Here is a 56,396-nt window from a genome sequence, read left to right as displayed (position 1 = left end):
CGACCCGAGTAGTACGTCCCGTCGGCGGCCTTGTATGTCTTGATCATCAGGGTGCCGCCGTCGTACCAGACGCAGTTCGGCGTGTACGTCTCCAGCTCGTTGTTGGCGGTCCACCTCCCGTTGATGACATTCCAGGAGTTGACGGTCTGGGGACTCCCCCAGGAACTGGCATGCGCCGGGTGAGCGGCGAAGGGCAGCAGCAGGCACGCCGTCACCAACGTGACCGCGCTGCGGACCGACGTGAAGAGACCAACTGGCATGGTGAGCTCCGTTGCTCGGCCGTGGAGGCATATTGGAAGCGCTTCCAGCAAAGGTGGCACTTCGCTCCGACGACGGTGAACATGACAGGGCCGTAACTTCCTGTCAAGAGCTTCGACTTCAACTGTTGAACAAGGACGGGCCGATCGCTTCGATGTGTGAGCTCGATTGAACTGAAGGCAGTGCCGAGCCGGACGTTGCGGGTCACCGCGTTCAGCGCGTGAATGCAAAGGTGAGACGACGCGACCGCACGTCTTCGTTCCTCATTCAGCCGTGTACATCATCCACTTCAGTCTTGACACGGGCTCTCGTGCGCTCAATCATCACCCATCTGGAAGCGCTCCCAACCGTGCGCCGCATGGCGGAGAACCGTGAGATTCGAGGCTCCGTCGGTGCAGTCGCCCGGCACACCCACACCTGCGTACTGAAAGGGAGACTCCACCCCATGATCAATGGCAGAGCGCTCCGCCGACTGGCCCTTGCGGCCTGTACGGCGGCCCTCGTGATGACGGGCCTCACCCCCGGCGCCCAAGCCACCCCCGGACCAGCACCGAGCCGAACACTGGGCAGCGGCACACGCTTCTACGTCGATCCACGCAGCGAAGCCGCTCACCAGGCCCTCTCCGACCTGCGGGCCGGCCATCTGGCCGACGCGCGCAACATGGCCGAACTCGCCAGCTGGCCCGAGGCGGTCTGGCTGACCGACGGAACCCCCCAGCAAGTCGGCGATCGCGTCCGAGGCATAGTCCGGGCCGCGAAGGCGACCCGCTCCGTCCCGCTGCTGGTCCTGTACGACGTTCCTGGTCGCGACTGCGGCTCCTATTCGGCCGGCGGCGCGGCCGACTCGGCCGCCTACGACGCCTGGGTGAAGGCTGTCGCCAGAGCCATCGGCACCCACAAGGCCGTCGTCATCGTCGAACCGGACTCACTCGCGCTGCTCCCCAGGGACTGCGGCCCGGATACCGACCCGACAGGTTCGCTCACCACCGCCCGTATTGCCGAGGTCAGATCGGCCGTCGGCACCCTGGAAGCCGACCCGGCGACCTCCGTCTACCTTGACGCCGGCAACAGCAAATGGCAGCCCGTCGGTGAGATCACCGGCCGACTGATCGAGGCGGGCCTGCGACAGGCGCAGGGATTCGCCCTCAACATCTCGAACTACCAGCCGACCGACCAGCTCAACCGCTATGGCACATGGGTGTCCAAATGCGTCTGGTACACCACGGAATCCCTTGCCCCCGCCGGGCGAGCCGACCAGTGTGCCAGCCAGTACTACTCCTCGGCTGCCCCCAACGACGGGCTCCCGGGCGACGCGGTCGAGTTCAACGACCCTTCGACCTGGCACTGGACCGACGCCTGGTACGACAGCAACGTCGGCACACCTCGTACCGACCGGCTCACCCACTACGTCCTGGACACCAGCCGAAACGGACGGGGTGCATGGACCGCCCCGCCCGGCAAGTACACCGACGACGAACCCTGGTGCAACGCCCCGGGCCGCGGAGTCGGCAACCGCCCCACGACGCAAACCGGCGTCCCCTTGGCCGACGCGTACCTGTACGTGAAGACCATCGGCCAGTCCGACGGCACCTGCCACCGCGGCACGGCCGGACCGGGAGACCCCGAGTACGGCGGCGTCGAGGATCCGCCCGCCGGTGCCTGGTGGCCGGACTTCGCCCACACCCTCGCCAGCAACGCCAACCCTCCGCTGACCTCCAACCACGCGCACTGATCACACCGCTTGGCACACCAACCCGGCGCCCCCGGCGTCGGCCCCCGATAACCCACCTGCGGGGAGCTGCACCCCGTTTCGTGGTGCGGAGTCGAACCCGGCCGAGGGGTCTGGTCACTCCTCAGGCGGCACCTGGCCGACTTCGCCGCCGCCGACCTCGCGCACCTCACCCGCGTGATCAAGCGGAAACTGGAGAAGATCCAGTACCGGCCTCACCTGGTCGACGGCTGCCTCCCGCCCACCGGTCTGGCCACGGACGACGGCGCGATCAGACCGCCGGACTCCACGAGTTCAACCTGAGTAACGCAGCATGAGGTGGTTTGACGCCCCCCGGCAGGGCGACGCCGAAGGGCTGGGTCGCCCGTCACACCCGCGTCCTGCTGGGCGGCGGCGTGCAGCAGACCGCCGCCGCACTCGAGGCAGCCGCCCACGCCGCCGGACTGCGTGGCGCCCAGCGCAGGGGCATCGACGAGGCCGTGAACCACCTGGCCGCCAAGGCCGAGCATCTGCGCTGTGACACCGCCCTTGAACGCGGCTGGCCGATCGCCACCGGGATCATCGAGGGAGCATGCCGGCACCTGGTCAAAGACCGCCTGGACATAACCGGCGCCCGCTGGGGCCTGTCCGGAGCTGAAGCCGTGCTCAAGCTGCGTGCCGTCCGCGCCAACGGCGACTTCGACGCCTACTGGGCATGGCACCAGCAGCAGGAGTTCATCCGTAACCACCAGACGCGCTACCGCGACCAGCTCATACCCACCGCCTGATCGACTGCACCCTCATTGGATCTGCACCCAAGAGGAAACGTACCCTCTACCGAGGGCCCCGCGCCCAGACGACCCTGGAACGCCGGCACCAGGTCCACAACCTGCTCAAGAAGGGCATGGGCCTGCTCGAATGCGCCCGCCGACTTCAGCTGGCCCTGAACACCGTCAAACGGTACGCGCGGGCCGACCGGCCCAGGCGGATGCTCCGCGTCCCCGAATACCGCGCCAGCCTCGTCGACCCCTACCGCGAGCACCTGCGCAAACGCCGGGCCGAAGATCCCGCCGTGCCCGTCCAGCACCTCTTCGAAGAGATCAAGGCCCTCGGGTTCACCGGCTGCCTGAACCTCCTGCACAAGTACATCAACCAGGTCCGCGCGGACGCAGACCGCAGCCACATCTCCCCGCGCCGGCTCGCCCGGATGATCCTCACCAAGCCCGACAACCTCATGCCGACGGGCTCTCGCGCTGGATCGTCGAGGTTCGCTCAGCCCGAGCTGCCCCATCTGCACGCCTTCGCCCGGGGCCTGGACCGAGACCGCGACGCCGTGCACGCCGCACTCACACTTCCGTACAGCAACGGCCCCACCGAAGGTGTCAACACCAAGACCAAGCGCATCGCGCGCCAGATGCACGGCCGAGCAGGCTTCTCCCTCCTCCGCCACCGCATCCTCCTTCCGACAGCGCCACCCTCCGTCACCACCGAAAATGAGACAGGGCCGTTGGCTGGACAGACCCGCGGGTGGCGTACAGCGATATCACCATCGGGGACACCGTCATCCCCAAAGGCTCGCGGATCATGCTCATGCTGGCCTCGGGCAGCCGCGATCCGCAGCGCTTCCACGATCCCGACCGCTTCGACCCGGACCGGCGTGACAACCAGCACCTAGGGTTCGGCAGCGGCATCCACTCGTGCTTCGGCGCCCCGCTGGCCCGGCGGGAAACCCAGATCGCGCTGACCGAGCTGGTACGCCGGCTCCACCGCCCCAGGCTGGTCGCCGACCCGCCGCCGTACCGGCCCAGCCCCATTCTCCGGGGTCCGATCCATCTGGACGTCGAGCAGGGTGACGAATGACGCGGCAGCCGGTGGACTCGGCCGTGCTGACCTCGGGCAGCGTCCGGGTGGGGGCCGGGGACCCCGACGTGGCAGCGGCGGCGACGGTCACCAAGCCGGCGGAACGGGCGGTGCGGGACTCGCGAACGACGTAGCGGGTGATCCCCCAGCGGCGCCGGTGCTCGTCGAGCGCGGCCGTGATCTCCCGTTCCGTGCCGACCCACGCGTAGGGGGACACGAGCACGTCGGCTGGGGAGCAGTTCAGCTGCCCGGCGATGCGGTGGGCCGCGGCCTCGGCGTCGTCGGTGACCTCCACCAGCTGGACCAGCGCTTCGCGCGCCGGGGCGAGGCCCGGCTGAGCTGGGAGGACACCCTCACCACCGTCGCCGCCGAGACCGCGGGCCTCGGCTGGATCCACACCGTCCCCAACGCGGCCGTGCTCACCGCCGGGCTGCTCCACGGCGACGGCGACTTCACCCGGACCATCGCCCTCACCGTGCGCGGCGGCCTGGACACCGACTCCAACGGCGCGACGGCGGGCTCGGTGGCCGGGGTGCTGACCGGCGCGGCGGCCATTGCGGACCGGTGGCAGGCCCCTCGAGGACACGGTCCGCAGCGCCGTCTTCGGCTTCGACGGGGCCCGCGTCAGGGACCTGGCGGAGCGCACGGTGCGGCTGGCCCGGACGAACGCGGCCGCCGGGCTGGCTACCCTGCCAGAGTGACCACCACCGACACCTACGCCGCGTACATCGCGAGCCTCCCCCGCGTCCTCGCCGGGGCCGCCGCGCTCTTCCGGGACACCGAGGGACGGGTGCTGCTCGTCGAACCCAACTACCGGGAGGGCTGGGCCCTGCCGGGCGGGACCGTCGAGTCCGACGACGGGGAGACCCCGCGCCAGGGCGCCCGCCGGGAGACTCTGGAGGAGATCGGCCTGGACCGTGAGATGGGCCGGCTGCTGACCGTGGACTGGGTGCACGGCACCGGCCGGCCGCCCATCGTGGCGTACGTGTACGACGGCGGTGTCCTCGCCGACACGGATCTCCAGGCGATCAGGATCCAGGAGGAGGAGCTGCTGTCCTGGCGGCTGGTGTCCCGCGAGGAGATCACCGCCCACCTCCCGGGTGCGCTGGGACGGCGCGTCCTGATCGCGCTGGACGTGGTGACCGAGGGCTCGGGCACCGCCGAGCTGGAGAACGGCGACCGCGTGGGGTGAGCGGGCGGGGTGCGCCGGCGGCCGGGCGGGCCCGGCGATATCCGCTCGCCGCCCGCGCCCGGCCCGTCCTACCCTCGAACACATGACCAAGCCCCTCGTCGCCATTCTCAGCGGCGCCGGTATCTCGACGGACTCCGGGATCCCGGACTACCGCGGCCCGAACGGGCTGTGGCGGAAGGATCCCGACGCCGAGAAGCTCGTGACCTACGAGTACTACATGGGCGATCCGGAGATCCGGCGCCGGTCCTGGCAGCTGCGGCGGAAGAACCGGACGCTGAGGGCCGAGCCGAACGCGGCACACCGGGCCGTCGCCGAGCTGGAGCAGTCGGGGACACCCGTTCGGGTGATCACGCAGAACGTGGACGGTCTGCACCAGCTCGCCGGGATGCCCGCCCGCAAGGTGCTCGAACTGCACGGCACCGCGCGGCAGGTGGTGTGCACGAAGTGCCGGGCGCGCGGACCGATGGCGGACGCGATCGCCCGCGTCGAGGCCGGTGAGGAGGATCCGCCGTGCCTGGAGTGCGGGGGCATCCTCAAGTCGGCCACCGTCATGTTCGGCGAGCGGCTCGACCCGGACGTCCTCGGCGAGGCCCTCGCCATCAGCAAGGCGTGCACGGTGTTCATCGCCGTCGGCAGCAGCCTCCAGGTACAGCCCGCCGCCGGACTCGCGGGCGTGGCCGCCGACCACGGCGCCCGGCTGGTCATCGTCAACGCCGAGCCCACGCCGTACGACGACCGCGCCGACGAAGTCATCCGCGAACCGATCGGCACCGCCCTGCCTCAGCTCCTCCGCGTTCTGGCGCGCCAGAGCGCGTAAGGGGGCTTCGGCCCTTCTGAGCGAACTCGAAGGTTGCCGTGAACCGCGGCGCGTACCGCATCCTGCCGCCCGAAGAAGTCAGGCGAGCTTTTTGAGCTGAGCGTCTACGACGTCTTGGGGGATGGTCGGGGGCTGGATGGGGTTGACGGACATGAAAGTGGCGATGACGGAGTTCTGGCGGACGACCAGGACGGTGAAGGGGATGCTGGGGCCCCTGCCGCCGTCAACGACGACCTAGACGGCGCCGAAAGCGAGGGTCTCGTCGCCGTAGCCGGAAACGGACCGAAGCCGGGTACGGGAGTACCCCAGCCCAGCATCGGGGTGAGCAGCGGACGGGCGCATCTCGGCGGTGGCGCACTTCGCAAGCGCTGCGCGCAGTTCGGTCATCACCCTGCGGGCATCGGCAAGGGTGTAGGACGTCAGGCCGACACTCGCGTGCTGCCCGAGGTCGTCGGAGGTGGACACGACGTCCTGACTGACTTGAGCCGTGAAGTCGTGCAGGCTGCCCAGCTCTGCGGCCGCGTAGACGGGGCGACAGAGGGTGGGGGTGACGGCACGGTAGGCCGTGAGCACGTCGTGGTCCACCGGGCGGCCCTTGCCAGTGACGGTATCGACCGTATAGCCGGGGGGGCGTGCGAGGTCAGTGCCAGGCCGTCGAGGCCCTTCTGGTCAAGCTTCTTCCCGGTCGCGGAGACGGACGATCCGGATGCCTGCTGCGGCGTCGAACTCGCAGGCGAGGCGGACCCGGCAGGCGCAGACTTCTTACGTCCTCCAGCGTCGTCCCCTCTGTCCGCACCGCACGCGCCGATCAGCGCCAGCACCGACACCCCACCCGCCGCCGCGACGCCCCGTCTGCCGAACGCAGAAGCACTCATCATCCACCCCCGGTCCTCCTACTGAGAGCACCCACGTAAGAAGCCCCAGCGCGGGCCGGGACCGAAGTTCACGGGGAGCCTAGCGGGTCAGGCCGAGTGTCCTTCGCCCCCATTGAGATGCGGTACCCGCCCGTCCGTGCCGCCGCCCCGCAGACCCGGGCGTTTCGTTCGGATCACCGGGTCGTTGGTCCGGGAGTGCCGTTGGCTGACGCGCAGTGGACGCTGAGTGAGCCATTGCACCGCGGTAGCACGTACAGCGAGGTGCATCCGCGGCTTACCAAGCCTCCTGTCACATCTGCCGATGCCTTGCGACAGTGGGAATCCGTTAACGCATCCCGAGCAGGGCGCGAGCACGGACTACGGCGGTCCGGCGGTCAGCAACGCCCGAACACGGCATCACAACTCAGCCACATCACTTACACATAATCCGACCAACGATCATGATCGTCGGTATGAGAAAATTCCTCGCCCTCGCCGCAGCGGCCACCGTCCTCACGGCCGGTCTCGTGGGCTGCAGCAGCAACGCCGCACCTGCCAACGCCACCTCTCCCAAAGCCGCAGCAGCTCAGGCCAAGCCCCTCACCGCGCGGATCGCGTTCGACAAGGTCTCCGCCATCGTGAGCACGGCGAAGCTCTCCGGAACCGTCACCGCGGACAACGACCCGAACCACCTGCTAGGCCGCCCGAACCAGTACACGTCGAAGATCACATTCGATGACACGCGGATCTCGGCCGACGACGTCAGCGGCACCGACAAGGGTGACGTCGACCGCGGCGGCGCTATCGAGGTGTTCGGCAGCCCGGCCGACGCACAGGCCCGCGCGAAGTACATCCTGTCCGTCACCAAGTCGCTGCCGATGCTCTCCGAGTACGACTACGTTCATGGCGCGGCAGTTGTGCGGGTGTCCCACTACCTGACCCCGAAGCAGGCCGCTGACTACAAGTCCGCCGCCAACAACCTCGGCTGATGAAGCACCACCTTGGTAGTCCGCCCGCTCGATGAGAGGGTACGGCGTTATTTCTACCAATACCTTGCGACTCCGGGCTCCCCGACTATCGCGGCACGATCGGGCTGTGGCGGGTGGTCGAGCCTGAACGGTCCGGCGTGCCGGTCAGGTTCATCACACAGAACGTCGATGGACTCCACCAGCTCAGTGGTCTTGCCCGGCCGCAAGGTGCTCGAACTGCACGGCAGGGGCGTGGAGCGTCGTGTGCACGAAGTGTCATGCGGGGGGGCCGATGGAGGACACCCTCGCCCGGGTCGCCGCCGACGAAGAGGATCCAACGTGCCTGGAGTGCGGCGGGATCCTGAAATCCGCCACCGTCATGTTCGGCGAACGGCTCGACCCGGACGTCCTCGGCGAGGCCCTCGCCGTCAGCAAGGCGTGCACGGTGTTCATCGCCGTCGGCAGCAGCCTCCAGGTACAGCCCGCCGCCGGACTCGCGGGCGTGGCCGCCGACCACGGCGCCCGGCTGGTCATCGTCAACGCCGAGCCCACGCCGTACGACGACCGCGCCGACGAAGTCATCCGCGAACCGGTCGGCACCAGCCTGCCGAAGTTGCTCGCCCCGCTTCAGTCCGGTCAGAAGAGCCCCGCACCCCGCTCGAAGTCCAGCAGGCGCTGCTTGCGGGGCAGGCCGCCGCCGTAGCCGGTGAGGCTGCCGTTGGCGCCGATCACGCGGTGACAGGGGACGATGATGCCGATGGGGTTGCGGCCGTTGGCCAGGCCGACCGCGCGGGAGGCCTTGGGATTGCCCAGGGCTTCGGCCAGTTCGCCGTAGGAGCGGGTCTCTCCGTAGGGGATCAGGGAGAGCTGTCGCCAGACGCTGCGCTGGAACGGGGTGCCGTTCAGGCGCAGTTCGAGGGTGAACTCCTTCAACTGGCCCTCGAAGTAGGCGGTCAGCTGCTCCTCGGCCTCGGCGAAGAGATCGTCGTCGCGGTCGCCGAAGGTCTCCTCGGGCGGGCGGTGGCGCTGGTCCGCCATGTAGAGACCGCAGAGGGCGCCGTTCTCGGCGACCAGGGTGAGGGGGCCGTAGGGGCTGTCGGTCACGGTGTGGTTCTTCATCATGGCGTGGTCCTCGAAATGACTATACGGGCAGGAAGTTGATCGGGTGGCTGTCGGTCGCCCACAGGTACTGCACGGCGTAGGCCCGCCAGGGGCGCCAGGCGGCCGCGCGTGCGGTGAGGGCGGCCGGGGTGCCGGGCAGGCCCAATTCCTGGGCGGCGCGCCGGATTCCGAGGTCGGTGGGGAGGAAGGCGTCCGGGTCGCCGAGGGCCCGCATGGCGATGACGTCGACGGTCCAGGGGCCGAAACCGGGGAGGGCGAGGAGCTGGGCGCGCGTCTCGGCCCAGTCGCTCTCGACACCCAGGTGGAGGGTGCCGTCGGCCAGTTGACCGACCAGCGTGGTGAAGGTGGTGCGGCGGGTGCGGGGCATCGCCAGCGACTCCGGGGGCACGTCCGCGAGCGCCTCGGGGGACGGGAAGAGGTGGGTGAGACCGCCCTCGGGGTCGTCCACCGGGGTGCCGTGGGCCCTCACCAGGCGGGCCGCGTGGGTGCGGGCGGCGGCCGTGGAGACCTGCTGGCCGAGCACGGCCCGGACGGCGAACTCCGCCTCGTCGGCCGTGCGCGGCACCCGGCGCCCCGGCGCCTTGTCGACCAGCGGCGCCAGGAAGGGGTCCGTGCGCAGCTGCTCGTCGACGGCGACCGGATCGGCGTCCAGGTCGAGCAGCCGCCGGCAGCGGCTGATGGCGACGGGCAGGTCCCGCAGGTCGCTGAGGGTGAGCCGGCAGGCGATGTGGTCGGGCTTCGGGGCGAGGGCGGCGACACCGTGGCCGTACGGCAGCCGCAGGGTCCGCCGGTAGGCACCGTCCCGCCACTCCTCGACGCCGGGTACGGCGGTGGCCGCGAGGTGGCCGAAGAGGTTGTCGGGGTTGAGGGGGGCGCGGAAGGGCAGCCGGAGGGACAGCGTTCCGGGGGTGTTCGAGGTGCTCTTCTTCGGGGCCCTGGCGCGCAGGTCGCTCGGGGACAGGGCGAAGACCTCGCGGACGGTGTCGTTGAAGGCACGGATCGAGGAGAAGCCGGCCGCGAAGGCGATCTCCGCCATCGGCAGCGGGGTCGTCTCGATCAACAGGCGGGCGGTCTGGGCGCGTTGGGCGCGGGCGAGGGCCAGCGGGCCGGCGCCGAGTTCGGCGAGCAGCTGGCGCTCGACCTGCCGGGGGCTGTAGCCGAGGCGGGCGGCGAGGCCGGGCACGCCCTCGCGGTCCACGACCCCGTCGGCGATCAGCCGCATGGCGCGGGCGACCAGGTCGGCGCGCTGGTTCCACTCCGGGGAACCGGGGCTGGTGTCGGGACGGCAGCGCTTGCAGGCCCGGAACCCGGCCTGCTGACAGGCGGCCGCGCTCGGGTAGAACGTCATGTTCCCGGGTTTGGGCGGTACCACCGGGCAGCTGGGCCGGCAGTAGATGCGGGTGGTCAGGACGGCGGTGAAGAACCAGCCGTCGAACCGCGCGTCCTTCGACTGCACGGCCCGTACGCAGTGCTCCCGGTCGAGGTGCATCCCTTTCTGCATGGGTCCAGCATCGGCCACCGGACGTGGCCGGTGCTGGCGGAAATCCGACACGAAGGTGCCCTGACCTTCGGGACCCCGAGGACCGCCGAGGCCCCGGAGGACCGGGGGCCCGGAGACCCGGGGGCCCGGACGCCCGGGGGCCCGGAGACCCGGGGGCCCGGACGCCCGGGGGCCCGGAGACCCGGGGGCCCGGACGCCCGGGGGCCCGGAGACCCGGAGAACCCCAGACCCCGGAGGGCCGGAGGCCCGGAGGCCCGGAGGCCCGGAGAACCCCAGACTCCGGAGGCCTGGAGGCCTGGAGGCCTGGAGGCCTGGAGGCCTGGAGAACCCCAGACCCCGGAGGACCCGAGGACCCCGAGGACCCCGAGGACCCCGAGGACCGGAGAATCCAAGGACTCCGAGGACCGGAGGACCCCGAGGTGCTACGGCCGTCAGGCGAAGTAGTGGTCCTGGTCGAGGTCGGCCAGCAGTCCCGGCTGTGCGGGCTGCCAGTCGTACCGCTCGCGGGTCGCGGCGCCGGACGTCGGGTTGTCGTTGCCGACGAAGGCCGCGAGCCAGCCGAAGTGGCCGGCGGCCTCCTCCGGTGCGAGGGACATGACCGGCACGTCGAGCCGGCGGCCGATGATCTCGGTGATGCCGCGCAGCGGGACGCCTTCCTCGGCGGCCGCGTGGAGCACGGCACCGGCCGGGGCCGTCTCCAGGGCCTTGCGGTAGAGGGTGGCCGCGTCGAAGCGGTGCACGGCCGACCAGCGGTTGGTGCCGTCGCCCAGGTAGGCGGCGACGCCCTTGTCCCGGGCGATCCCGATGAGGGCCGGGACGAAGGCGTGGTCGCCGGCCCCGTGCACGGCGGGGAGCCGGATCGCCGAGACCCGTACCCCGCGGTCGGCCAGGGCCAGGGCGGCCCGCTCCGACTCGGCCCGGTGGGCGCCGGGCGCCGCCGGGTCGGGGCCGTCGGTCTCGGTGCCGAGGCGGCCGGGGGTGAGCAGGCCGGTCACGGAGCTGATGACGAGGGGGCGGCCGGAGCCGGCGAGGGCGTCGCCGAAGGCGGCCAGGGCCGCGAGTTCGGTGCGCAGCGCGCCGTGCAGGTCGGAGAAGTCGTGGACGAAGCCCGTGTGGACCACCCCGTCCGTCGCGTCCGCCGCGACCCGCAGGCCGTCGACGTCGTTCAGGTCGCCGCGGTGCGCCTCCGCTCCCACCTCCTTCAGGGCCGCCTCGGCCGCGTCCGAGCGCGCGAGGCCGAGCACCTGGTGGCCGGCGCCGAGCAGTTCGCGGACGACCGCGCTGCCGATGAACCCGGTGGCGCCGGTGACGAACACACGCATGACAAATCACCTCACGGAGAGTGCTGCTGCTGGGATGACTTCAGCGTGCGCCCGGCCCGTCGCCCGGGTCCAAGACCTGTTCCGCACCCGGTGATGCCGCTGCGGTCATGACCGCAGCTCACGACGGTGGGAGCAGGCGGCTGGAGCAGGCGCCGGGAGTAGAGTCGACGGGTGCCCGATTCCTTCGTACCGCCGGTGGACCTGGAGCTGCGCCTGGTTCGCTACTTCACCGTGGTCGCCGAGGAGCTGCACTTCGGCCGTGCGGCCGACGCACTGCATCTCGCACAGCCGTCGTTGAGCCGTCAGATCCGGCGCCTGGAGCGGGAGTTGGGGGTGCGGCTGCTCGACCGCACGCCGCGCGGCACCCGGCTCACCGAGGCCGGGGAGGCCTTTCTGCCGCAGGCCAGGGAGCTGCTGCGGAGTGCGGCCAGGGCCGCCGCCAGCGCCCGTTCGGCCGCCGCGCACGGCCCGTTCACCGTCGGGTACACCACCCACCAGATCGTCACCCCGGCCGTACGCGAGCTGCGCCACCGCCACCCGGAGGCCGACGTCCGCACCCTGCACGTGGACTGGAACGAACCGCGGTCCGCGCTACGGGACCACCGGGTCGACGTGGTGGTGACCCGCTTCCTGTTCTGCGCCGACGGCCTGGACATCACGGCCCTCTACGACGAGCCGCGCGTCCTCCTGGTGCCGCTCGGCCACCGGCTGGCCGGCAGGGAGTCGGTCACCCTCGCCGACTTCGCCGACGAGCCGCTCCCCCGTTTCACCGGCTCCGACCGGATCGGCGCGAATCCTCCCGGCCACACCAACCTCGGCGCCGTGGTGGAGACACTGGAGGACAAGCTGGAACTGGTCGCGAGCGGTGAGGTGGTGTCCCTGGCGCCGGCGGGGTTCGGCGGCAACCTGCGGCCGGACATCGTCGTCGTCCCGATCGAGGACGCGGACCCCCTCCAGGTGGTCCTCGCCACCCGGACCGGTGACCGGCATCCGCTGTTCCCGGCGTTCCGCCGCGCGGCGGAGGCCCATCTGGTCCCCTCCGGCGCCACCGGGACCGGACGACCGCGTGCGGGCACCGGGGCCGGACGATGAACGGGCCCGGGAGGGTCACGCTGAACGACGTGGCCGCCGCCGTCAGCCCACGCGCGTGTCCGCGGTGTCCGCCGAGTCGTCGCCGCGCACCACGCACAGCGCCCAGATGATGAATCCGGACAGCGCGATCATCACGACGGACCACACGGGGTAGTACGGCAGGGACAGGAAGTTGGCGATGATCACCAACGCCGCGATGGCCACACCGGCGCCGCGTGCCCACGCGGCCGGCTGGAAGAGGCCGACGCTCACGGCCACGGCGATCACGCCCAGGACCAGGTGGATCCAGCCCCAGCTGGTGAGGTCGAACTTGAACACGTAGTTGGGGGTCGTGACGAAGACGTCGTCCTGGGCGATCGCCATGATGCCCCGGAACACCGCGAGCAGTCCGGCGATCATGAGCATGACGGCAGCGAAGGCGGTCAGTCCTCCGGCCCACGCCATCTTGGCGGTGTGCTGGTGCGGGGGGCGCGCGGGATGTGTCGCGGTCATACGGCTGCCTCGATTCGTTCTCGGAGGGGGTGCTCAGCGCCCGTGGGCGGTGGGCACCGAGCCGGAGCGCTCGGCCGGCGGGTGGTTGCCCAGGACCATTGCCTTGGCCCTGCGGAACTCCTCGTCAGAGATGTCACCGCGGGACTTCATCTCGGAGAGCCTGGCCAGTTCGTCCACGCTGCTGGGCTGCCCGGTGCCGCTCTGGGCGGTCTGCCGGATGTACGCCTCGAACGCCTTCTGCTGGTCGCGGGCCTGGGTGATCTCCCGCTGCCCCATGCCCTTCCCGCGGGCGATCACGTAGAGGAGGACGCCCAGGAAGGGGACCACGATGCAGAGGGCCAGCCAGCCGGCCTTGGCCCAGCCGCCCATCGAGTCGTCGCGGAAGATGTCCACGATGACCCGGAAGAGCAGGACGAGCCACATGATCCACAGGAAGAGCCACAACATCGTCCAGAAGGCGCTCAGCAGCGGATAGTCGTATGCGAGGTAGGTCTGCGCACTCATGTACGTCCTCCGTCCACGGCGCCGGCCGGTCGGCCGGGCCCTGCCGTACCAGCGTGCGCACGTCGGACGCCGGGGTTCCTCACCCGGTGCGGGTGATCGTGCGCGGCGCGGTAGCCGCGGCGGCCGGGGTTCAGTTCGTGACCAGCGACGCGTCACCAGGCGGTACCCCCTCCGGGACCGGATGACCTGCCGCCGAGCGGGGGCCGCGGGCGGGCGGGGACTCGGTCGAGGTGGTCACCGCCACCGCTCCCCCTTGTGCGAGGGCCGCGCCGGCGCGGCCGGCCCGGGTCGCGGGTCACCCACGGCGGGTGATCCCCCGGCGTTCCCGGGCGCCGGGGCGGGAGAGGCACCGTACAGGCCCACACCCGAACCGCATCTGGTCGTCGACATCGACGACGACGTCGACGAGCCCCTCACGGGGCCGTTCGAGCGGGACGTCAAAAGGCCGGCGGCCGGCTTCGCCGAGGCGCCGACCGCGGGACTGGCAGGGCATCGCCCGGCCGGACACCGTGGACCCGGCCGCGGTCACCCCGGTTCGGGCAGCCGCCGCATCTCCACCACCCGCAGTCCCAGGGACAGACAGCGGTCCAGCAGGCCGTAGAGCTGTGCCTCGTCGATGAGGGGACCGAACAGGACCGTCTGGCCGGACATCGTCACATGCTCCAGCTCAGGGAAGGCCCGCGTGAGCATGTCCGACATGGTCCCTTCGACGCGGATCTCGCAGTGCATGAGCCGTCTCCCGCCGCCGGCGTGCTGCGGTCTACCTCGCGATCCTGCGCCGTACGGCGGCCGCCGGCCTCACCCGGCGCAGGTGAGTCTCGCCCCATGTCCGAGAGCAAGCTCAGTGTCACCGGTTGCGGGCGCGGGCGCCGCGCCGGCCGTGGGCGTCGGGGGGCCCGCGCGTGCTCACCGCGTCGCGTCCGGGACAACAGCCGGCGCGGCGCCCCCCGGAGGACCGCTCGCGGCGGGCCGGGCCGCATCGGGCTCACAGCAGTCCGCGCTCCCGGGCCCGGCGCACCGCGTCACCACGCCGGTTCACGCCGAGTTTCCGGTACACGCTCTTGAGGTGCGTCTTCACCGTGTTCACGGAGATGAACAGATCGGCGGCCATCTCTTGTGTGGACATCAGCTGCGCCAGCCGGGCCAGCACCTCACGCTCGCGTCCGCTGAGCTCCTCGACGACCAGTGCCGGGGGTCCGGTGCCGGTTCCCGGGCCGTCGTGCGGCGCACGGGCGCCGCCGTGCAGCCACCCGGCGGCCAGGCCGTGCAGGTAGGGGGCCTCCAGGAGACTCCGGACGCCGGGCCCCGCGTCCAGGAACGGGCGCCGCAGCCGGTCCGGGCGGGCGTCCAGCAGGGCCCGGGCGAGCAGCTTGGCCGCTGCGGTGGTGTCCCCCGCCTCGGCCGCGGCGCGGGCCCGTACCAGCGTGGCCCGGACGGTGACCCCGGGGCCGGTCAGGTCGCTCCCGCACAGCCGCTCGGCGGTCTCGACGGCCTCCGCGCGACGGCCGGCGGCGAGGCGGACCCAGGCCACCTCCGCGGCGTACCGGGGCTCCCCGGAGCAGGGCATCGCGTCCAGCATCCCGGCGGCCGTGTCGGGGCGGCCCTCGGCGAGCTGGACGGCCGAGGCGGTGAGTGCCGCGTGCGCCTCGGCCCAGGGCGCGGTCGTCAGGGCCGCGACGGCCGGGGCCGCGGCGCTCGCGGCCGCCCGCGCGTCACCGTGGGCCAGCAGCAGCCGGGCGGTCGCCAGCGCCCGGCACGCCTCGGTCACCGGGTCGGCGCCGACGGCACCGCAGGCGGCCGCCTCCTCCAGCAGGGACCGGGCCCGCTCCAGTTCGTCGCGGTCGACGGCCACCGCGGCCAGCACCAGCTGCCCGAGACCGGCCCCGGGGAACGGGCGCCCGCCGGCGCCGCGGGCCTCCGCCGCGGCCAAGGCCTCGCGCTCCGCCCTGCCGACCCAGCCGTCGAGGTAGTCGATCAGTGCCAGATGGGCCAGGCAGTCCTCCCGTGCCGGTGCCGTGGCGGCGCCGCCGGGGCCGTCCAGCACCTCGGTCAGGACGGCGCGCGCCGCGTCGAAGCGCCCGGCCCACACCCGTGCCGAGCCCAGATGGGTGAGCAGCAGGGCGGCGAGTTCGGGGTGCTTGGCCAAGAGGTGGCCGGGCACCTCACGGCGCAGTCGCGCGGCCGTGGCCGTCGCCTGTTCGGCCCTGCCGGGGGCACCGGTCAGCCGGGCGGCCAGGCATTCGAGGAGCGTGCAGCTCAGCCGGCTCGGGTCGGCGGCGGGGCCCGCGGGAAGCTGCTCCTCGGCGTGGCGAAGGTGGGCCAGGCCGTGGTCGAGATCACGCTCGGACAGCTCTCGGGCCGCCCTCACCAGGTCCGCCGCCGCGCCCGTGGCCCGGGGATCCATCCCGGAGAAGAACACGCGGAGGTGGTCCGCGCGCAGGCCGGTGAGGAGCTGGCCGATCGCCAGATCGCCGACGAACACGCCGGCGGTGAACTCCCAGTCGCCCGCGGCGGCGCCGTGCGTCAGCGCCTGCGGCACCGCGCCGAAGTCCCGCAGCCACCGTGCGGCGCGGCGGTGCAGTTCCGGTTCGAGGCCCGGCAGACGGGCCCGCAGATGCACCCGCAGGATCTCCCCGAACAGCGGGTGCAGCCGGTACCAGGAGTGGCCCAGGTCCTCGACGAACGAGTTCTGGCGGCACAGACCGGCCAGGATCGGCTCGGCACCGGGGCGGCCCGTCAGCGCCTCCGCCAGCTCGGGGCGGAACCGGTCCAGGACGCTGACGCGCAGCAGCAGGTCCTGCGTCGGGGCCGGCTGCGTGCCGAGGACCTCGGCGAGGAGGAAGTCGGCGATGGTGCTGCGTCCGGCCTCGAACTCCTTCAGGTACGTCTCCGGGTCGCCGCTCTGCCGGGCGGCGAGGGCGCTCAGCCGCAGCCCGGCGGCCCATCCCCCGGTGCGCTCCACCAGGGCGCGGGTGGCCGGTGCCGGCAGCCGCAGGCCGTGCCGGGCCAGGAGGTCGGCGGCCTCCTCGGGGGTGAAGGCGAGTTCGTCGTTCCTGATCTCGGTGACGGCCGCGGACGCCCGGTAGCGGTGCAGGGGCAGCAGTGGTTCGGTCCGGCTGACGAGGACCAGCCGCAGTCCGTCTCCGGCGTGGTGCAGGACGAACTCCAGTTGCTCGGCGTTCTCCCGGGTGGTCAGCCGGTGGAACTCGTCGAGCACCAGGACCACCGGCCGGTCGCGGCCGCTCAGCTCGGCGGCGAGGCAGACCAGCAGCCGGTGGTCCACCCGGCCCGCCGGTCCGGGGCCGGGTCCCGCTCCAGCGGGCAGCGGGACGCCCGCGGAGTGCAGCGCCCGCAGTGCATAGGCCCAGAACACGCCCGGCTGCCGGTCCCCCGCCTCGCCGGTGAGCCAGGCGACCGGCGGTCCGAGTCCTGCCGCCCAGTCGGCGACGAGCAGCGTCTTGCCCGCGCCGGCCGCGCCGTTGACCAGGGTCAGCGGGGTGTCGAGGGCCTGGTCGAGGTGGTCGGTCAGGCGGGGCCTGCGCACGAAGGTGGCGGGCCTGGCCGGCAGGGCGAACCGGGTGCGCAGGAACGGCTCGCCCAGCGGATCGGCGTACGGGACGGGTTCCCGTACGCTGTCGTCCCTCGCGGCCACAGGGATCACCTCCCGTGTCCGGCAGGCCGTGGTCGGCGCTCCACTCGATCAGGATCGCAGTCTTGCCACCGCCGTGCAGGGCGCGGGGACCCCGGGCCGTCCATGGGCGCCCTCGCGCCCCGGCCGCCCGCCGTCAGGAGGTCCCCGTGTCCCGCTCCAGGTCCCGGCGCGGCGGCGGGCTGCCGAGCGGGCCGGCGAGGAACGGTTCCTGCGCGAGGACCGCGCCGCAGCTGATGCTGACGGTGGCGGCCAGGCACACCACGATCAGCCAGGACAGCAGCACGAACACCGACCCCAGCGGGCCGTATCCGGCCAGGGCCCGGTTGAGTGCCCCAGGCATGTAGAGCTTCGCGGTTACCGTCAGCGCGGTGAAGGCGATCGCCGTGATCACAGCGCCGGGCAGCAGGGGTTTCCAGCCGATGTCGCCGTCGAGCAGCAGGTGCTGCGTCCACCACCACAGGCCCACCTGGACGCCGAAGGTGACCGGGACGCCCAGCCAGGCGCCCGGACCGAAGCCGGCATGCAGCGCGCCCTGCAGGACCAGCGCGACGATCCACAGCGCGAGCCAGGCCACCCAGCGCCACGGTACGGGCCGGATGCCGCCCCGGGGGATCTCCCAGGCACGCCGGCACATCCGCTGCACGGCCCGGCTGACCGCGGTGGCCGAGATCAGCACCATCAGCCCGCCGATCACGCCGGTGGTCTGCCGCAGGCTCTCGCCCTGGGGCTCCATCAGCTGCTGGAGCTGGGCTTCGGCCGGACCGGTCAGTCCGAACGCCGAGCGCAGGGAGCGGACGAGCTGGTGCCGGATCGCCGGCGGGGCGTAGGCGGCGAACACGAAGAGCAGCGGAACGGCGGCGAGGAAGCTCTGGGCGGCCAGCCGGGTGGCGGTGTCGAAGATGCTCACGGACACCATGCGTTCCGCGAGATGGGTGACGACGGGGAACCGGCCCTCGGCCCGCCGGTGCACCGCCTTCGCCCGGGCGGCCAGCCGCGCGGTCCGCCGGCGCCACCCGGACGGCACGGGCCGGGAGCCGGTGCGCGGCACCCGCCCGCTGGTCGGCATGGCATCACTCCTCTCCTGCCTCCAGAGTGCGGTGCGGGCGCGCCGGTGGCACTCCGGAAGGCCCGCGCGGGGTGCGGCACTGCGGAAGGCCCGCGCGGGGTGCGGGCCCGGATGTCGTCCGGGTCGTCCGGGTCGTCCGGACGCCATGCGCCTGCGCTCGTGGGCTCCCGGACGCCGGGTGCTCCAGGTCCTCGGCGCGCTGTTCGTCGCTCTGACGGTCACGCTCGACCGCCGAGCGGAAACGGCGGATCCCGAACCGCCGCGGATGTCGGCTCAGGGGAGCTGGCGTGCGAAGGCCTCGTGGGCCCGCTCGTCGAAGAGCACGAACCGCACCTCCTCGACGGCCGTGTCCGCCTCCCGGACCGTGGTCACGGCGATCCGGGCGCCGTCGTCCATCGGCCAGCCGTAGATGCCGGTGGAGACGGCGGGGAACGCGACCGTGCGGGCGCCGAGTTCGTCGGCGCGCTTGAGGGACTCGCGGTAGCAGGAGGCCAGCAGGCCGGAGCGGTCCTCGCTCGTGGAGTACACGGGGCCGACGGTGTGGATGACCCACCGCGCGTCGAGGTCGCCGGCCGTGGTGGCGACGGCCTGGCCGGTGGGCAGGCCCTTGCCGAACCGGGAGGCGCGCAGCTTGCGGCAGTCCGCGAGGACGGCCGGGCCGCCGCGGCGGTGGATGGCGCCGTCGACGCCTCCGCCGCCGAGCAGGGAGGAGTTGGCCGCGTTGACGATGGCGTCGACGCTCTGCCGGGTGATGTCGCCCTGGACGAGGGTGATGCGGGTCATGACTGCCGCAGCCTCCTCCACACGGCCTTCGCCGCGTTGTGCCCCGACATGCCGTGCACGCCCGGGCCGGGCGGGGTGGCCGAGGAACAGATGAAGACGGCCGGGTGCGGGGTGCCGTACGGGAACAGGGACAGTCTGGGGCGCAGCAGGACCTGCAGGCCGGAGACCGCGCCGGTGCCGATGTCGCCGCCGACGTAGTTGGCGTTGCGGGCGGCGAGTTCGGCGGGGCCCGCGGTGGCGCGGGCCAGCACGCGGTCACGGAACCCCGGTGCGTAGCGCTCCAGTTGACGTTCCATCACCTCGGTGAGGTCGCCTCTCCAGCCGCTCGGCACATGCGCGTACGCCCAGAACACCTGCTTGCCCGCGGGGGCGCGGCCCGGGTCCACCACACTGGGCTGCACGGTGATCATGAACGGTCGGTCGGGGGCGCGGCCCTCGCGGGCGGCGGCGCGCAGGGCGGTGCCGATCTCCGCGCTGTCCGCGCCGATCTGCACGGTTCCGGCGCGGCGGGCCTCCGGCGCCGTCCAGGGGACCGGCCCGTCCAGCGCGTAGTCGATCTTGAAGACGCCCGGGCCGTACCGGTAGTCCCGGTAGTAGTTGCCGAGGCCGGCGATCCGGGCGAGGGCGGTGGGCGAGGTGTCGAAGATGTACGACCGCGCGGGCGGCAGGTCGTCGAGGCGCTTGACCTCGTAGTCGGTGTGGATCGCGCCGCCGAGGTCCGTGAGGTAGGCGGCGAGGGCGTCGGAGATGGCCTGGGAGCCGCCTCTGGCCACCGGCCAGCCGCGGGCGTGTGCGGCGAGCGCGAAGACCAGGCCGACGGCGCCGGTGGCGAAGCCGCCGAGCGGGGCCATGACGTGCGCGACAAGACCGGCGAAGAGGGTGCGGGCCCGCTCGTCGCGGAACCGGCGCAGCAGCAGGGTGGCGGGCGGCAGCCCGGCCAGGCCGAACCGGGCGAGGGTGACCGGGTCGCGTGGCAGCGCGGTCAGCGGCAGGGACATGAAGTCCCGGGCCAGGGTGTCCCACGTGGGCAGGAACGGCTCGACCAGCCTGCGGTAGGTGCCGGCGTCACGCGGCCCGAAGGAGGCCGCCGTCTCGGCGACGGAGCGGGCCAGGACGGCCGCGCGGCCGTCGCGGAAGGGGTGCGCCATCGGCAGGTCCGCGTGCAGCCACTCCAGGCCGTACCGCTCCAGGGGCAGGGCGCGGAACGCCGGCGAGTTGATGCCGAGCGGGTGGGCCGCCGAGCACGGGTCGTGCCGGAAGCCGGGGAGGGTGAGCTCCTCGGTGCGGGCACCGCCGCCCACGGTGTCCCGCGCCTCGAAGAGGGCCACGGAGAACCCGCGCCGGGCCAGCTCCACAGCGGCCGTCAGGCCGTTCGGCCCCGCCCCCACCACGACCGCATCGAGCATCGACGGCACCTTGGGACCCCTTCGTCAGCCGATGGCCACTCGGCTTCAGGATATGCCGGGGGACTGACACCCCCCTCGTTCGGGTTACCAGTGCGGGTTCAGCAGCAGGTCCACGATCCGCTGGGCGGTGGCGGCGTCCCGGGCCGCGGTGAACGGCAGCGTGTTGCCGCCCGTGACGCGGAACGGCTCGCCGGCGAGGGTGAGGTGGGCGCCGCCCGCCTCCTCGACCAGCAGCAGCCCGGCCGCGTGGTCCCAGGCGGCCTCCCAACTGAACACGGTGGCGTCCGACTCGCCCCGGGCGACGGCGAGATACTCCAGGCCGGCCGAGCCGCAGGGGCGCGGGGCGAGGCCGTCGCTCCACAGCGGGAGCAGCGCGCGCTTCTGCGCGTCGGTGGTGTAGTCCGGGTGGGAGGTGGCTATGCGCAGGTCCCGGCCCGCCTCGGGCGCACCGGCCAGCAGCCGCTCGCCGTCGAGGAAGGCGCCCTTGCCCCGTACCGCCGTGGCGAGTTGCTCGCGGGCCGGGGCGTAGGTCCAGGAGGCGAGCAGGACGCCCCGGTGGGCGAGCGCGACCAGGGTGCAGAAGCCGTCCTCGCCGCGCACGAACTGGCGGGTGCCGTCGACGGGGTCGACGATCCACACCGGCGCGTCACCCTGGAGCGCGTCGTAGGTCTCGGGGTCGGCGTGCACCGCCTCCTCGCCGACCACGACGGAGCCGGGCAGGAGGGAGCCGAGGGTCGCGGTGAGGTATCGCTCGGCGAGCCGGTCGGCGTCCGTCACCAGGTCGTGCGGGCCGTTCTTCTGGTCGACCTCGTGGTCGGCGAGCCGGCGCCAGCGGGGCTGGATCTCGGTCCGGGCGGCCTTGCGGATGGCGTCCTCGACGTCACCGGCGTGCTGGAGGAGAAACTCGTCGATGGTCTCCGTTGCTTCGATCATGCCTCCATGAGAGCACGGCGCGCTGACAATCCCCGCCGCTCGGACGTACGGGGCATGGAATGCGGACGAACAGGCGGTGCCGGCGATCGGCGGGCCGAAGACGGACGGTCGGCGGGCCGACGGCAGACGGTCGGCGGGCCGAAGACGGCCGCACCAGGTCGGCGGGCGTCAGCGCCCCACCGCGTAACCCTGCATCCCGCGCGGGTTCGCCGCCGCCGACAGCACCCCGGTCCGCGGGTCCCGGGCCACCGCGCACAGCCGCCCCTCCGACCAGCCCGGCCCGACCGTCACGTCGTGGCCGCGCCGCCGCAGTCCGGCCACCACTTCCGGGTCCGTGCGGGACTCGACGGTCACGCTCCCGGGGCGGCGGCCGCGGGGGTAGAAGGAGCTGGGGAAACTGTCGTTGTGCCAGTTCGGGGCGTCGATCGCGCCCTGGAGGTCGAGCCCGCCGCGGACCTCGCCGCGCAGCGCGACGGCGAGGAAGAAGTGCAGTTGCCACTGGTCCTGCTGGTCGCCGCCCGGCGTGCCGAAGGCCAGCACCGGGACGCCGTCGCGCAGGGCGATCGACGGGGTGAGGGTGGTGCGGGGGCGCCGGCCGGGGGTGAGGGAGCTGGGCAGGCCCTCCTCCAGCCAGGCCATCTGCAGCCGGGTGCCCAGCGGGAAGCCCAGCTCGGGCACGACGGGGTTGGACTGGAGCCACCCGCCGCTCGGCGTGGCCGCGACCATGTTGCCCCAGCGGTCGACGACGTCCAGGTGGCAGGTGTCGCCCCGGGTGCCGCCGTCGTCCGCGACCTGGGGGTCTCCGGGCACCTGCGCGACGGTCGGCTCACCGGCGCCGAGCGGGTCGAAGGCGGTGTCCGGCCGGGTCCCCACGCGCGCGTACCCGGGCAGCCGGGGCTCGCGCCCGCCGGGGCTGCCCGGCCGCAGCTCGTCGGAGGCCTTGGCGCCGATCAGCTCCCGCCGCCCGGCGTTGTACGCGGCCGAGAGCAGTTCGGCCAGCGGTACCTCGGCTGCGTCCCCGTACCAGGCCTCGCGGTCGGCCATGGCGAGCTTGCAGCCCTCGATGAGGAGGTGGAGGTAGTCGGCGGAGCCGTGGGCGGGCAGCTCGGGCGGCAGCAGGGCGAGCTGCTGGAGGAGGGCCGGGCCCTGGCTCCAGGGGCCCGCCTTGCACACGGTCCAGCCGTTCCAGTCGTACGACACCGGGCTCTCGTAGCTCGCGGACCAGCCGGCCAGGTCGGCGGCGGTGAGGGTGCCGGTGTGCCGTGTACCGCTGGTGTCCATGGTGGGGCGGGCGGCCTGCCGGACCAGGGCCTCGGCGATGAAGCCGGTGCGCCACGCCTCGCGGGCCGCGTCGATCCGCGCCTCCCGGTCCCCGGCGCCCGCGGTCTCGGCGAGCAGCCGCTTCCAGGTGGCGGCGAGGGCGGGGTTGCGGAAGAGCTCACCGGGGCGGGGTGCCCGGCCGCCGGGCAGGTAGAGCTCGGCCGATGACGTCCACTCGGTCTCGAACAGCTTTCGGACGCTCGCCACCGTGGCGCCGACGTTCTCCACGGGCGGGTGCCCGTGCCCGGCGTACCCGATGGCGTACTTCAGGACCTCGTCCAGCGGCTGGGTGCCGTGGTCGCGCAGCAGGAGCAGCCAGGCGTCGAAGGCGCCGGGGACGGCCGCGGCCAGCGGGCCGGTGCCGGGGACGAGGTCCAGGCCGAGCCCCCGGTAGTGGGCGACGGTGGCACCGGCCGGGGCCACGCCCTGCCCGCACAGCACCTGCACCTCGCCGTCGGCCGGGGCGAGCAGGATCGGCACCTCACCGGCGGGCCCGTTGAGGTGCGGCTCGACCACGTGCAGGACGAAGGCCCCGGCGACGGCCGCGTCGTAGGCGTTGCCGCCGTTCTCCAGGACGGCCATCGCCGACTGGGAGGCGAGCCAGTGCGTGGACGAGACCATGCCGAAGCTGCCCTGGAGGGTGGGACGGGTGGTGAACTGCATCTGTCACCTCGCTGTGCGCACGGCCGGGCCACCTGTCTGGCGGTCACATGCTTTCACGGCCGTGGCGAGGCGAACCCCGTCGTGGGGCTCGCCTCTCCCCGTCACTCGTCCGAGTCGGGCTTCTTCGACGCCGCCGCGTACGCCTGGGCCGGTGTCATCGCGATCCCGTTGAGGCTGACCGTCTTGTAGGGGCTGACCTTGGCGCAGGTCTTGGAGTCGCTGGCGGTCGAGGCGTTGGCGTTGGCGACGGCCGCCTTGGTGTCACCGGAGCTCGCCGGGTAGGAGGTGCCGCTGGTCCAGTCGCTGCCGACCACCAGGACGACGCCGCTGCCGCCCGACTTGAGGTGCGAGCCGGGCAGGTCGAGGGCCTTGGCCACGGTCTGCGCCTCGGCTTTGTCGCCGCTGCCGTAGGTCAGGGTGGTGGTGGTCGCGGAGGCCGGGGCGTTGGCCGTGCTCGTGCCGGTGCTGAAGCCCTGCGAGATCAGGGCGTTCGCGATGGCGGAGGCGCGGCCGGTGATCTCGGTGCCGTTCTCGACGGTCACGGCTATCTGGGACGCGGGGACGGTCGCGGTGGCGGTCGGCTTCGCGCTCGCGGCCGCCGAGCCCGCCGCCGACTTCTTGCCCGAAGCGGTGGTCAGCGCCTGGTCGTTGGCCATGGTGGCGAACAGGTCCTTGGCACCCGAGCCGACCACCACACGGTTGGAGTTGTTGGGGTCGGGGGCGGTCTGCATGGTGGTGAACGTCATCCGCTTGGTGGGGACCTTGTTCACGTCGTCCGCCAGCGAGATCAGCTTCTTGATGCTGCCGAGCCCGTCGTCCACGGTGAGCGCCTTGGTGGCGGCGTTCGCGAGGCTGTATACGGCGGTGGGGTCGGTCAGCGTTCCCGCGCTCTTGAACTTGCGGATCATCGCGCTGAGGAAGATGTGCTGGGAGACGGTACGGCCGAGGTCGCTGCCGTCGCCGAAGCCGTGCCGGGAACGGACGAACTCCAGCGCGGCCTGGCCCTTGAGGGTGTGGCTGCCCTTGGACAGCTTCAGGTGCGAGTAGGTGTCGTACACGTTGGAGCTGACGCACACGGAGACACCGCCGACCGCGTCGGACATCTTGACCACGCCGGAGAAGTCCAGCTTGACGAAGTGGTCGATGGGGATGCCGGTGAGCTGGTGGACGGTGGCGACCTGGCAGGCGGCCCCGTACTGGAGGGCGCTGTTGACCTGGCCGTAGTAGCCGGAGGTCGACTGGCCGCTCTTGGTGTCCTTGCAGGCGGGGACGTCGACCATGGTGTCACGGGGGATGCTCATGACCGTGGCGTTGGAGCGGTCGGCGGATATGTGGACGACCATCTCCACGTCCGCGTTGCCGTTGCCGGTCTGCACGCCGGTCTGGGAGCAGCCGCCGCCGAGCTTGCAGTCGGTCTTGCTGGTCCGGGCGTCCGAGCCGATCACCAGGATGTTGATCGGGGTCCGGCCGAACGCGTCGGCCTTCTCGGTGCCGCCCTTGCCGTCGAGGGAGACGCTGTTGATGTTGCCGTTGAGGTGCTGGTAGAACCACCAGCCGGCGCCGGCCGTGACCAGTACCAGGACGGCCGTGCACAGGCCGAGGATCTTCAGGACCCGCTTGCCGCGGCCCGCCGGTCTGGCCCGCCGGGACCGCCTGCCGCCGCGGGTCTTGGCCGCCTGCCGGGCGGCGGCCCGGCCGCCGGTCGGCCGCGTCCCGTCGGGCAGGGAACCGCGCTGTCCGGGCACCCGGTCGGTGCGGTGGCGCGTGGCCTGGCCCCCCGGGCCGTCCCACGGGTCGGTCATCTTCCACTCCCATGAACGGTCGGGTCCGTCTGCGGGTACGGTCGGGCGGGTCGGGCATCCGCGGCGGGGTAGGGGCAGCCGCGAGCTGGGCCCATTTGGGTTGCGTGATTGCGCAATCTAACAAACCCACGGCCCCCTCAGCACAGACCCCACCCGAATTCACAGGTGAGGGATCTCATGAAACCTCCAGGACACACCTGCCGTCCGCCCCCGCGCCGGACCCCGCCCGCACGGTCAGACGCCGGCCTCGGACAACCGCCGCACCGGTGCCGGGTCCTGCCGCGAGCGCGCGGTGAGCTGTCCGACGGTGACCCGCACCACAGTCACGATGTCCGGATCGTCCACGTAGTAGACCTGCCGCCGCCCCTCCCGGCGGGAGCGCACCAGGCCGGCCAGCCTGAGCTTGGCCAGGTGCTGGCTGACCGCGGGCAGGGCGCCCCCGACCCGGTCGGCGAGGCACGTCACGTCGCTCTCCCCCTGGGACAGTGCCCACATGATGTGCAGCCGGGCCGGCGAGGCGAGCAGCCCGAACACCGCGGCCGCCTCCGTCAGCACCCCGTCGGAGGGGTCCGTGAAGCCGCCGACGCTCTCCCCCACAGCACGCCCCCTCCTCGCCCGGTCTCCGCACAGACGCCACTCAGTGTAGCCGCGCGGTCACCCCTCCCCGGCGGCCTCGCCGCAACGTCCGCCACACGTTCCCCGCATTGTCATGAGCGGGTGACAGATCATCGACGGCTCGACGTCAGGCGCCACCGGCGGCCACCACCGTTCATAGGCTTGCGCAACAACGCAACCCAGCAAGGCACACCCGTACTGAAAGGCAGAGCTCGTGGGCATCATCGGCTGGATCGTCCTGGGTCTCCTCGCCGGAGCCATCGCCAAGGTCCTGCTGCCCGGCCGCGACCCGGGCGGCCTGATCGGCACCACCGTCATCGGCATCGCGGGCGCCTTCGTGGGCGGCTGGCTCTCCTCCCGCTTCCTCGACCGCCCGGTGGAGAAGCACTTCTTCGACCTCTACACCTGGGGCGCCGCGATCGCCGGCTCCCTCGTCCTGCTCGTCGGCTACCGGCTGCTGTTCGGCAACTCACGCGACTGAGCGTCCCGCGGTCAGCAGATGCCCGCTGGCCCCGAGCAGGGACGGCTCGGACTCGATGCGCCGGGTGGCCGCGAGCACGGCCGCCCGGCGTTCGGGGTCGGCCAGCCACTCCTGCACGCCGCCCATCAGCCAGGCGATGCCCTCGACGCCGTACTGCCCCTCGACGGCGAGTCCGACCTCGGTGAACTCCTCGGGCGTCTCGGCCGGCTGGGCCAGATAGGCGGTGGTGAAGAGGCTGCCGTCCCATTGCGAGGCGAGCCTGCCGTCCTCGGAGACGGCGTCGGCGACCGCCCGCTGAACCGGTTCGAAGTAGCGCTCCTCGTGCAGGAGGTCGTGCAGCGCCGCGTACCGGTTGATGGTCGCCGCGACGACCAGTCCCCCGGGCCGCACCGCCCGCCGCGCCTCGGTCAGCGCCCTGATCCGGTCGGCCCGTTCGGGCAGGTGATAGAGGGGTCCCAGCAGCAGTACGACGTCGTAGACCGCGTCGTCGACGGGCAGCTCACGGGCGTCCCCGGAGCGGGCCGTGACGCCGGGCAGCCGGGCGGCCTGGGCCACGTGCAGCGGCACCGGGTCGACGAGGTCGACGGCGTGTCCGTCCGCCGCCAGCCACTCGGCGTGCACCCCGCTGCCGCCGCCCACGTCCAGCACCCGCGCGGGCGCGGCCGGCAGCAGCCGCCGCAGTACGTCCTGGGTGCGCCAGAACTCCAGGAGCCCGACGCCGTCGCGCAGCCGCGCGTCCTCCTTGCCCTCGTTGTAGTAGGCGAGGACGTCCGCGCGCAGACCGGTGGACCCGGGCTCTTCGGATGAGGATGTCGTGGTCATACCCGAAAGGCTGGCGGCCGGACAACAGGGGGCGCAAACGACTTTGCCGGGCCCCCACGGGCGTGACGGTGACTCCGGTCACCCTCGGGGCCGGATGCAGTCACGACATTCCGGATGTACGGGGACCGCGGGCGCACGACATTCCGGATGTAGGGGGACGGCCCACGGCGGCTGTCAACGGGGCTCCGTGCCCGGCGCACAGGCAACGCACGGATTCCACTTCCGCCCCACAGGGACTCGTGTGAAACTGGCGTCCCGTCCGCAGTGTGGACTCCTCCGCACACCGTCCCCCAGCGAGAAGTGCGACTTGCGTTCTCTTCCACTGCCGCTCGCCCTCACCGCGCGCCTGACGCCGGTCGCCGTGCTCGCCTGCGCGGGCTGGGCGATGGCGTCGGGCCCGGACAAGACGACGTCCACCGGCTCAGGTGACACCTCGGCCCAGCAGGCGGCCGGCCAGTCGGGGGGCGACACAGCGTCGTCGTCCTCCGGGTCGACGGCGGCCACCAAGACGTACTCCGCCTCCCCCGCCCCCTGCGGCAGCATCCCCGTCGCCACCGTCAAGTCGCTGGTGCCCGGAGCGAAGACGGCCGGCAAGGAGATCCCCTCCACCGACACCAAGCTGCGCCGCACCTGCTCCTGGAACGCGCTCAAGGGGTACGACTACCGCTGGCTCGACGTCTCCTTCGAGATCATGGACACCGACGCGGCGGCCGCGAAGGAGTACAAGGACCGGGTCGCCGAGAAGAGCGGCGGCGGGGCCGTACCCGGACTCGGCGACAGCGGCTACTCGGTCGTGAACCTCACCACCGAGGACAAACAGCAGACCCGCGAGGGCGTGGTGCTGGCCCAGGTCTCCAACGCGCTGGTGGTCGTCACCTACAACGGCAGCGACTTCGAGTCCAAGAAGGCGCCCAGCACGGACGTGATCAACAAGGGTGCCATCCAGGCGGCGAAGAGCGCGGTGACCGCGCTGAAGGGCAGCCAGTGACCGGCCTGGCCGCCCTTCGTGCGCGCGCCTGCTGACTCACGCCTGCCGGCTCACGCCTCCTTGGGTCGCACCAGCAGGGTCAGTCCCAGGTACAGCACCAGGGAGGTGGCGAGGCCGACCGCCCAGCCGTAGTCGGCGAGCGAGGACAGGGCCGGTACGAGGCGTCCGTCGATCAGCGGTTTGAAGCTGGCGCCGCCGATCGCGAGGATGCCGCCGGCGAGGAAGGCCACGACCGCCCGCCAGTTCCAGCCGCCGTCGTACCAGTAACGGCCGCCCGTGCGGTACAGGTCGGTCAGGTCGAGGCGGGTGCGGCGCAGGATCCAGTAGTCGGCGACGAGGATGCCGGCGACCGTGCCGAGCAGACCGCCGACCAGGCCGAGCCAGGTGAAGATGTAGCCCTGTGGGTCGGAGTACAGCTTCCACGGGAAGATCAGCACGCCGAGGACGCAGGTGACCAGGGCGCCGGTGCGGAAACTGATCCGCCGGGGCGCGATGTTGGAGAAGTCGAAGGCGGGCGAGACCAGGTTGGCCGCGATGTTCACGGAGAGTGTCGCGACCAGCACGGTGACCAGGGCGTAGAGCAGGCCGACCACGCTGTCCGTCTTGGCGGCCAGCTGCACCGGGTCCCAGATCGGCTGCCCGTACACGGCCTGCGAGCCGGAGGTCACCAGGACGGAGAGGAAGGCGAAGAGGGTCATGGTGGTGGGCAGGCCCAGTGCCTGGCCCCAGGTCTGCGCCTTCTGGCTCTTGCCGTACCGGGTGAAGTCGGGGATGTTCAGCGACAGTGTGGACCAGAAGCCGATCATGCCCATCAGGGACGGCCAGAAGATCTTCCAGAAGCCGCCGCCCCAGCCGAGCTTGGAGGGCTGGTCGAAGAGCGGGCCGAGGCCGCCGGCTTTGTTGCTCATCCAGATCAGCATCACGAAGGCGCCGACGAGCACGAAGGGCGCGGCCCAGTTCTCGAAGCGGCGGATCGTCTCCATGCCCCGGTAGATGATCGCGACCTGGAGCACCCAGAAAAGCACGAACGACAGCCACATGGTCCAGGGGTAGCCGCCGATCTTTCCCGTGTCGGACCAGCCGCTGCCGATCAGCTTGCCGGCCAGGAAGAAGATCGCCTCGCCGCCGATCCAGGTCTGGATGCCGAACCAGCCGCAGGCCACCAACGCCCGTACGACGGCGGGGAGGTTGGCGCCGCGCACGCCGAAGGAGGCGCGGGCGAAGACCGGGAAGGGGATGCCGTACTTGGGTCCGGCGTGCCCGGTGAGCAGCATCGGGACGAGGACGATCAGGTTGGCCAGGGCGATGGTGAACACGGCCTGTTTCCAGTCCATGCCGACCGCGATGAGCCCGGAGGCCAGGGTCCAGGACGCCGTGTTGTGGGCCATGCCGACCCAGAGCGCGGAGAAGTTGTACGTGGTCCAGGTGCGCTTGGCGACGGGGACCGGCAGCAGGTCCTCGTTGGCGTACGGACCGCTTGGCGGCGGCGAGCCCGGGGTGAGCTCGACGCGCCCGTCGGGGAGGGCGACTTGACCGGAGATGGGTATGGCCGAGGGAGCGGTGTCGGTCATGGGCAGGCCAATCAGGGTGAGGTGGGACGGGAAAGGCCGTGCGGGCGGGACGGGGGGTACGCCTGTGGGGTGCGCCCTGACCCCCTTCCCGGAGCGCCGGGAAGGGGGAGACCAACTGCCAGGAGTGGGCTAGCCGTTGACGGCCGGGATGACCTTCGTCCCGTACGCGTCGATGGTGGCCTCCTGCGCGTCGTGCATGTCGTAGACGGCGAACTGGTCGACGCCCAGCTCGCGCAGGGCGTTCAGCTTCTCGATGTGCTTCTGGGCCGGGCCGATGACGCAGAAGCGGTCGACGATCTCGTCGGGCACGAACTCGGTGTCGGGGTTGCCGCTGCGTCCGTGGTGCGCGTAGTCGTAGCCCTGACGGGCCTTGATGTAGTCCGTGAGTTCGTCGGGCACGGCGGCGGAGTGCTCGCCGTACTTGGCGACCAGGTCGGCGACGTGGTTGCCGACCATGCCGCCGAACCAGCGGCACTGGTCGCGGGCGTGGGCCAGGGCCTCGGGCGAGTCGTCCTCGGTGACGTAGGCGGGGGCGGCGACGCAGACGGTCACCTCGGACGGGTCGCGGCCGGCGGCCACCGCCGCGTCCTTCACCGCCTTGACCATGTACTCGGTGAGGTAGAGGTCGGAGAGCTGGAGGATGAACCCGTCGGCCTCCTCCCCGGTCATCTTCAGGGCCTTCGGGCCGTACGCGGCCATCCAGACCGGGAGTTCGGCGCCCGGCTTGACCCACGGGAAGCTGATGACGGTACCTCCCAGGTCGGCCTCCTCACCCCGGCCGAGGGCGCGGATCACCTTCATGGCCTCGCTGATGCGGGCGAGGGTGTTGGGCTTGCGGCCGGCCACCCGCATCGCCGAGTCGCCGCGGCCGATGCCGCACACCGTGCGGTTGCCGAACATGTCGTTGAGGGTGGCGAAGGTGGAGGCGGTGACCTCCCAGGTGCGGGTGCCCGGGTTGGTGACCATCGGTCCGACCGTCAGCTTGCTGGTGTTCGCGAGGATCTGACTGTAGATCACGAACGGTTCCTGCCAGAGCACGGCGGAGTCGAAGGTCCAGCCGTAGCGGAAGCCGTTGCGTTCGGCCCGTTTCATCAGGCTGATGACCCGGGAGGCCGGCGGATCGGTCTGCAGGACGAGTCCGAAGTCCATGGGCGCGCCTCTCCTAGTTGAGGTACTGACAGGTGGAGCGCGGGGTGTAGACACCGTGCCCGGCGTGCCCGGTGTACTCCCGCTCGGTGATGACGGGTTCGCCGCGCGAGAGGACCGTCTCCACCCGGCCGGTGAGGCGCTTGCCCTCGTACGCCGAGTAGTCGACGTTCATGTGGTGGGTCGCGGCGGAGACGACCTGCTCGGCGTGCGGGTCGTAGATGACGACGTCGGCGTCGGCGCCCGGGGTGATGGTGCCCTTCTTCGGATACATGCCGAACATCCGGGCCGGGGTGGCGCAGGCGATCTCGATCCAGCGGCGGCGCGTGATGTGTCCGTCGACGACGGCCTGGTGGAGCAGGTCCATCCGGTTCTCGACGCCGGGCAGGCCGTTGGGGATCTTCGAGAAGTCGCCGCGGCCGAGTTCCTTCTGGCCGGTGAAGCAGAAGGGGCAGTGGTCGGTGGAGACGACCTGGAGGTCGTTGGTCCGCAGGCCCTGCCAGAGCTTGGCCTGGTGCTCCTTGGGGCGCAGTGGCGTGCTGCACACGTACTTGGCGCCCTCGAAGTCGGGCTCGGCAAGGTTGTCGGTGGACAGGAAGAGGTACTGCGGGCAGGTCTCGCCGAAGACCGGCAGCCCCTCGTCGCGGGCGCGGGCCAGCTCGGCGACCGCCTCCGTCGCCGAGACGTGCACGACGTAGAGAGGGGCGCCGGCGACCTGGGCGAGCCTGATGGCGCGGTGGGTGGCCTCGGCCTCGAGGAGGGCCTTGCGGACCTCGCCGTGATACCGGGGGTCGGTCTCGCCGCGCGCCAGCGCCTGCTCCACCAGCACGTCGATGGCGATGCCGTTCTCGGCGTGCATCATGATCAGGCCGCCGTTCTCGGCGGAGCGCTGCATGGCGCGCAGGATCTGGCCGTCGTCGGAGTAGAAGACGCCCGGGTAGGCCATGAACTGCTTGAAGGAGGTCACGCCCTCCTCCACCAGGAGGTCCATCTCCTTGAGGGTCTCCTGGTTCACATCGGAGACGATCATGTGGAAGCCGTAGTCGATGGCGCAGTTGCCCTCGGCCTTGGCGTGCCAGGCGTCCAGGCCCTCGCGGAGGCTGTGTCCGACGCTCTGCACGGCGAAGTCGACGACGGTGGTCGTACCGCCCCAGGCTGCGGCCCGGGTGCCGGTCTCGAAGGTGTCGGAGGCGAAGGTGCCGCCGAACGGCAGTTCCATGTGGGTGTGGGCGTCGACGCCGCCCGGGATGACGTACCTGCCGGTGGCGTCGATGGTGCGCTCGGCGGTGAAGGCCTGGGCGGCGGGGGTCGCGGAGGCGGCGAGGGCGGCGATACGGCCGTCCTCGATCAGGACGTCGGCGTGGATCTCGTCGGACGCGGTGATGACGAGTCCGCCGCGGATTACTGTACGGCCGGTCATGGGGTCCTCTCGTTCGTGGTCACGTGCGGGTCCGACGTGGCTGGTCGCGCCCTCGCGGCGGCAGCCGCATGTCCAGCCCAGCCCCCGCGCCCCTTTGGGGCGCGAATGGCGCCGTCTGCTCTTACGGAGCCGTCAGCGGGCCGTACGCGTCCGGGCGGCGGTCCCGGAAGAACTGCCAGCGGTCGCGGACCTCGCGGAGCTTGGCCAGGTCCAGGTCGCGGACGACGAGTTCGGTCTCCTTGTCGGAGGCCACCTCGCCGGCGAACTGGCCCTCCGGGTCCACGAAGTAGGAGGTGCCGTAGAAGTCGTTGTCGCCCAGGTCCTCCACGCCGACCCGGTTGATCGCGCCGACGAAGTACTCGTTGGCGACGGCCGCCGCCGGCTGCTCCAACTGCCAGAGGTAGCGGGAGAGTCCGCGCGAGGTGGCCGACGGGTTGAAGACGATCTCGGCACCGCCGAGGCCCAGTGCCCGCCAGCCTTCCGGGAAGTGGCGGTCGTAGCAGATGTAGACGCCGATCCTCCCGACGGCCGTCTCGAAGACCGGCCAGCCGGCGTTCCCCGGGCGGAAGTAGAACTTCTCCCAGAATCCGGGGACTTGAGGGATGTGGTGCTTGCGGTACTTGCCGAGGTACGAGCCGTCTGCGTCGATCACGGCGGCGGTGTTGTAGAGGACTCCGGGCTGCTCCTCCTCGTACACCGGCAGGATCAGGACGAGGCCCAGTTCGCGGGCGAGGGCCTGGAAACGCTGGACGACCGGGCCGTCCGGGACGTGTTCGGCGTACTCGTAGAACGCCTTGTCCTGGACCTGGCAGAAGTAGGGACCGTAGAACAGCTCCTGGAAGCACAGGACCTGGGCACCCTGCGCGGCCGCGTCGCGGGCCGCCTGCTCGTGGACCTGGATCATCGATTCCTTGTCGCCGGTCCACGCGGTCTGGAAGAGGGCGGCACGGATCACTCGGCTCATCGGGACCTCCGGTCGCTCGGGCGTGTGTCGCTCGATGTGCGAGGAGCCTAGAAAGTCCGAAAGCGGGCTTTGAGTGCCAGCGTGTCACGTCTGCGGGCGCCCGGCGTGCCACCGTGTCACGCTGTCGCTGGCCCATGTTTCACCGCCGTTTTCCCAGGTCGTCGCATATTTCACTGCTGTTGCGCGTCGTGCGCGAGGAGTGCGATGTGCACGGAGGCCGCCTGCTCGAAGTCGTCGAGGTCGACGCCGAGCCGGGTCTGTATCGCCTCCAGGCGGCGGTACAGCGCGGGCCGGGAGACGTGGTGCAGCTGGGCGGTGCGGGACTTGTTGCGGCCGGTGGCGAGATAGGTCCGCAGGACGCCGAGCAGGTCCGGGTCGGTGCCGTTCGGGCACAGCAGTCCGTCCAGCTCGCGTTCGGCGAAGGACTGGACGTGCGGATCGTCCCGCAGCAGCCGGATCAGGCCGCGCAGGTGGACGTCCCTGAGGCGGACGACGGCCGGCAGATCGAGGGCGGCGGTGCTGTCGGCGACCGCGTCGGCGACGTGCTGGGCCTCGCGCAGCCCGACGGGTACGTCGTCCCAGACGGTACGGGCGCCCGCGGCGGCGACCACCGCGCGGGGCCCCGCCGACTCGTCGTGCAGCCGGGCGGCGAAGTGCGCGGCGAGGGCGTCGGCGTCCTGGTCGCGGGCGAGGCTGAGGAGGACGGCGGTGGTGCGCTCGGTGAGCTCGGCGACGAGTCCGGGCAGGCCCAGCAGGCGCAGGATCCGCTCCAGCTGGGCCGGTTCGGCGTCCCGTACGACGAGCGGGACGAAGCTGCGCCGGTTGACCGGGAGACCGGCCGCCCGGGCCCTGGGCAGCAGCTGACGTGCCGGTACGACCCCGGAGACCAGGTCGGTCAGCAGGCTCTGCGCGGACTGTTCCTCCCAGGTGTGGGCGGAGCCGCCGCCGAGCATGCGGTGCAGCACCAGGGCCTCGGCGGCGCGGTCCGCGAGCAGCCGGCCGGTGGCGGTGTCGCCGCGGTGGCCGCAGAGCATGATCTGGCCCCAGCGTTCGCCCCGGCCGCCGAGTTCGGCGCGGATCCAGCCGTCGCCGGCGCTGCCGCCGGCCTGCCGGGCGATGCGCTCCCAGTCGCGCAGCACGTCGTCCACGGCCGACCGCTCCCCGGCGGTGGCGAGGACCCGGTGCGCGAGGTTGGTGACGACGACGGGGCAGGCGCTGTGCACGGCGACTTCGTCGAGGAGCCGCTGGAGGGGGGCGCCGGCCGTGATGAGGCCGGTGAGGGCGGTACGGACCGACTCGGAGAGGCTGACGGCGGCGAACTTCCGCCGTACCAGGCGGGACTGGACCTCCTCCGTCAGTTCGGCGAAGGGGAAGGGACGGTGCAGGACCACCAGCGGGAGGCCGCACCGGTCCGCCGCGCGGCGCATGGCGTCGGGCGGGGCGGGGAAGGCGCGGCCGAGGCCGAGGACCACGGCGGCGGCCTCGGCCCGGTGCAGGGACTGGATGTACTCGGCCTGTTTGTGCTCGTCGCCGGCGAGCAGGACGCCGGTGGTGAGGACCATCTCGCCGCCGGTGAGCATGACGCCGACGTCGGGGGCCTCGGCGACGTGCACCCAGCGGACGGGACGGTCGAGGTGGGCCGCGGCGGCGACCACCTCGGGGTCGCCGGCGAGGACCCTTTCCAGGGCGAGGATCTGGCGGACCGACAGTATGGGCTCTGTGGTGTTCGGGGGATCCCAAGTGGCGGTCATCTCGCGTGGTCCCTTGGTCGGGTTCGGTGCGTGTGGAGACCTGCGGGCCGGTGGGGGCTGGTCGCGCGGTTCCTCCCCCGGCCGTCGGCCGGGGGAGGAACCGCGCGACCAGCCATGACGGCGCCGCAGTCGACACACGGCGTGTCGCGGCGCCTCCGGCAGAGCGCCTAGTAGGCACTCCTCAGGGCCTGTTCGAGGATCGCTGCGCCCTCCTCCGCCTCCGCCACCGTCAGCGACAGCGGCGGGGCGATGCGCAGGGCGCTCGTGTCGTGGCCGCCGCCCTTGCCGATCAGGAGGCCGTACTCGCGGGCCGCTTCCAGGACCGCAGCGGCGGATTTCGGGTCGGCCTCGTCGGTGCCGGGCCTGACCAGCTCGACGCCGATCATCAGGCCGCGGCCCCGCACCTCGCGTACGCCGGGCAGTTGGGCGGCGGCCGCGCGGAGGCGTTCGATGAGGAGGCCGCCGACGCGGCGGGCGTTGCCCTGGAGGTCGTGCTCCAGGAGGTACGACAGGTTGGCCAGTCCCGCCGCCATGGTGATCTGGGTGCCGCCGAACGTGGAGATGCTGTTGGAGTCCAGGCAGTTCATGATCTCCGAGCGGGCCACCACCCCGCCGATGGACATGCCGTTGCCGATGCCCTTGGCGAAGGTGAGGATGTCCGGCGGGCCGCTCTGGCCGTGCGCCTGCCAGCCCCAGAAGTGCTCGCCGGTGCGGCCCCAGCCGGTCTGCACCTCGTCGGCGATCCAGAGGATGCCCTGCTCCTGGAGCACCGTGCGGAAGGCGGCGTAGAGCCCGTCGGGCGGGGAGGTGAAGCCGCCGACGCCCTGGACGGGCTCGGCGATCAGCGCGGCCGGCGGGCGGGTGTGGCCGAGGAGGTCGCGCAGGTCGTCGACGCAGGCGGCGATGAAGTCGCGGTCGTTCAGCTCGGCGAACGGGCCGCGGGTGCGGACGCCGCCGTGGACGTAGAGCGTCTGCAGCGGGGAGAGGGAGGTCGGGGACCAGCCCTTGTTGCCGGTGAGCCCGATCGCGCTGAAGGAGCGGCCGTGGTAGCTGTTGCGCATCGCCAGGACGGTGTTGGTCCGGCGGTAGGCGGTCGCCAGCAGCAGCGCCGTGTCGTTGGCCTCGGTGCCGGAGGTGGTGAAGAAGACGCGGGCGTCCGGGATGCCGCTCAACTGGGCGATGCGCTCGGCGAGTTCGACCATCGGGCGGTTGAGGTAGAGGGTGGAGGAGTGGATGATCCGGCCGGCCTGCTCGCTCACCGCCTTCGTCACCTCGGGCAGCGCGTGCGCCGTCATCGTGGTGAGGATGCCGCCGAAGAAGTCGAGGTACCGGTTGCCGTCCGCGTCCCAGACGTGCCGCCCCTCGCCGTGCGTGATTTCGAGGGGCTCGTCGTAGTAGAGAGCCAGCCAGTCGGGCAGGACCTGGCGGTGGCGGGCGAAGAGGTCGTTCACGGCTGTACCAGCCCTTCGTAGGCGTCGGGACGGCGGTCGCGGTAGAAGGCCCACTGCTGCCGTACTTCTTCGATCAGGTCGAAGTCAAGGTCACGGACGACGAGTTCCTCGCTCTTGTCGCTCGCCACCTCCCCCACGAACTGCCCACGTGGATCGACGAAGTAGCTCGTCCCGTAGAAGTCGTTGTCCCCGTACTCCTCCTGGCCCACCCGGTTGATGGCGGCGACGAAGTACTCGTTGGCGACGGCGGCGGCCGGCTGCTCCAGTTGCCAGAGGTAGGCCGACAGGCCGCGCGAGGTGGCCGACGGGTTGTAGACCAACTGGGCTCCGTTGAGTCCCAGTTGCCGCCAGCCCTCGGGGAAGTGGCGGTCGTAGCAGATGTACACGCCGACCTTGCCGACGGCGGTGTCGAAGACCGGCCAGCCGACGTTCCCGGGCTTGAAGTAGTACTTCTCCCAGAACCCCTTCACCTGCGGGATGTGGTGCTTGCGGTACTTGCCGAGGACGGTGCCGTCGGCGTCGATCACGGCGGCGGTGTTGTAGTAGAAGCCGGACTGCTCGACCTCGAAGACCGGTACGACGATCACCATGCCGGTCTCGCGCGCGAGTTCCCGCATACGACTGACCGTGGGGCCGTCGGGGACCGGCTCGGCCCAGCGGTAGTGCTCGGGTTCCTGGACCTGGCAGAAGTAGGGGGCGTTGAAGACTTCCTGGAATCCGATGATCTTCGCACCCTGGCGGGCCGCCTCGCGGGCGTACACCTCGTGTTTCGTCACCATGGACTCGGTGTCGCCGGTCCAGGTGGCCTGGACCAGAGCGGCGCGTACGACGTTGGCCATGAGCTGCTCCTTCGGCGGGTCGTCAGAGGCCTCTACGCCCGTAGAGGGACGAAAGTAAGCCTCTTGGGAGTCCTTGCCAAGACCATCGCCGTTAAGCCGCCGGGTCGATCGCGTTTCCTACCCTGGTGGACGAGCGTGGCGGCCCGTCCCCGCCACGGCGGACGGGCCTCAGGAGGCGAGGCCGGCCACCCGCAGCGCGTGCAGCAGGTCCCAGTGGCGCTGGTCGGAGACCGACTGCGCCGAACGGAGCAGCAGGGGCACCAGGCGCCGGGGATCCGGTTCCGCGCTGTGGGCCGCCTCCTCGGGGGTGCGGACCTGGACGTAGGTGTCCAGCAGGGCCCGGGCCTCGCGGTGGCGGCCCTCCGTGTCCAGGGCGAGGACGGCCTCGCCGATCTCCGTGGCGGGGCGGGCGACGCCCTGGCGCAGGATCTGCCGGCCGTCGTGGGTCCGGCCCGCGGCGGTCAGGGCGTCGGCGGCCGCGACGAGCCGGGCGGGGGGCAGCGAGGCCGTCTCCCACAGCAGCGTGGCCCAGTCGGCGCCGAGGCCGGACCGCTGGAGGGCGTCCGCGAGCAGCGGGAACCGGGCGGCGGACCAGTGCGCGACCTCGGCCAGGAGCGCGTGTGCCTCACCGGTGCGGCCCTCGGCCCGCAGCCGTTCGAGCCGCTGCACGGCCGCCGCCACCGCCCGTCCCGCCTCCTCGTCGGGCTGTGCCGCCACCGGCTCCGCCGGCACCGGCACCTCGGCGGCCCCGGCGAACCGGGCTCCGCGCGGGGTACGACGGGCGGTGGCGGACTCCGGCCCGGTCGCCTCCGGCGTCAGCGGTACGACGGTGGGGGCGGCCTCGTCCTCGGCCATGCCGGCGAACCGGGCGCTGCCCCGTCGGCGCTTGCGCTGTTTCGCCGGGGCGTGGACGGAGTCCGAGACGGGCGCGGGGGCAGCTGCCGGGTCGGGGGTGGAGACGGGGGCGGGTACGGGAGTCGCGGCCGGGGCGGCAGCCGGGGCCGGCCGGGGGGCTGCGGCGGGGGTGCCGCCTCGCAGGCGGCCGGCGAGTTCGGCCCGGTGCCGGAGCCTGGCCATCCGGGTCCGGAGCTCGGCGCACCGGGCGGTCGCCCGTTCGTGGTCGTCGCGGGCCCAGGCGAGGTCGACGTGCAGGGCCTCGGCCTCCTCGCGGGAGTGCGCGGAGTCGAGGGCGCGGCCGAGTTGGGCCAGCCGTTCGGCGGCGTACCGCTGTTCGCGGAGGGTCACGTCGAGGCGGTCGCTCAGGTCCTCCCGGGCGCCCGGCCGCGCGTCGTACGCGGTGAGCGCGTCCGCGTGCAGACGGCGGGCCTGCTCGGCCTCGCGAGCGGCGGTCTCGGGGCCGTAGCCGGTCGCGAGGTCCTGGAGCAGCGCCGCCACGACGTCCCAGGGCGGCAGCTCGCGCCCGCCGAGGCAGGCCTGCATTCCGTCGGGGTCGCGCTGCCAGAAGACGGCGCACCAGCCGGCGCCCTGGTCGAGGCGCGCCAGCAGGCCGTTCAGGTAGCTCGCGAACTCCCGCACTCGGCCCGGGAGTTGATCCACAGTCATCGCTCGACTCCCGCCAGACCGGAACACTCCGCTTCGTAGGCAACACCAGGCGTGTTACGGGGCTGCTACGGGAAGTTTTCGACGGGAGGGCAGAGCCCTCATTGCCCGATCTTGACCGTTGCGCGTCACGCGACGGTCAGGGCGCAGCGCTCCACCAGGTCGTCCATCGACAGACCGAGCGCGCGGGCGAGCGCGGCGACGGTGAAGAAGGCGGGGGTCGGCGCCCGCCCGGTCTCGATCTTGCGGAGGGTCTCGGCCGAGATCCCCGCCGCGGCCGCCACCTCCGTCATGCTCCGGCCGCCGCGCGCCTCGCGCAGCAACCGCCCGAGCCGCTCGCCGCGGTCACGCTCTTCCGGAGTGAGAGGGGTGCGTACCATGCTCACCATTCTAACCCGGTCGAGAAAGCCGGTATATTAATTGGCATGGTGGAACTGAAGACAGACACATCGATCGACGCCATGTACGCCTCGGGGCAGGTCGTCGGGCGGGCCCTGACGGCCGTACGGGAGGCCGCCGGCATCGGCGTCTCCCTCCTCGAACTGGACGAGGTGGCGCGCGGGGTGCTGCGCGAGGCCGGGGCCTCCTCGCCCTTCCTCGGCTACCGCCCCACGTTCGCGCCCACCCCGTTCCCCGCCGTCATCTGCGCGTCCGTGAACGACGCGATCGTGCACGGCATCCCGACCGGCTACCGGCTGCGCGACGGCGACCTGGTCTCCATCGACTGCGGTGCGGTACTGGACGGCTGGGCGGGCGACTCGGCGATCAGCTTCACGGTCGGCAGGCCGCGCCCGGCGGACGTACGGCTGGTCGAGACGGCCGAGCGGGCGCTCGCGGCGGGCATCGCGGCGGCGGTCGTCGGCAACCGGATCGGCGACATCGCGCACGCGGTCGGCCGGGTGTGCCGGGACGCCGGGTACGGCATCCCGCAGGACTTCGGCGGCCACGGCATCGGCCGCCGCATGCACGAGGACCCCGGGGTACCGAACGAGGGCCGCCCCGGCCGCGGCCTCCCGCTCCGGCACGGCATGGTCCTCGCGATCGAGCCCATGCTGATCGGCGGCGGCCAGGACGACTACCACGCGGCCGCGGACGGCTGGACCCTGCGCACGAACGACGGCTCCCGGGCCGCTCACGCGGAGCACACGGTGGCGATCACGGAGTCGGGCCCGCGGATTCTCACGGCCAGGAACGCAGAGAGCTGACCCAGGAATGTCCCGGGTATCTCTTGTATCTCTTGTCGTGATACGCGGGCAGGCGGCACACAGACGAATTCTCCAGAACACGGAACGACGACGGCATCCCCGTACGCATATCCGTGGCGGGCGGTGAGACATCCCGCCCGAGCGGCGAAGGAGTTCCCGGGAAAAACGTGCGTGCGGGGCCCGATCCCCCAGGCCGGCGGCGGTCCCGGCCGCATACCGACGGCCGCCGGCCACCTGGCGTGGCACGCGTCCGGAGCACCGGCCGGATTCCGCATCCGGCCGGTGCTGAATTCCGCTGGTGAATTCTCCCCGGCGGGCTGGGCGGCCGCGGCCCGTGAAATGCGGTGGTACACGTGGGCCCGCCGCCGAACGGCTGAACGTGCCCCCCTCCGGCGGGCGTGCGAAGGTGGTGTGACCGGGCCCTGCAGGGGCACCCGCGTGGACCGGCACGTCGACCAGCGAGCGCGTCCCGCCAGGCGCCGGGACGCCGGAACGGAACGAACGCTCATGACCAGCGGTTACCCCGGACCGGACAGCTTCGGACAGGACCCCTTCGGAGAGTTCCTCGCCCGCTTCTTCGGGGGTGGCGGAGCCCGCCAGGGGCCTCGGCAGATCGACATCGGCAGGCTGCTGAGCCAGCCGGCCAGGGAACTGGTCAAGGGCGCCGCCCAGTACGCCGCCGAACACGGCAGCCGGGACCTCGACACCGAGCATCTGCTGCGCGCGGCGCTCGCGGCGGAACCCACCCGCTCCCTGCTGAGCAGGTCCGGCGCCGATCCCGACTCGCTGGCGACGGAGATCGACGGCCGCGCGGGCCCGGTCCAGCACCCGCCCGGCGAGACACCCCCGCCGACCTCGCTCTCCCTCACCCCCGCCGTGAAGCGGGCCCTGCTGGACGCCCACGACCTGGCCCGGGCCAGCGGAGCCGGGTACATCGGCCCCGAGCATGTGCTGGGCGCGCTCGCCGCCAACCCGGACTCGGCCGCCGGGCACATCCTGAACGCCGCCCGGTTCGCCGCCGGCGGCCTGCCGCCGGACACCGCGGAGACCGACCGCTCGCTCGCCGGCCCGGACACCCGGCGCCGGGCCGGCGGCACGCCGACCCTGGACAAGTACGGCCGCGATCTGACGGAACTGGCCGGCCAGGGCCGGATCGACCCGGTCATCGGCCGCGACGACGAGATCGAGCAGACCATCGAGGTGCTCTCCCGGCGCGGCAAGAACAACCCGGTACTGATCGGGGACGCCGGTGTCGGCAAGACGGCGATCGTCGAGGGGCTGGCCCAGCGGATCGCCGACGCGGACGTGCCGGAGGGGCTCGCCGGGCGCCGGGTGGTCGCCCTCGACCTGCCGGGCGTGGTGGCCGGCACCCGTTTCCGGGGCGACTTCGAGGAGCGGCTCACCAACATCGTGGGGGAGATCCGCTCGCACTCCGACCAGCTGATCGTCTTCATCGACGAGCTGCACACGGTGGTCGGGGCCGGGGGCGGCGGCGAGGGCGGCGCGATGGACGCGAGCAACATCCTCAAGCCGGCGCTGGCCCGGGGCGAGCTGCACATCGTGGGCGCGACCACGCTGGAGGAGTTCCGCAAGATCGAGAAGGACGCGGCGCTGGCCCGCCGCTTCCAGCCGATCCTGGTGCCCGAGCCGACGGTGCCGGACGCCATCGAGATCCTGCGCGGGCTGCGCGACCGCTACGAGGCCCACCACCAGGTCCGCTACACCGACGAGGCGCTGGTCGCCGCCGTCGAACTCTCCGACCGCTACCTCACCGACCGCCGGCTGCCCGACAAGGCGATCGACCTGATCGACCAGGCAGGCGCCCGGGTCCGCCTCGGCGCCCGCACCAAGGGCAGCGACGTGCGCACCATGGAGCGCGAGATCGAGCAGCTCACCCGCGACAAGGACCAGGCGGTCGCCGACGAGCAGTACGAACGCGCCACCCAGCTACGCGACCGCATATGCGGGCTGAAGGACCGCATCACCGAGCTCTCCGGCCAGGACCAGGCGGACGAGGGGCTGAACCTGGAGGTGACGGCCGAGGCCATCGCCGAGGTGGTCTCCCGCCAGACCGGCATCCCGGTCAGCAGGCTCACCCAGGAGGAGAAGGAACGACTGCTCGGCCTGGAGGCGCACCTGCACCAGCGCGTCGTCGGCCAGGACGAGGCAGTCGCTGTCGTCTCCGAGGCGATCATGCGCTCCCGCGCCGGGCTGGCGAGCCCGAACCGCCCGATCGGCAGCTTCCTCTTCCTCGGCCCCACCGGCGTCGGCAAGACCGAACTGGCCCGCGCGCTCGCCGAGGCCCTGTTCGGCAGCGAGGACCGGATGGTCCGGCTGGACATGAGCGAGTACCAGGAGCGCCACACCGTCTCCCGCCTGGTGGGCGCCCCGCCCGGCTACGTCGGCCACGAGGAGGCGGGCCAGCTCACCGAGGTGGTCCGCCGCCACCCCTACTCGCTCCTCCTCCTCGACGAGGTGGAGAAGGCCCACCCCGACGTCTTCAACATCCTGCTCCAGGTCCTGGACGACGGCCGGCTGACCGACTCCCAGGGACGCACGGTGGACTTCACCAACACCGTCATCGTGATGACCAGCAACCTGGGCTCGGACGCGATCACCAGGCGCGGCGCCGGCATCGGCTTCGGCCCCGGCGGCGAGGAGGCGACCGAGGAGACCCGCCGCGAACAGGTCCTGCGCCCGCTCCGCGACCACTTCCGCCCGGAGTTCCTGAACCGCATCGACGAGATGGTCGTCTTCCGCCAGCTCACCGGCGACCAGCTGCGCCGGATCACCGAGCTGCTCCTGGAACACACCCGCCGCATGCTGCGCTCCCAGGGCGTCACGGCCCACTTCACGGACGCGGCGGTCACCTGGCTGGCAGAACACGGCTACCAGCCGGAATACGGCGCCCGCCCGCTGCGGCGGACCATCCAGCGGGAGGTGGACAACCAGCTGTCACGGCTGCTCCTGAACGGCACGATCGCGGAGGGCAGCAGCGTGACGGTGGATGCGGAGGGCGATCGCTTGGTGTTCAACAAGCAGAACCAGCCAAGCGCCCCGGCCTGAGGCGCCCCTTCAGGGGCGCTGGGGGTACCCCGGCCGAAGGCTGGGGGAGGAACCGCGCGACCAGCCCCCACGCCCCCGCAGCCCGCGAACTACCGAACCGGATTCACCACCTGCGCGGACCCTCCACCCCGCCGCACCGTCTCAGCCGCCGCCAGCCACTTCCCACCCGGCAGCCGCTGCACCCCCGTAGCCGCCCCGATCTCGGGATTCAGACTGAAGGAATGCCCGATCGCCTCCAACTTCCCCCTCAGCACAGGGTCGTTGTACAGCGCCGGCTCCAACTCGGTCTTCGCGGCGTTCCGCTGCGACGCCCGGGGTGCCGCGATCGCGTCCACCAACGGCAGATGCCGGTCGAGGAACTCGGTCAGCACCTGAAGGACCGTGGTGATGATGGTCGCCCCACCGGGCGAACCCACCGCGACCACCGGCCGGTTCGCCTTGTCCAGCACGATCGTCGGCGAGATGGAGGACCGCGGCCGCTTCCCGGGCCCCGGCAGGTTCGGGTCGTGCACCGCGGGGTTCGCCGGCGTGAACGAGAAGTCGGTCAGCTCGTTGTTGAGCAGGAACCCGCGTCCCGGAACGGTGATCGCGCTGCCACCGGTCTGCTCGATGGTCAGCGTGTAGGAGACGACGTTCCCCCACTTGTCGGCGACCGTGAGGTGCGTCGTGTTCTCCCCCTCGTACGTGGTCGGCGCCGCCGTACCGGTGGACCCGGGGTCGTCGGGGTCGCCCGGCGCGACCGGGCTGGTCAGCACCGCGTCGTCGCTGATCAGCTTCGCCCGCTCGTCGGCGTACCGCTGCGACAGCAGCCCCTTCGTCGGTACGTCCTCGAACGCGGGGTCGCCGACCCAGCGCCCGCGGTCGGCGAAGGAGATCCGGCTCGCCTCGATGAAGTGGTGCAGGTACTGCACGTCACCGGCCTTGGAGAGGTCGGTGTTCTCAAGGATGTTGAGCGCCTCCCCGACGGTCGTCCCGCCGGAGGACGACGGCGCGATGGAGTACACCTTCAGCCCGCGGTACCCGGTCTCGGTGGGCGCCTGCACCTTGGCGCGGTAGGCGGCCAGATCGTTCACGGACAGCTTGCCCGCTCTCGCCTTCCACCCCGAGCCCGGATCCACCGGCGGGTTGTCGGCCGTCGACACGATGTCCTTGCCGAGGTCGCCCCGGTAGACGGCCCCGACCCCCTTCTTCCCCAACTCCTGGTAGGTGCGGGCCAGTTCGGGGTTCTTGAAGGTGGAGCCCACCACCGGCAGCTTCCCGCCCGGCAGGAACAGCTTCGCCGTGTCCGGGAAGTACCGGAACCGGGTCTCGTTCGCGGCGGTCTGCGACCGGAAGGTGTCGTCGACGACGAATCCGTCGCGGGCGATCCGCTCGGCCGGTCCGAGCACGCTGCCGAGCCGCTGGGTCCCCCACCGGCCGAGCGCCGTCTGCCAGGTGGCCGGCGTCCCCGGGGTGCCGACGCTCAGTCCGCTGCTCACGGCATCGGCGAAGGCGAGCGGCCGGCCGTTCTCCGTGAACAGGTTGGAGTCGGCGGTCAGCGGTGCGGTCTCGCGGCCGTCGATGGTGTGCACCGTACGGGACTTGGCGTCGTAGTAGACGAAGTAGCCGCCGCCTCCGATGCCGGAGGAGTAGGGCTCGGTGACGCCGAGCGCGGCGGCGGTCGCGACGGCCGCGTCGACCGCGTTGCCGCCCTTGCGGAGCACCTCGATACCGGCGGCGGTGGCATCGGCGTCGACGCTGGCGACCGCGCCGCCGTAGCCGACGGCCACCGGGGTTTTCGCGGCGGGGGCGGCACCGGATGCGGGAGGCGCTGCCGCCCCCACCGACACCACGGCGGCCGAGACCGCCAGGACCGTCAGTTTCCGCGCGACAGGGCGACGCATCCGCACCTCCAGTTCCGGAACGTCCGCGCAGCGTACCGGCGGGACCTCGGCCCCGACAGCCACATTCAGGGCACTGTCATACGACCGCCACAATCCGAACACGGGTACGTTCCGGCCACCTGTGGCCGCTAGCATGCGCGCCCATGAATGACGACCTGCGCAACATTATCCTCGGCGTCGTCGCGGCCGGCATCAGCGCGGCGCTCGGCTGGCTGGCCCGTACCTCGCTGTGGCGCCGGAGCCTGCGCCGCAAGCAGGCCTTCTTCGGGCTGCCGGAGAACTCGGAGTCGCTGCTGGTCGTCAACCGCGATCCGGCCACGTCCGAACCGGCGGTCCACCGTTTCGACGTGTTCGCGCTGCTTGAGCTGGCCGCGCTGATCAAGGACTGCGGCGCGAACCTCCAGATGGTGACCCAGGACAACGTCCAGCAGGGCTTCGGTGAGCGCACCGAGTTCTGCGTGGGCGGGCCGGGGTCGAATCGCCGGATGCTCGCCCACATGTCGGCGATGCTGCCGGGCGTCCGCGTCAACATCGACCCGGAGCCGGGCCCGGACCGTGGTGCCTTCCAGATCGGCACCGAGCGCTACCGGCTGGATCCGGGCATCACGGAGTACGTGCTGCTGGCCCGTCTGACCGCCGGCCAACGCCCCGAAGCCCGCCCGGTGTTCCTCTTCTGCGGGCAGCGCGCCATCACCAACCAGGCGGCCACCCGCTACCTCGCCCGCAACCACCAGCGGCTCGCCCGCAAGCACGGCAACCAGTCCTTCGTACTGCTCCTCAAGGTGGTCAACTCGCAGGCGTACGGCCCTGACGTGGTCGAACTCGTCGAGGACGTCACCCGTGCCGCCCAGGCACCGCTGCCGCCCGACGCGACCGAGACGCCCCACGCCTCGCACCGCGCCTCCTGATTACCTGCACCATTCAACAATCGTTACCCGCACGTAACTTACCGGCGGGTTACTTGCGGTAAGGGGTCGAGGTTACCGTCGGGTCACTTTGCACTGACACGAGTGAGGAGTGACCCATGGGACCTGGTCGCGCCACCGCGAGCCGCCGCCCCGCCCGCCGTGCCACCGCCGTGCGCACGACCGCCGCAGGAGCCGTCTCGGCGGCCCTGATCGCCGGCACCCTCATCGGCCTGGCCCCGGCTGCCCAGGCCGCCGCCTCCGTCCGCTTCGTCGACATCACCGGCGACGGCGGCACGGTCCTGAAGGGGAACGTCGTCACGCCGGCCGGCGCCGACGCCGGCCGGCGCTACCCGCTCCTCGTGCTGCCCACCAGCTGGTCGCTGCCCCAGGTCGAGTACCTGGCCCAGGCCCAGGAGCTCGCGGACTCGGGCTACATCGTGCTCAGTTACAACGTGCGCGGTTTCTGGCAGTCCGGCGGGCAGATAGACGTGGCCGGTCCGGCGGACGTGGCGGACGCGTCCAAGGTGATCGACTGGGCGCTCGCCCACACCGACGCCGACCCGCGGCACATCGGCATGGCGGGGGTGTCGTACGGCGCCGGGATCAGTCTGCTGGCCGCCGCGCACGACAAGCGGATCAAGGCGGTCGGCGCGCTCAGCGGCTGGGCGGATCTGATCGCCTCGATCTACTCCGGCCGTACGCAGCATGTCGAGGCGGCCGCCCTGCTCGACGGCTCGGCGACCCTCACCGGGCGCGAGAGCCCCGAAGTCCGGCAGATCTTCGACGACTTCTACGCGTCGAACCTGGCCAAGGAGCAGGACATGATCGCCTGGGGGGCGAAACGTTCCGCCGCGACCTATGCCGACCAGCTGAACAAGAACGGCGCGGCCGTCTTCATGGCCAACGCCTGGGGCGACTCCATCTTCCCGGCCAACCAGTACGCGGACTTCTACGGCAAGCTGACCGTCCCCAAGCGCCTGGAGCTGCGCCCCGGCGATCACGCCACCGCCGAGCTGTCCGGACTGCTGGGACTGCCCAACGACGTGTGGACCGACACCGAGCGCTGGTTCGACCACTATCTCAAGGGCACGGACAACGGCGTCGACCGCGAGCAGCCGGTGCGCCTCAAGTCCCGTACCAGCGGCGGCTACGAAGGCTACCCGGACTGGAAGTCGGTGGACGCGGCCCGCGGGAAGCTCGCCCTCGCCGGCTCGACCACCATCCACGCGAACGTCGACTCGGGCGCGGACGGCGGGGTCGTCCTCCTCTCCGGACTGCTCGACCAGGTCGCCCAGCTGCCGCCGGTCGCCTCGATCCCGCTGCTGCCCCGGCGCTGGGCCGCCGTCTGGCAGTCGGAGCGGTACGGCAGCACCCAACAGGTGCGGGGTACGGCCGCATTGCACACCACCCTCACGCCGACCGCGGAGAGCGGCACCCTCGTCGCCTACCTCTACGACGTGGGGCCGCTCGGCCTCGGCAAGCTGGTCAGCCACGCCCCGTACACCTGGCACGGCCGGACGCCCGGCAAGGCGTTCGACGTGGACCTGGACCTGTTCTCCACGGCCTACGACGTGCCCGCCGGGCACCGGCTCGCGCTGGTGATCGACACAGTGGACCCGCTCTACACCGAGCACAACCCGTCCGGCGCGCAGCTGACCTTCTCCTCGCCGGTGGACGACCCGTCGTACGTGTCCGTTCCGCTGCGCGAGCAGTGATCTCCGGCTGCCGCCGGCCGGGCCTGGCCCTTGGCCGCTGCCCCCTACGGCAGCAGCGTCCCTGGTTCGGCCGGGGCCGCCTCGGCGGCCCCGGTCTTGGGACTGTGCCGCTCCCGCCTGGTCACCCGGCCGGCGAACCACGAGAGCGACATGCACATCCTGATGCGGCTCGGCGAGATCACCCTCACCACAGGGATGAAGGGCAAATCGTAGTCGAGGTTCGGCGCGGACGGTTTCCCGGCATGGAGGAACTCCTCGTAGGTACGGCATGACCTGGGTCTTGCGTGTGCCGAGCGCGAACACGGCCTCCCGCCGGCCGCGTTCGGCGCGGCGCACCCCGGAGCGGAACACCTCGGCGAGCGCCCAGCCGCCGTCGCAGGCCGCCGAGGGCGAGGGTGCCGGACTCGATGGTCTCCAGGCGGTCGGCGATCCGGCACGGCGCCCGCTCTCCCGGCCCCGAGGGGCCGCTGACCACGACCGCCTCTCCCGTGTCGTAGTACGTGTTGACGTCCCGCAGTCCGATCAGAGGATCGACGGCCATACGCAGCGCTACCCACTCTCAGCTGTGTCGTGGTTGCCGCAAACTATCCAGCCGGGAGCGGACTTAAGGCACGACACGCACCTTTCGGGCATTAGCCGTATTTATCCCGCTTTTATCGCTGCCGCGGTCGTCGCGCCGGCGGCCGTCGTTCAGACCTCCGCGACCTCCGCGTAGAGCTGGGAGAGTTCGGGGACCCCGTTCGCGGCCCAGTCGTGGCCGGACTCGACGACCTCGAACTCCCGCCCGGACGCGAGCCGCACCACCGGCTCCCCGTCCGCCCTGATCTCCCATTCGGCGCCGGACACGGTCCGGGTCAGGACGGTGCCCAGGTACAGGCCGGCGTCGGTGCCGAGCCAGGTCATGGTCTCCTCGTCGTCCCGCCAGCGCGGGAGCAACTGGTCGAGGGCCTCCAGCGAGGCGGGGGTGTCGTCGAGCACGACACCTTCCTCGGCCGCCTGGGCGCGCAGGAGCTCGCACTCGGCGAGCAGGTCGGGGTCGGCGGTGTGGGGGGCGTCACCTGGCTTGCCGTGCCTGTTACCCAGGAAGGGGATGTTCATGGTCCCAGGTTGACACTCACACCTCCAGGTCCACCACCACCGGGGCGTGATCGGACGCGCCTTTGCCCTTGCGCTCCTCGCGGTCGACGTAGGCGTCCTTCACGGCCTTGGCGAAGGGTGTGTTGCCGTACACCAGGTCGATGCGCATGCCTCGGTTCTTGGGGAAGCAGAGCTGGCGGTAGTCCCAGTAGGTGTAGGGGTGGTCGTACTTGAGCGGGCGCGGGACGACGTCGGTCAGGCCGGTCTCGCGCAGGGCGGCGAGGGCGGCGCGCTCGGCGGGGGTGACATGCGTGAGGCCCTCGAAGGCGGCCACGTCGTAGACGTCGTCGTCCGTCGGCGCCACGTTGTAGTCGCCGAGGACCGCGAAGGGGCGGCTGCCGCCCGCGTCCCCGGCGACGGCCGCCTTCAGCGCCTCGAACCACTGGAGTTTGTAGGCGTAGTGCGGGTGGGCCACCTCGCGGCCGTTGGGCACGTACACCGACCAGACCCGGACCGGGCCGCAGGTGGCCGAGATCGCGCGCGGCTCCACACCGCCGTCGTAGCCGGGGTCGCCGGGCAGACCCTTGACGACGTCCTCCAGGCCGACCTTGGAGAGCACCGCCACGCCGTTCCACCGGCCGGTCGCGTGGACCGCCGCCTCGTAGCCCAGCTCGCGCAGCTGCTCGAACGGGAACTGCTCCTCGGCGACCTTGGCCTCCTGGAGGCAGAGCACGTCGGTGCCGCTGCTCTCCAGCCAGGCGAGGAGCCTCGGCAGGCGGGCGGTGATCGAGTTCACGTTCCAGGTCGCGATGCGCATGCTCCACAACCTACCGGGCCCCTCTGACAACCGGCCTCGGCCGTCGGACCTGAGGCACCGGCCCCGGACATCGGCCCGGCGGCACCCGCCGCCGTGAGCCGCGGGGCCACGGCCAGGCGACTCCAGCCAGGCGGCCTCAGTCAGGTGGCCTCACCCAAGCGACCTCAGTCAGGCGGCCTCACCCAAGCGACCTCAGTCAGGTGGCCACAGCCAGGCGGCCTCAGACGTCGGCCGAGGCCCCTGGCGCCAGCCGCTGGTGGTCCGTGCCGCCCAGGGCGCCGATCTGGCGGTCGTAGATCGGCCGCGCGAGATCGGTGAGGAGGGCGTCGTGGACGTCGTAGGCGCGCTGCGGCTTCACCTCGCGGACGTAGTCGATGACCTCGGAGATCTTGTTCCAGGGCGCCATCACCGGGAGCATCAGCGTCTCGACGGGATGGTCGGGGACCGTGAGGGCGTCGCCCGGGTGGAAGACCTTGCCCCCGTCGATGAGGTACCCGACGTTGGTGATGCGCGGGATGTCCGGGTGGATCACGGCGTGCAGTTCGCCGTGCACCTGGACGTCGAAGCCGGCGGCGGTGAAGGTGTCGCCGTGGCCGACGGTGTGCACCCGGCCCGGGAAGGCCGCCGCGAGCTGGTCGGCGACGGACTTCAGCGTCCAGATCTCGGCGGCCGGGTCGGCGTCCAGCGCGGCCCGCAGCCGGTCCTCGTCGAAGTGGTCGGCGTGCTCGTGGGTGATCAGGATCGCCTCGGCGCCGAGGGCCGCGTCCTGCTCGCTGAACCCGCCGGGGTCGAGGACGAGGACCCGCCCGTCCTTCTCCAGACGCACGCACGCGTGGGACTTCTTGGTGAGCTTCATGGTCACCATCCTGCCTCCCAGCCGCTCTTCGGTCCTCGGGACTCCCCCGGTCCCCCGCGGCTCCCTCAGCCCTCGGGGGTGGTCTCCTCCCGGATGACCTGCTGGGCGACCCGGAACGCGCTGTTCGCGGCCGGCACCCCGCAGTACACCGCCGCCTGGAGCAGCACCTCCTTGATCTCGTCCGGGGTGAGGCCGTTGCGCAGGGCCGCCCGCAGGTGGAAGCCCAGCTCCTCCAGGTGGCCGCCGGCGACCAGCGCGGTGAGCGTGACACAGCTGCGCGAGCGCCGGTCGAGGCCCGGCCGGTCCCAGATCTCGCCCCACGCGTAGCGGGTGACGAACTCCTGGAAGTCGCCGGAGAACTCGTCGGCCTGCGCCAGCGTCCGGTCCACGTGCGCGTCCCCGAGCACCTCCCGGCGGACCTTCAGCCCCGCGTCGTACGGGTCGGGTCGTCCGAACGGCTGCGGCGCCACGGCCGCCGGGGCGATCTCGGCGATCGGCGCGACCTGGGGAGCGACCTGGGGCACGGCCTGGGGAGCGGCCGTCAGGACCGGCTTGACCGGGGCGGCGGGGACGGCCATCTGGCCGGTGGTCGAGTCGTAGGCGGGCTGCCAGGCGGTGGAGAAGTGCCGGACCAGCAGGTCGGTGACGGCGGCGGGCTGCTCGACCGGGACCAGGTGGGAGGCGCCGGGTACGACCGCGAGCCGCGCGTCCGGGATCCCCGCGACCAGGGTGCGGGCCTCGGCGGGACCGGTGACCTGGTCGTCCGAGCCGACCAGCACGAGCGTGGGGACGCCCACCCGGGCGAGATCCTGCCGCGCGTCGAAGCCGGCCAGGGCCTCGCAGGCGGCGATGTAGCAGCCGGGGTCGGTGGTGCGGACCATCTGCACGGCCCACTCGGTGATGGCGGGCTGGGCGGCGGCGAACCCGCCGGTGAACCAGCGGTCGGGCGAGGTACGGGCGATCGGGTCGAGGCCGTTCGTGCGTACGATCACGCCGCGCTGGCGGAACTCGTCCGCCGTCCCGAACCGGGGCGAGGTGGCGACCAGCGCCAGCGAGGCGATCCGTTCCGGATGCCGCAGAGCCAGCTCGACGCCGACGGCACCGCCGAGGGCGCAGCCCGCGTAGCCGAAGCGCTGCACACCGAAGGAGTCCAGCGTGGCCAGCAGCCGGGCGGTCAGATCGGCCACGGAGACCGCGGGGTGCGCCGGGGCGCCGCCGTGCCCCGGCAGGTCGTAGCGGAAGACCCGCCACTGCTGGATCAGCTCCGGGATCTGCCGGTCCCACATGTGCCATGTGGTCCCCAGGGAGGGACCCAAGATCAGGACTGGAGCCTCTTCTGGCCCGTCAAAGCGGTATTGCAGGGTGTTCGACGGTGTCTCACTCACGCCTCAGACCCTCTCACGTCTCACGGACGCCCCTATAACGCAGGGGTGCGGGAAACCGGTCTGACCAGGTTGACGACCTCGCCGGCCGCATATCGCTTGAGGCACCGAATGATCTCACGCCGGGTCTTGCCCTCCTGGGTGCGGCGTTCGTAGTACGCCTGGGTGCGCGGATCGTGGCGCAGCCGGGTGAAGACGATGCGGTGCAGGGCGGCGTTGGCCTGCCGGTCGCCGCCGTAGTTGAGCCGGCGCGTGCTCCGACGCCCGGAGGAGTACTCGATGGGGCTGACTCCGCAAAGGGCAGCAGAGGACGCCTCAGTGTTCAGTCGCTCGGGATTGTCCCCCATGGTGATCAGGAGAGTGGCGGCACTGTCCGGGCCGATGCCCACCGGTACGAGCAGTTGCGGCGCGTGGCGTTCGACGAGCCGGGTCAGGCGCCGGTTCAGCTCATCGATCTGCCCGGTGAGCTGCTCAGCGCGCTCGGCGAGACTGCGCAACGTCATGTGGGTGGCCTGCGCCACCGCGTCCTCGTCTCCCCCACCATCGGGTGGGCTGAGGGTCGCGCAGGTGCGGAACAGCTCGGCATTGCCCAAGCTCGACAACCGTTCCCGCAGGGCGGGGTCGGCGATCACTAGGACGGCCTTCAGCTGGTTGATCGCCTGGGTACGGGCCTTGACCGCCCAACCCTTGGCGAGCTTGTACATGCGGGCGAACTGCAACGGCGCATCGCACGGACTTGGCCCGGGCACGCGCCCGCCCTCTCAGCACCGCCCGGGCCGTGTTCTGGGCATCGCGCGGATCCGACTTGCCGCGCCGGCGACGGTTCGGTTCGGTCGGGCAGAGCCGGTTCACGTCGTTCCACATCCCGGGCCAGCATGCAGCGGGCCAGGGCCGCCCCGATGGAGCTGGCTTCCGACCCGATGGCTCATCGCGTAGTTGGCACCAACCGCACGGATGGTCAGAACAGTGACGGCGCCTGGTCGGGCACGCCCCTGTCGAGACAGACCCCTCGGCATCAGCAGCGGACCATCACCGGCCAGCGGTCGGCGAGCGGCAGTACGTCGTCGGCGGCGGTTCGTATCGAGCGCTCAGGTCCCGCAGGCAGTGGATCATCCTGTCCCGCTCTCCGGGTACCGTCAGGGTATGAGTCATCCGCACCCCGAGCTGAAAGCCGCCCCGCCCCTTCCCGAAGGAGGGCTGCGGGTCATCGCCCTGGGCGGCCTGGGCGAGATCGGCCGCAACATGACCGTCTTCGAGCACGCGGGCAAGCTGCTGATCGTCGACTGCGGGGTGCTGTTCCCCGAGGAGACCCAGCCCGGCGTGGACGTGATCCTGCCGGACTTCGCCTCGATCCGGGACCGGCTGGACGACATCGTGGCCATCGTCCTCACCCACGGCCACGAGGACCACATCGGCGGCGTGCCGTACCTCCTGCGCGAGCGGTCCGACATCCCCGTCGTCGGCTCCAAGCTGACGCTGGCGTTCCTGGAGGCCAAGCTCAAGGAACACGGCATCCGGCCGCGCACGGTGCGGGTGCGGGAGGGCGACCGGCGCGGCTTCGGGCCCTTCGACTGCGAGTTCGTGGCGGTCAACCACTCCATCCCCGACAGTCTCGCGGTCGCGATCCGCACCCGGGCCGGGATGGTGCTGCACACCGGCGACTTCAAGATGGACCAGTTCCCTCTCGACGACCGCATCACCGATCTGCGTGCTTTCGCCCGCCTGGGCGAGGAGGGCGTGGACCTGTTCCTCACCGACTCCACCAACGCCGAAGTACCCGGTTTCACCACGTCCGAGCGTGAGCTGAACCCGGCGATCGAGCAGGTGATGCGCACTGCGCCGCGCCGGGTCATCGTCTCCAGCTTCGCCAGCCATGTGCACCGCATCCAGCAGGTCCTGGACGCCGCCCACCAGCACGGCCGCAAGGTCGCCTTCGTCGGCAGGTCGATGGTCCGCAACATGGGCATCGCCCGTGACCTCGGCTATCTGAAGGTCCCCTCCGGTCTGGTCGTGAGCACCAAGGAGCTGGAGAAACTCCCGGACCACAAGATCACTCTGGTGTGCACCGGCTCCCAGGGCGAGCCGATGGCCGCGCTGTCACGGATGGCCAACCGCGACCACATGATCCGCATCGGCAAGGGCGACACCGTCCTGCTCGCCAGCTCCCTCATCCCCGGCAACGAGAACGCCATCTACCGGGTGATCAACGGACTCACCCGGTGGGGCGCCCACGTGGTCCACAAGGGCAACGCCAAGGTGCACGTCTCCGGGCATGCCAGCGCCGGGGAACTCGTCTACTGCTACAACATCGTCAAGCCCCGCAACGTGATGCCCGTGCACGGCGAATGGCGCCACCTGCGGGCCAACGCCGACCTCGCCATCCGTACCGGTGTCGACCCCGAACGGGTCGTCATCGCCGAGGACGGCGTCGTCGTCGACCTGGTCGACGGGCGCGCGTCCATCACCGGCAAGGTCCCCGCCGGCAACGTCTACGTGGACGGCATGGAAGTCGGCGGCGCCACCGAGGCGTCCCTCAAGGACCGCCTCATCCTCGCCGCCGAAGGCGTGGTCGCGGTGGTGGCGATCGTCGACGCGGACACCGGCGCCCTCGCCGAGGCACCGGACTTCCTCGCCCGGGGCTTCGTCCACGACGACACCACCTTCGAAGCGGTCGTTCCCGTCATCGAGAAGACCCTGGCCACCGCGGCCGAGGAGGGCGTCGGGGACGCCCGCCAGCTCGAACAACTCGTCGCCCGCGCCGTGGCGAACTGGGCGTTCCGCACCTACCGTCGCAAGCCCCTCATCATCCCCGTCATCATCGACGCCTGAGCCTCAGCCCGGCAGCACGGTCCCGTTCCGGCCGCGGCGCCGCCTGGCAGGATGGGATGGTCGATTCGCCGTTCACGAGGTTCCTCCAGCGCGGGTGGCTCTGGGCCGCCGCCAACCGGTGCTCTGCGCAGCCGGTGGGAGCCATCTGCCGGGGTTACCCATGCCTGCCCGGTGAACCATCTGTGTCTGCCGGGTGACCGGCAGATCCCGCGAAAGTCATCCGCCGGCAATTCGACGGTGCCGGCGCATGCTGGGTGAGTGCGCTGAAGCCGCCTCGACGCCTTCGGTACCGGGATGGACGACGACACCGCCGTTCTGCCCGTTCCGGCACCCCGCCCCGACGGCGAAGCACAGCTGTGAGCGAGATGCCCGCCGACACCAGGCGCACTCCCTCTGGGCATCACCGTGCTCGTGACCGTCTGGCACCGCATCAAGGCCGTCGGCTGTTCCTTCCGCCTCACCAACTATTGACGGCACCCTTGTCGTCCTCCGCTGTCGGGGACGCTTGAAATGTTTCAGCCGTCGCCGACGCCTCCGCTACTGAGCGCGGGCACCGCATCGGCGCGAGGCGGCCAGCTACTGGGATCGCACCACTGATCGGGACGACCGAAAACCAGCCAGGAAACCAGCGATGCCCATGTCCCTCCTGTCTGTCCATGGTCGGCGGGGACTGATCCATCGGCGCATCCTGCCGGCAGGACGGCAGGCTGCGCCGTGTAAACGGCTTGCCGCCTTGTGTCAGAGCCACGCTTCCGTGAGCACGGTGGCTGAGGCGGCGTACGGCCTCGGTGCAGCCCAGTGCGTTGACGCCTTCTGCGACCGCGGTGCCCTGTTCGCCGAGAGCCAGGTCCGAACCGGCACACACGCAGCGAAGGCCCGGTGGATGCCGGGCCTTCACGTCTGAGTAGCGGGGACAGGATTTGAACCTGCGACCTCTGGGTTATGAGCCCAGCGAGCTACCGAGCTGCTCCACCCCGCGTCGGTACGGTGAACTGTACGGCACCGATCGGAATCGACCCAATCGACTTTCGCATGCGCTCGTCGCGCTGGCCGTCATCCGCCTGTGAACAAACAAGCAGACTCGTCGGACGAGCGAGCGCCCCCGGAAGCTCCCCGTCGAGACCGCACACCCACAGTCATGCACATGGCCGCCTGTCCATGCAGCGCCGGAGGAGGACGCCATGCCCACTGCGGCGTCCGAGCGTCGGTTCCGCCCAGGGGGACTCGGTGGTGTCCGGAGGAAGGCCGCCGCATCGCCGACGTCTTGCTCGGCAGGATTGATGTCCAGGGTGGTGATCTCGTCGCCAGTTACCTTCACCGCGCAGGAAGAGGGTGCTGCGGAACCCGCCACGACGACTTCGTCGGCGTACGGGAAGGGGGCGACGGTCGCGAAGACGGGCCGGGCGTCGCAGACGGTGACGCGGTACCCGAGTTAAGCATGCGGCCTGGCTGAAGTCGACGGCGCCGAAGATTGGCATGCGGGGCGGAGCAGCATGTACGGGAACGAGGACTGAGAGCTTCTCGGGGCAGCTGTCAGGGTCCCCTCCGGTATCGATCACGGCGTGCTCGGATTCCCCGAACGTGTGTGTTGCCGCTCATGGTCGAGCACGTCGTGGCCCCGCCATTCCCTCATGTCTTCCGCCTCGGACATGGGGCGCCTACCATCGCAGGTCAACTGAAGACCGCTGTCTCACCTTCTCTCGCTCCTCTGTCCCTACCCTGTCCCACCAAGCGC

Annotated in this window: 45 protein-coding genes, 1 tRNA gene and 8 pseudogenes (1 of these 54 running past the window's edge); 19 read left to right on the top strand and 35 right to left on the bottom strand. The window is 71.7% G+C overall.

All coding sequences use genetic code 11. The annotated features are described in order from the left end of the window. Positions 1-260, bottom strand: partial view of a glycoside hydrolase family 16 protein gene (locus LQ326_RS16770; RefSeq protein ID WP_234537445.1) — the start only. 469 nt of this gene lie to the left of the window's left edge; the window shows 260 of its 729 coding nt (coding positions 1-260); it begins with the start codon at positions 258-260; its stop codon lies off the left edge, out of view. Positions 261-703: 443 nt separating this feature from the next. On the opposite strand from LQ326_RS16770, the gene LQ326_RS16765 reads away from it, so the two are divergent. The 9 genes and pseudogenes from LQ326_RS16765 (at position 704) to LQ326_RS16730 (ending at position 5,835) form a co-directional block, all read left to right on the top strand. Next, positions 704-1,990: a glycoside hydrolase family 6 protein gene (locus tag LQ326_RS16765; protein ID WP_234537443.1), complete on the top strand. Its 1,287-nt coding sequence runs from the start codon at positions 704-706 to the stop codon at positions 1,988-1,990. Between the two features lie 105 nt (positions 1,991-2,095). Next, positions 2,096-2,290 (top strand): annotated as a pseudogene (locus LQ326_RS49135) (IS630 family transposase); the annotation flags it as partial. Positions 2,291-2,502: 212 nt separating this feature from the next. After that, positions 2,503-2,754, top strand: a pseudogene (locus LQ326_RS16760) (ISKra4 family transposase); the annotation flags it as partial. A gap of 53 nt (positions 2,755-2,807) precedes the next feature. Beyond that, positions 2,808-3,428: pseudogene (locus tag LQ326_RS48680) on the top strand (transposase); the annotation flags it as partial. Between the two features lie 62 nt (positions 3,429-3,490). Continuing rightward, a pseudogene (locus LQ326_RS16750) lies at positions 3,491-3,826 on the top strand (cytochrome P450); the annotation flags it as partial. Further along, positions 3,823-3,960 (top strand): hypothetical protein, encoded by a 138-nt coding sequence (locus LQ326_RS16745; protein ID WP_234537441.1) that lies wholly within the window; start codon positions 3,823-3,825, stop codon positions 3,958-3,960. The pseudogene LQ326_RS16750 and the gene LQ326_RS16745, both read left to right, overlap by 4 nt. A gap of 191 nt (positions 3,961-4,151) precedes the next feature. Beyond that, positions 4,152-4,527: pseudogene (locus LQ326_RS16740) on the top strand (ADP-ribosylglycohydrolase family protein); the annotation flags it as partial. Then, entirely contained in the window at positions 4,524-5,018 is a 495-nt protein-coding gene (locus tag LQ326_RS16735; protein WP_234537439.1) for an NUDIX domain-containing protein, read from the top strand. The pseudogene LQ326_RS16740 and the gene LQ326_RS16735, both read left to right, overlap by 4 nt. Positions 5,019-5,100: 82 nt before the next feature. Then, positions 5,101-5,835, top strand: a complete 735-nt coding sequence (locus LQ326_RS16730; RefSeq protein WP_234537437.1) for an SIR2 family NAD-dependent protein deacylase — start codon at positions 5,101-5,103, stop codon at positions 5,833-5,835. Positions 5,836-6,069: 234 nt separating this feature from the next. Here LQ326_RS16730 and LQ326_RS16725 read toward each other — a convergent pair whose 3' ends face one another. Beyond that, on the bottom strand, positions 6,070-6,420 hold the full coding sequence (locus LQ326_RS16725; RefSeq protein WP_234537435.1) for a hypothetical protein: 351 nt from the start codon (positions 6,418-6,420) through the stop codon (positions 6,070-6,072). 742 nt (positions 6,421-7,162) lie between these two features. Here LQ326_RS16725 and LQ326_RS16720 point away from each other — a divergent pair. Both LQ326_RS16720 and LQ326_RS16715 read left to right on the top strand, forming a co-directional pair. After that, the gene (locus LQ326_RS16720) at positions 7,163-7,678 is read left to right on the top strand and encodes a hypothetical protein (protein WP_234537433.1); all 516 of its coding nucleotides are present in this window, start codon (positions 7,163-7,165) and stop codon (positions 7,676-7,678) included. A 59-nt stretch (positions 7,679-7,737) separates the two neighbouring features. Next, positions 7,738-8,360, top strand: a pseudogene (locus tag LQ326_RS16715) (Sir2 family NAD-dependent protein deacetylase). On the opposite strand, the gene LQ326_RS16710 reads toward LQ326_RS16715, so the two are convergent. From LQ326_RS16710 to LQ326_RS16695, 3 genes are all read right to left on the bottom strand, one after another. Beyond that, positions 8,294-8,776, bottom strand: a complete 483-nt coding sequence (locus tag LQ326_RS16710) for a methylated-DNA--[protein]-cysteine S-methyltransferase (RefSeq protein WP_234537717.1) — start codon at positions 8,774-8,776, stop codon at positions 8,294-8,296. The pseudogene LQ326_RS16715 and the gene LQ326_RS16710 overlap by 67 nt on opposite strands. Before the next feature lie 22 nt (positions 8,777-8,798). Then, positions 8,799-10,268, bottom strand: coding sequence for an AlkA N-terminal domain-containing protein (locus LQ326_RS16705; protein WP_234537715.1), 1,470 nt, complete (start codon positions 10,266-10,268; stop codon positions 8,799-8,801). Between the two features lie 443 nt (positions 10,269-10,711). After that, entirely contained in the window at positions 10,712-11,602 is an 891-nt protein-coding gene (locus LQ326_RS16695; RefSeq protein WP_234537430.1) for an SDR family oxidoreductase, read from the bottom strand. Positions 11,603-11,773: 171 nt separating this feature from the next. Here LQ326_RS16695 and LQ326_RS16690 point away from each other — a divergent pair, with 171 nt between their 5' ends. Continuing rightward, positions 11,774-12,694 carry a LysR family transcriptional regulator gene (locus LQ326_RS16690; RefSeq protein WP_234537427.1) on the top strand — a complete coding sequence of 307 codons (921 nt, stop codon included), beginning with the start codon at positions 11,774-11,776 and terminating at the stop codon, positions 12,692-12,694. A gap of 42 nt (positions 12,695-12,736) precedes the next feature. Here the strand turns inward: LQ326_RS16690 and LQ326_RS16685 are convergent, their stop codons facing one another. From LQ326_RS16685 to LQ326_RS16635, 11 genes are all read right to left on the bottom strand, one after another. Then, positions 12,737-13,186: a DUF7144 family membrane protein gene (locus LQ326_RS16685; protein WP_234537424.1), complete on the bottom strand. Its 450-nt coding sequence runs from the start codon at positions 13,184-13,186 to the stop codon at positions 12,737-12,739. A 33-nt stretch (positions 13,187-13,219) separates the two neighbouring features. Continuing rightward, complete coding sequence (locus tag LQ326_RS16680; RefSeq protein ID WP_234537422.1) at positions 13,220-13,690, bottom strand: SHOCT domain-containing protein; 471 nt, start codon at positions 13,688-13,690, stop codon at positions 13,220-13,222. 525 nt (positions 13,691-14,215) lie between these two features. Next, positions 14,216-14,419 (bottom strand): DUF8691 family protein, encoded by a 204-nt coding sequence (locus tag LQ326_RS16675; RefSeq protein WP_181809201.1) that lies wholly within the window; start codon positions 14,417-14,419, stop codon positions 14,216-14,218. Positions 14,420-14,675: 256 nt separating this feature from the next. After that, entirely contained in the window at positions 14,676-17,351 is a 2,676-nt protein-coding gene (locus LQ326_RS16670; RefSeq protein ID WP_234537420.1) for a winged helix-turn-helix domain-containing protein, read from the bottom strand. A 124-nt stretch (positions 17,352-17,475) separates the two neighbouring features. Further along, positions 17,476-18,408, bottom strand: coding sequence for a YihY/virulence factor BrkB family protein (locus tag LQ326_RS16665; protein WP_234537418.1), 933 nt, complete (start codon positions 18,406-18,408; stop codon positions 17,476-17,478). Positions 18,409-18,681: 273 nt separating this feature from the next. Continuing rightward, positions 18,682-19,191, bottom strand: a complete 510-nt coding sequence (locus LQ326_RS16660) for an O-acetyl-ADP-ribose deacetylase (RefSeq protein ID WP_234537417.1) — start codon at positions 19,189-19,191, stop codon at positions 18,682-18,684. Continuing rightward, on the bottom strand, positions 19,188-20,597 hold the full coding sequence (locus LQ326_RS16655; RefSeq protein ID WP_234537414.1) for a phytoene desaturase family protein: 1,410 nt from the start codon (positions 20,595-20,597) through the stop codon (positions 19,188-19,190). Before LQ326_RS16655 ends, LQ326_RS16660 begins: the two co-directional genes overlap by 4 nt. Before the next feature lie 84 nt (positions 20,598-20,681). Beyond that, positions 20,682-21,530 carry an inositol monophosphatase family protein gene (locus tag LQ326_RS16650; protein ID WP_234537413.1) on the bottom strand — a complete coding sequence of 283 codons (849 nt, stop codon included), beginning with the start codon at positions 21,528-21,530 and terminating at the stop codon, positions 20,682-20,684. Between the two features lie 168 nt (positions 21,531-21,698). After that, on the bottom strand, positions 21,699-23,513 hold the full coding sequence (locus tag LQ326_RS16645) for a gamma-glutamyltransferase family protein (protein ID WP_234537411.1): 1,815 nt from the start codon (positions 23,511-23,513) through the stop codon (positions 21,699-21,701). Positions 23,514-23,614: 101 nt separating this feature from the next. Then, positions 23,615-25,315 (bottom strand): LCP family protein, encoded by a 1,701-nt coding sequence (locus LQ326_RS16640; protein WP_234537409.1) that lies wholly within the window; start codon positions 25,313-25,315, stop codon positions 23,615-23,617. Between the two features lie 234 nt (positions 25,316-25,549). Further along, complete coding sequence (locus LQ326_RS16635; protein WP_234537406.1) at positions 25,550-25,912, bottom strand: ArsR/SmtB family transcription factor; 363 nt, start codon at positions 25,910-25,912, stop codon at positions 25,550-25,552. Positions 25,913-26,144: 232 nt separating this feature from the next. Between LQ326_RS16635 and LQ326_RS16630 the strand changes: the two genes are divergently transcribed. After that, positions 26,145-26,411, top strand: coding sequence for a GlsB/YeaQ/YmgE family stress response membrane protein (locus LQ326_RS16630; protein WP_234537401.1), 267 nt, complete (start codon positions 26,145-26,147; stop codon positions 26,409-26,411). Here LQ326_RS16630 and LQ326_RS16625 read toward each other — a convergent pair. Continuing rightward, positions 26,400-27,233, bottom strand: a complete 834-nt coding sequence (locus tag LQ326_RS16625) for a class I SAM-dependent methyltransferase (RefSeq protein WP_234537398.1) — start codon at positions 27,231-27,233, stop codon at positions 26,400-26,402. The two genes, LQ326_RS16630 and LQ326_RS16625, sit on opposite strands and share 12 nt — an antisense overlap. Positions 27,234-27,540: 307 nt before the next feature. Between LQ326_RS16625 and LQ326_RS16620 the strand changes: the two genes are divergently transcribed. Next, positions 27,541-28,221: a hypothetical protein gene (locus tag LQ326_RS16620; RefSeq protein ID WP_234537395.1), complete on the top strand. Its 681-nt coding sequence runs from the start codon at positions 27,541-27,543 to the stop codon at positions 28,219-28,221. A 50-nt stretch (positions 28,222-28,271) separates the two neighbouring features. Here LQ326_RS16620 and LQ326_RS16615 read toward each other — a convergent pair whose 3' ends face one another. The 9 genes from LQ326_RS16615 to LQ326_RS16575 form a co-directional block, all read right to left on the bottom strand. Continuing rightward, positions 28,272-29,792 carry an NCS1 family nucleobase:cation symporter-1 gene (locus LQ326_RS16615; protein WP_234537392.1) on the bottom strand — a complete coding sequence of 507 codons (1,521 nt, stop codon included), beginning with the start codon at positions 29,790-29,792 and terminating at the stop codon, positions 28,272-28,274. A 129-nt stretch (positions 29,793-29,921) separates the two neighbouring features. After that, positions 29,922-30,941: a TIGR03842 family LLM class F420-dependent oxidoreductase gene (locus tag LQ326_RS16610; protein WP_234537389.1), complete on the bottom strand. Its 1,020-nt coding sequence runs from the start codon at positions 30,939-30,941 to the stop codon at positions 29,922-29,924. A 13-nt stretch (positions 30,942-30,954) separates the two neighbouring features. Continuing rightward, complete coding sequence (hydA, locus tag LQ326_RS16605; protein ID WP_234537386.1) at positions 30,955-32,358, bottom strand: dihydropyrimidinase; 1,404 nt, start codon at positions 32,356-32,358, stop codon at positions 30,955-30,957. 121 nt (positions 32,359-32,479) lie between these two features. Continuing rightward, entirely contained in the window at positions 32,480-33,322 is an 843-nt protein-coding gene (locus LQ326_RS16600; RefSeq protein WP_234537383.1) for a nitrilase-related carbon-nitrogen hydrolase, read from the bottom strand. A gap of 170 nt (positions 33,323-33,492) precedes the next feature. Beyond that, positions 33,493-35,073 carry a PucR family transcriptional regulator gene (locus LQ326_RS16595; protein WP_234537378.1) on the bottom strand — a complete coding sequence of 527 codons (1,581 nt, stop codon included), beginning with the start codon at positions 35,071-35,073 and terminating at the stop codon, positions 33,493-33,495. A gap of 167 nt (positions 35,074-35,240) precedes the next feature. Then, positions 35,241-36,524 carry an aspartate aminotransferase family protein gene (locus LQ326_RS16590; RefSeq protein ID WP_234537375.1) on the bottom strand — a complete coding sequence of 428 codons (1,284 nt, stop codon included), beginning with the start codon at positions 36,522-36,524 and terminating at the stop codon, positions 35,241-35,243. After that, positions 36,521-37,363, bottom strand: a complete 843-nt coding sequence (locus LQ326_RS16585) for a nitrilase-related carbon-nitrogen hydrolase (RefSeq protein WP_234537373.1) — start codon at positions 37,361-37,363, stop codon at positions 36,521-36,523. Before LQ326_RS16585 ends, LQ326_RS16590 begins: the two co-directional genes overlap by 4 nt. 168 nt (positions 37,364-37,531) lie before the next feature. After that, entirely contained in the window at positions 37,532-38,926 is a 1,395-nt protein-coding gene (locus tag LQ326_RS16580; RefSeq protein ID WP_234537370.1) for a hypothetical protein, read from the bottom strand. A gap of 125 nt (positions 38,927-39,051) precedes the next feature. Then, the gene (locus LQ326_RS16575) at positions 39,052-39,303 is read right to left on the bottom strand and encodes a helix-turn-helix domain-containing protein (protein ID WP_234537368.1); all 252 of its coding nucleotides are present in this window, start codon (positions 39,301-39,303) and stop codon (positions 39,052-39,054) included. A 45-nt stretch (positions 39,304-39,348) separates the two neighbouring features. Between LQ326_RS16575 and map the strand changes: the two genes are divergently transcribed. Beyond that, on the top strand, positions 39,349-40,128 hold the full coding sequence (gene map / locus LQ326_RS16570) for a type I methionyl aminopeptidase (RefSeq protein ID WP_234537366.1): 780 nt from the start codon (positions 39,349-39,351) through the stop codon (positions 40,126-40,128). A 507-nt stretch (positions 40,129-40,635) separates the two neighbouring features. Beyond that, complete coding sequence (locus LQ326_RS16565) at positions 40,636-43,194, top strand: ATP-dependent Clp protease ATP-binding subunit (RefSeq protein WP_234537364.1); 2,559 nt, start codon at positions 40,636-40,638, stop codon at positions 43,192-43,194. An 89-nt stretch (positions 43,195-43,283) separates the two neighbouring features. On the opposite strand, the gene ggt is transcribed toward LQ326_RS16565, so the two are convergent. Continuing rightward, positions 43,284-45,077, bottom strand: coding sequence for a gamma-glutamyltransferase (gene ggt, locus LQ326_RS16560; protein WP_234537360.1), 1,794 nt, complete (start codon positions 45,075-45,077; stop codon positions 43,284-43,286). Between the two features lie 143 nt (positions 45,078-45,220). On the opposite strand from ggt, the gene LQ326_RS16555 reads away from it, so the two are divergent. Next, positions 45,221-45,985 (top strand): hypothetical protein, encoded by a 765-nt coding sequence (locus LQ326_RS16555; protein ID WP_234537358.1) that lies wholly within the window; start codon positions 45,221-45,223, stop codon positions 45,983-45,985. A 116-nt stretch (positions 45,986-46,101) separates the two neighbouring features. Then, a complete protein-coding gene (locus LQ326_RS16550) occupies positions 46,102-47,700 on the top strand; it encodes an alpha/beta fold hydrolase (protein ID WP_234537356.1) in 1,599 nt (532 codons plus the stop codon). A gap of 44 nt (positions 47,701-47,744) precedes the next feature. On the opposite strand, the pseudogene LQ326_RS16545 reads toward LQ326_RS16550, so the two are convergent. The 6 genes and pseudogenes from LQ326_RS16545 to LQ326_RS16520 form a co-directional block, all read right to left on the bottom strand. Beyond that, positions 47,745-48,069, bottom strand: a pseudogene (locus tag LQ326_RS16545) (amino acid ABC transporter permease); the annotation flags it as partial. 321 nt (positions 48,070-48,390) lie between these two features. After that, on the bottom strand, positions 48,391-48,798 hold the full coding sequence (locus LQ326_RS16540) for a DUF6278 family protein (protein WP_234537352.1): 408 nt from the start codon (positions 48,796-48,798) through the stop codon (positions 48,391-48,393). 16 nt (positions 48,799-48,814) lie between these two features. Continuing rightward, positions 48,815-49,594: an exodeoxyribonuclease III gene (locus LQ326_RS16535; protein WP_234537349.1), complete on the bottom strand. Its 780-nt coding sequence runs from the start codon at positions 49,592-49,594 to the stop codon at positions 48,815-48,817. A 220-nt stretch (positions 49,595-49,814) separates the two neighbouring features. Beyond that, positions 49,815-50,450, bottom strand: a complete 636-nt coding sequence (locus LQ326_RS16530; RefSeq protein ID WP_234537345.1) for an MBL fold metallo-hydrolase — start codon at positions 50,448-50,450, stop codon at positions 49,815-49,817. 65 nt (positions 50,451-50,515) lie between these two features. Further along, positions 50,516-51,835 (bottom strand): bifunctional 3-oxoadipate enol-lactonase/4-carboxymuconolactone decarboxylase PcaDC, encoded by a 1,320-nt coding sequence (gene pcaDC, locus LQ326_RS16525; protein WP_234537342.1) that lies wholly within the window; start codon positions 51,833-51,835, stop codon positions 50,516-50,518. A gap of 32 nt (positions 51,836-51,867) precedes the next feature. Continuing rightward, positions 51,868-52,536 carry a transposase gene (locus LQ326_RS16520; protein ID WP_234537339.1) on the bottom strand — a complete coding sequence of 223 codons (669 nt, stop codon included), beginning with the start codon at positions 52,534-52,536 and terminating at the stop codon, positions 51,868-51,870. Between the two features lie 439 nt (positions 52,537-52,975). Here LQ326_RS16520 and LQ326_RS16515 point away from each other — a divergent pair, with 439 nt between their 5' ends. After that, a complete protein-coding gene (locus LQ326_RS16515; RefSeq protein WP_234537337.1) occupies positions 52,976-54,661 on the top strand; it encodes a ribonuclease J in 1,686 nt (561 codons plus the stop codon). A gap of 905 nt (positions 54,662-55,566) precedes the next feature. Here the strand turns inward: LQ326_RS16515 and LQ326_RS16510 are convergent. Then, a tRNA-Met gene (locus LQ326_RS16510) sits at positions 55,567-55,640 on the bottom strand. 369 nt (positions 55,641-56,009) lie between these two features. Next, positions 56,010-56,151 (bottom strand): annotated as a pseudogene (locus LQ326_RS49130) (XdhC/CoxI family protein); the annotation flags it as partial. Positions 56,152-56,396 lie beyond the last annotated feature (245 nt).

Origin of the sequence: Streptomyces shenzhenensis (genome assembly GCF_021462265.1) — a bacterium.
Classification (GTDB): Bacteria; Actinomycetota; Actinomycetes; order Streptomycetales; family Streptomycetaceae; genus Streptomyces; species Streptomyces shenzhenensis.
The sequence above is the reverse complement of the archived record's forward strand: the minus strand, read 5'-3'. Positions and strand labels throughout refer to the sequence as shown.

What these genes read in the sequence shown, in the direction of transcription:
- LQ326_RS16520 (WP_234537339.1), bottom strand. Translation starts at nt 52,536, where the DNA reads ATGTACAAGCTCGCCAAGGGTTGGGCGGTCAAGGCCCGTACCCAGGCG.
- LQ326_RS16610 (WP_234537389.1), bottom strand. Translation starts at nt 30,941, where the DNA reads ATGGACTTCGGACTCGTCCTGCAGACCGATCCGCCGGCCTCCCGGGTC.
- hydA (WP_234537386.1), bottom strand. Translation starts at nt 32,358, where the DNA reads ATGACCGGCCGTACAGTAATCCGCGGCGGACTCGTCATCACCGCGTCC.
- LQ326_RS16595 (WP_234537378.1), bottom strand. Translation starts at nt 35,073, where the DNA reads ATGACCGCCACTTGGGATCCCCCGAACACCACAGAGCCCATACTGTCG.
- LQ326_RS16640 (WP_234537409.1), bottom strand. Translation starts at nt 25,315, where the DNA reads ATGACCGACCCGTGGGACGGCCCGGGGGGCCAGGCCACGCGCCACCGC.
- LQ326_RS16575 (WP_234537368.1), bottom strand. Translation starts at nt 39,303, where the DNA reads ATGGTACGCACCCCTCTCACTCCGGAAGAGCGTGACCGCGGCGAGCGG.
- LQ326_RS16675 (WP_181809201.1), bottom strand. Translation starts at nt 14,419, where the DNA reads ATGCACTGCGAGATCCGCGTCGAAGGGACCATGTCGGACATGCTCACG.
- LQ326_RS16650 (WP_234537413.1), bottom strand. Translation starts at nt 21,530, where the DNA reads ATGATCGAAGCAACGGAGACCATCGACGAGTTTCTCCTCCAGCACGCC.
- LQ326_RS16710 (WP_234537717.1), bottom strand. Translation starts at nt 8,776, where the DNA reads ATGAAGAACCACACCGTGACCGACAGCCCCTACGGCCCCCTCACCCTG.
- LQ326_RS16665 (WP_234537418.1), bottom strand. Translation starts at nt 18,408, where the DNA reads ATGCCGACCAGCGGGCGGGTGCCGCGCACCGGCTCCCGGCCCGTGCCG.
- LQ326_RS16680 (WP_234537422.1), bottom strand. Translation starts at nt 13,690, where the DNA reads ATGAGTGCGCAGACCTACCTCGCATACGACTATCCGCTGCTGAGCGCC.
- LQ326_RS16585 (WP_234537373.1), bottom strand. Translation starts at nt 37,363, where the DNA reads ATGGCCAACGTCGTACGCGCCGCTCTGGTCCAGGCCACCTGGACCGGC.
- map (WP_234537366.1), top strand. Translation starts at nt 39,349, where the DNA reads ATGGTGGAACTGAAGACAGACACATCGATCGACGCCATGTACGCCTCG.
- LQ326_RS16655 (WP_234537414.1), bottom strand. Translation starts at nt 20,597, where the DNA reads ATGCTCGATGCGGTCGTGGTGGGGGCGGGGCCGAACGGCCTGACGGCC.
- LQ326_RS16515 (WP_234537337.1), top strand. Translation starts at nt 52,976, where the DNA reads ATGAGTCATCCGCACCCCGAGCTGAAAGCCGCCCCGCCCCTTCCCGAA.
- LQ326_RS16615 (WP_234537392.1), bottom strand. Translation starts at nt 29,792, where the DNA reads ATGACCGACACCGCTCCCTCGGCCATACCCATCTCCGGTCAAGTCGCC.
- ggt (WP_234537360.1), bottom strand. Translation starts at nt 45,077, where the DNA reads ATGCGTCGCCCTGTCGCGCGGAAACTGACGGTCCTGGCGGTCTCGGCC.
- LQ326_RS16565 (WP_234537364.1), top strand. Translation starts at nt 40,636, where the DNA reads ATGACCAGCGGTTACCCCGGACCGGACAGCTTCGGACAGGACCCCTTC.
- LQ326_RS16540 (WP_234537352.1), bottom strand. Translation starts at nt 48,798, where the DNA reads ATGAACATCCCCTTCCTGGGTAACAGGCACGGCAAGCCAGGTGACGCC.
- LQ326_RS16705 (WP_234537715.1), bottom strand. Translation starts at nt 10,268, where the DNA reads ATGCACCTCGACCGGGAGCACTGCGTACGGGCCGTGCAGTCGAAGGAC.
- LQ326_RS16530 (WP_234537345.1), bottom strand. Translation starts at nt 50,450, where the DNA reads ATGAAGCTCACCAAGAAGTCCCACGCGTGCGTGCGTCTGGAGAAGGAC.
- LQ326_RS16720 (WP_234537433.1), top strand. Translation starts at nt 7,163, where the DNA reads ATGAGAAAATTCCTCGCCCTCGCCGCAGCGGCCACCGTCCTCACGGCC.
- LQ326_RS16555 (WP_234537358.1), top strand. Translation starts at nt 45,221, where the DNA reads ATGAATGACGACCTGCGCAACATTATCCTCGGCGTCGTCGCGGCCGGC.
- LQ326_RS16645 (WP_234537411.1), bottom strand. Translation starts at nt 23,513, where the DNA reads ATGCAGTTCACCACCCGTCCCACCCTCCAGGGCAGCTTCGGCATGGTC.
- LQ326_RS16535 (WP_234537349.1), bottom strand. Translation starts at nt 49,594, where the DNA reads ATGCGCATCGCGACCTGGAACGTGAACTCGATCACCGCCCGCCTGCCG.
- LQ326_RS16580 (WP_234537370.1), bottom strand. Translation starts at nt 38,926, where the DNA reads ATGACTGTGGATCAACTCCCGGGCCGAGTGCGGGAGTTCGCGAGCTAC.
- LQ326_RS16685 (WP_234537424.1), bottom strand. Translation starts at nt 13,186, where the DNA reads ATGACCGCGACACATCCCGCGCGCCCCCCGCACCAGCACACCGCCAAG.
- LQ326_RS16550 (WP_234537356.1), top strand. Translation starts at nt 46,102, where the DNA reads ATGGGACCTGGTCGCGCCACCGCGAGCCGCCGCCCCGCCCGCCGTGCC.
- LQ326_RS16625 (WP_234537398.1), bottom strand. Translation starts at nt 27,233, where the DNA reads ATGACCACGACATCCTCATCCGAAGAGCCCGGGTCCACCGGTCTGCGC.
- LQ326_RS16600 (WP_234537383.1), bottom strand. Translation starts at nt 33,322, where the DNA reads ATGAGCCGAGTGATCCGTGCCGCCCTCTTCCAGACCGCGTGGACCGGC.
- LQ326_RS16660 (WP_234537417.1), bottom strand. Translation starts at nt 19,191, where the DNA reads ATGACCCGCATCACCCTCGTCCAGGGCGACATCACCCGGCAGAGCGTC.
- LQ326_RS16695 (WP_234537430.1), bottom strand. Translation starts at nt 11,602, where the DNA reads ATGCGTGTGTTCGTCACCGGCGCCACCGGGTTCATCGGCAGCGCGGTC.
- LQ326_RS16745 (WP_234537441.1), top strand. Translation starts at nt 3,823, where the DNA reads ATGACGCGGCAGCCGGTGGACTCGGCCGTGCTGACCTCGGGCAGCGTC.
- LQ326_RS16765 (WP_234537443.1), top strand. Translation starts at nt 704, where the DNA reads ATGATCAATGGCAGAGCGCTCCGCCGACTGGCCCTTGCGGCCTGTACG.
- LQ326_RS16730 (WP_234537437.1), top strand. Translation starts at nt 5,101, where the DNA reads ATGACCAAGCCCCTCGTCGCCATTCTCAGCGGCGCCGGTATCTCGACG.